27 protein-coding genes and 3 pseudogenes are annotated in these 41,988 nt (G+C 46.8%); 12 read left to right on the top strand and 18 right to left on the bottom strand.

Features of this window, described 5'->3' with window-relative positions; genetic code table 11:
- The first annotated feature begins 836 nt into the window (after positions 1–836).
- The 3 genes from tnpA (AC5JMP_RS14805) to AC5JMP_RS14815 all read left to right on the top strand — a co-directional run bounded on the left by tnpA (AC5JMP_RS14805) (position 837) and on the right by AC5JMP_RS14815 (position 5,043).
- Positions 837–1,274 carry an IS200/IS605 family transposase gene (gene tnpA / locus AC5JMP_RS14805; RefSeq protein ID WP_495852257.1) on the top strand — a complete coding sequence of 146 codons (438 nt, stop codon included), beginning with the start codon at positions 837–839 and terminating at the stop codon, positions 1,272–1,274.
- A 239-nt stretch (positions 1,275–1,513) separates the two neighbouring features.
- Positions 1,514–4,207, top strand: coding sequence for an MGH1-like glycoside hydrolase domain-containing protein (locus AC5JMP_RS14810; protein WP_495852258.1), 2,694 nt, complete (start codon positions 1,514–1,516; stop codon positions 4,205–4,207).
- Between the two features lie 68 nt (positions 4,208–4,275).
- On the top strand, positions 4,276–5,043 hold the full coding sequence (locus AC5JMP_RS14815; RefSeq protein WP_495852259.1) for an SDR family NAD(P)-dependent oxidoreductase: 768 nt from the start codon (positions 4,276–4,278) through the stop codon (positions 5,041–5,043).
- 11 nt (positions 5,044–5,054) lie between these two features.
- On the opposite strand, the gene AC5JMP_RS14820 is transcribed toward AC5JMP_RS14815, so the two are convergent.
- The gene (locus tag AC5JMP_RS14820; RefSeq protein ID WP_495852280.1) at positions 5,055–5,285 is read right to left on the bottom strand and encodes a pyridoxamine 5'-phosphate oxidase family protein; all 231 of its coding nucleotides are present in this window, start codon (positions 5,283–5,285) and stop codon (positions 5,055–5,057) included.
- A gap of 341 nt (positions 5,286–5,626) precedes the next feature.
- Positions 5,627–6,970 carry a glutathione-disulfide reductase gene (gene gorA / locus AC5JMP_RS14825; RefSeq protein ID WP_495852260.1) on the bottom strand — a complete coding sequence of 448 codons (1,344 nt, stop codon included), beginning with the start codon at positions 6,968–6,970 and terminating at the stop codon, positions 5,627–5,629.
- Between the two features lie 731 nt (positions 6,971–7,701).
- Between gorA and AC5JMP_RS14830 the strand changes: the two genes are divergently transcribed.
- Positions 7,702–8,172, top strand: a complete 471-nt coding sequence (locus AC5JMP_RS14830; protein WP_495852261.1) for a rhodanese-like domain-containing protein — start codon at positions 7,702–7,704, stop codon at positions 8,170–8,172.
- A gap of 63 nt (positions 8,173–8,235) precedes the next feature.
- Entirely contained in the window at positions 8,236–8,967 is a 732-nt protein-coding gene (locus tag AC5JMP_RS14835; RefSeq protein WP_495852262.1) for a TIGR04283 family arsenosugar biosynthesis glycosyltransferase, read from the top strand.
- On the opposite strand, the gene AC5JMP_RS14840 is transcribed toward AC5JMP_RS14835, so the two are convergent.
- Both AC5JMP_RS14840 and AC5JMP_RS14845 read right to left on the bottom strand, forming a co-directional pair.
- The gene (locus tag AC5JMP_RS14840; RefSeq protein ID WP_495852263.1) at positions 8,949–9,650 is read right to left on the bottom strand and encodes a DUF547 domain-containing protein; all 702 of its coding nucleotides are present in this window, start codon (positions 9,648–9,650) and stop codon (positions 8,949–8,951) included. The genes AC5JMP_RS14835 and AC5JMP_RS14840 overlap by 19 nt on opposite strands.
- Before the next feature lie 528 nt (positions 9,651–10,178).
- Positions 10,179–10,517: pseudogene (locus AC5JMP_RS14845) on the bottom strand (transposase); the annotation flags it as partial.
- A 602-nt stretch (positions 10,518–11,119) separates the two neighbouring features.
- Here AC5JMP_RS14845 and AC5JMP_RS14850 point away from each other — a divergent pair.
- Together AC5JMP_RS14850 and AC5JMP_RS14855 are read left to right on the top strand one after the other, a co-directional pair.
- Complete coding sequence (locus AC5JMP_RS14850; RefSeq protein WP_495852264.1) at positions 11,120–14,350, top strand: putative Ig domain-containing protein; 3,231 nt, start codon at positions 11,120–11,122, stop codon at positions 14,348–14,350.
- A gap of 442 nt (positions 14,351–14,792) precedes the next feature.
- A complete protein-coding gene (locus AC5JMP_RS14855; RefSeq protein ID WP_495852265.1) occupies positions 14,793–25,382 on the top strand; it encodes a DUF4347 domain-containing protein in 10,590 nt (3,529 codons plus the stop codon).
- Positions 25,383–25,769: 387 nt separating this feature from the next.
- Here the strand turns inward: AC5JMP_RS14855 and AC5JMP_RS14860 are convergent, their stop codons facing one another.
- Positions 25,770–26,339, bottom strand: coding sequence for a transposase (locus AC5JMP_RS14860; RefSeq protein WP_495852281.1), 570 nt, complete (start codon positions 26,337–26,339; stop codon positions 25,770–25,772).
- Complete coding sequence (locus AC5JMP_RS14865; RefSeq protein WP_495852266.1) at positions 26,339–26,647, bottom strand: transposase; 309 nt, start codon at positions 26,645–26,647, stop codon at positions 26,339–26,341. The genes AC5JMP_RS14860 and AC5JMP_RS14865 overlap by 1 nt, the downstream gene beginning before the upstream one ends.
- Before the next feature lie 115 nt (positions 26,648–26,762).
- Between AC5JMP_RS14865 and AC5JMP_RS14870 the strand changes: the two are divergent.
- A pseudogene (locus AC5JMP_RS14870) lies at positions 26,763–26,864 on the top strand (IS5-like element ISMra2 family transposase); the annotation flags it as partial.
- 15 nt (positions 26,865–26,879) lie between these two features.
- Here AC5JMP_RS14870 and AC5JMP_RS14875 read toward each other — a convergent pair.
- From AC5JMP_RS14875 to AC5JMP_RS14910, 8 genes are all read right to left on the bottom strand, one after another.
- On the bottom strand, positions 26,880–27,251 hold the full coding sequence (locus AC5JMP_RS14875; protein ID WP_495852267.1) for a hypothetical protein: 372 nt from the start codon (positions 27,249–27,251) through the stop codon (positions 26,880–26,882).
- Positions 27,252–27,278: 27 nt separating this feature from the next.
- A complete protein-coding gene (locus AC5JMP_RS14880) occupies positions 27,279–29,009 on the bottom strand; it encodes a vWA domain-containing protein (protein WP_495852268.1) in 1,731 nt (576 codons plus the stop codon).
- A 6-nt stretch (positions 29,010–29,015) separates the two neighbouring features.
- Positions 29,016–29,678: a hypothetical protein gene (locus AC5JMP_RS14885; RefSeq protein ID WP_495852269.1), complete on the bottom strand. Its 663-nt coding sequence runs from the start codon at positions 29,676–29,678 to the stop codon at positions 29,016–29,018.
- A 2-nt stretch (positions 29,679–29,680) separates the two neighbouring features.
- Complete coding sequence (locus tag AC5JMP_RS14890) at positions 29,681–30,310, bottom strand: hypothetical protein (RefSeq protein WP_495852270.1); 630 nt, start codon at positions 30,308–30,310, stop codon at positions 29,681–29,683.
- A gap of 246 nt (positions 30,311–30,556) precedes the next feature.
- Positions 30,557–33,250 (bottom strand): ABC transporter substrate-binding protein, encoded by a 2,694-nt coding sequence (locus tag AC5JMP_RS14895; RefSeq protein ID WP_495852271.1) that lies wholly within the window; start codon positions 33,248–33,250, stop codon positions 30,557–30,559.
- A gap of 89 nt (positions 33,251–33,339) precedes the next feature.
- Entirely contained in the window at positions 33,340–34,434 is a 1,095-nt protein-coding gene (locus AC5JMP_RS14900; RefSeq protein WP_495852272.1) for a DUF1822 family protein, read from the bottom strand.
- A gap of 76 nt (positions 34,435–34,510) precedes the next feature.
- On the bottom strand, positions 34,511–35,251 hold the full coding sequence (locus AC5JMP_RS14905; protein WP_495852273.1) for a hypothetical protein: 741 nt from the start codon (positions 35,249–35,251) through the stop codon (positions 34,511–34,513).
- Positions 35,252–35,382: 131 nt separating this feature from the next.
- Entirely contained in the window at positions 35,383–35,646 is a 264-nt protein-coding gene (locus tag AC5JMP_RS14910) for a hypothetical protein (RefSeq protein ID WP_495852282.1), read from the bottom strand.
- Positions 35,647–35,696: 50 nt separating this feature from the next.
- Between AC5JMP_RS14910 and AC5JMP_RS14915 the strand changes: the two genes are divergently transcribed.
- Positions 35,697–36,644, top strand: a complete 948-nt coding sequence (locus AC5JMP_RS14915) for a S1/P1 nuclease (RefSeq protein WP_495852274.1) — start codon at positions 35,697–35,699, stop codon at positions 36,642–36,644.
- 89 nt (positions 36,645–36,733) lie between these two features.
- On the opposite strand, the gene AC5JMP_RS14920 is transcribed toward AC5JMP_RS14915, so the two are convergent.
- From AC5JMP_RS14920 to AC5JMP_RS14935, 4 genes are all read right to left on the bottom strand, one after another.
- Positions 36,734–37,306: a DUF981 family protein gene (locus AC5JMP_RS14920; RefSeq protein WP_495852275.1), complete on the bottom strand. Its 573-nt coding sequence runs from the start codon at positions 37,304–37,306 to the stop codon at positions 36,734–36,736.
- 183 nt (positions 37,307–37,489) lie between these two features.
- Complete coding sequence (locus AC5JMP_RS14925) at positions 37,490–38,221, bottom strand: hypothetical protein (protein ID WP_495852276.1); 732 nt, start codon at positions 38,219–38,221, stop codon at positions 37,490–37,492.
- A 6-nt stretch (positions 38,222–38,227) separates the two neighbouring features.
- Positions 38,228–38,752, bottom strand: coding sequence for a hypothetical protein (locus AC5JMP_RS14930; RefSeq protein WP_495852277.1), 525 nt, complete (start codon positions 38,750–38,752; stop codon positions 38,228–38,230).
- Positions 38,749–39,561 carry a DUF4058 family protein gene (locus AC5JMP_RS14935; RefSeq protein ID WP_495852278.1) on the bottom strand — a complete coding sequence of 271 codons (813 nt, stop codon included), beginning with the start codon at positions 39,559–39,561 and terminating at the stop codon, positions 38,749–38,751. The genes AC5JMP_RS14930 and AC5JMP_RS14935 overlap by 4 nt, the downstream gene beginning before the upstream one ends.
- A 152-nt stretch (positions 39,562–39,713) precedes the next feature.
- Between AC5JMP_RS14935 and AC5JMP_RS14940 the strand changes: the two genes are divergently transcribed.
- From AC5JMP_RS14940 to AC5JMP_RS14950, 3 genes and pseudogenes are all read left to right on the top strand, one after another.
- A complete protein-coding gene (locus tag AC5JMP_RS14940) occupies positions 39,714–40,805 on the top strand; it encodes a tyrosine-type recombinase/integrase (RefSeq protein ID WP_495852279.1) in 1,092 nt (363 codons plus the stop codon).
- A 256-nt stretch (positions 40,806–41,061) separates the two neighbouring features.
- Positions 41,062–41,292 (top strand): annotated as a pseudogene (tnpA, locus tag AC5JMP_RS14945) (IS200/IS605 family transposase); the annotation flags it as partial.
- A gap of 89 nt (positions 41,293–41,381) precedes the next feature.
- Complete coding sequence (locus AC5JMP_RS14950) at positions 41,382–41,807, top strand: Uma2 family endonuclease (RefSeq protein WP_495852283.1); 426 nt, start codon at positions 41,382–41,384, stop codon at positions 41,805–41,807.
- Positions 41,808–41,988: the final 181 nt, after the last annotated feature.

Consider the following 41,988-nt stretch of genomic DNA (forward strand, 5'->3'; position numbering starts at 1 on the left):
GAGCTGTTTACCGATGAGTTCTTTCACGTTCTGCAACTTTTGTCCTGTACTTAGATCTGAGCGATAATCTCAGATACTGTTGCGACCGAGTGAATGTCGGACTACCTGCGAACGCTGTTCTATGTAAAATCGTTAAGTCTGAAGTTCAGAAGGAGATCAGAAACTATAGGCAGAATGGTAAAGCCATGCCTCGTCTAGCTTTCAACCACTTCTCTCAGGCAGGCAGACCAAATTGCTGAGGCTAACAGCAGCCTCTCACCTTTTACAAGATCGTTCATTCGTATAGATCAACACATAATGAAGTATTAGCCTATAAACGCGGCACAGTCTCGCCGCAAAAGGATTATGTTCAATCAACCTGTAGACAGCGCGCGTGAATTGTTATCAAGGTACAGCTCGGATGAACGAGTGTTTAAAGGTGCTTCCCTCAATGGAGTCAATTTACAGGGAGCTTGTTTGAAGGAAGTTACCCCAGGCTCAGGACATTGGACTGGCTGTGCTGGTTGACTCTGGTAGAAATAGATAGTATTGCAGCCTGAGCGAATTCAGCAAATTTAAAGACGAGCAGTCCCAACTCGATACGCCTGCGGTCAGCCCTGTTTAGGGTAATGGCAGGCGTATTTTGATGAGAGGTATTGAGAAAAAGTGCAAGCGGTTGATGCGCAATCTTAGGGTAAACGCACACGTTTCTTCATAATTCAGTCGGGTAACCCCCCAGATCTGCTGGGAGACTCCCAAAGTTTGATGGTTGCGGGAGTCGCAGTTTGACAGAGATCGGAAGGTAGGAAAGAGTCTCTTTAACATCAACTAAGGAAGGGTTGGTGCAAAGAAGACTCATGAAAGACACAGGCAGTTTAAGTCATACGAAGTGGGAGTGCAAATACCATGTGGTATTCATCCCCAAGTATCGGCGCAAAGCGATGTACAAAGAGCTACGGCAGTATTTGAGGGATGTATTCCATGAACTGGCGCGGCAGAAGGAGTGCCGGATCGAAGAAGGGAATTTGTGCCCAGATCATGTGCATATGCTGATCTTGATTCCACCGAAGTACTCGGTCTCTCAAGTGGTGGGATTCCTCAAGGGCAAGAGTGCCATTGCGATTGCGCGTAACTATGGAGGGAAGCGGAAGAACTTTGTGGGGCAACATTTCTGGGCGCGGGGGTATTACGTATCAACCGTGGGACGGGAAGAAGCAATCGTGCGGCAATACATCCAACGACAAGAAGCGGAAGATCAACGCATTGAGCAGATGCGACTCAGCGATGAGTGGTAGGTTCAAGCCGCTTTGAGCGGCTCCATCTTCAAGCCTCCGGCTTTGCCAAAGGTTGGTGACTTGCTTCTACAAATCCGGTGAATCTGCGCGGCGGGGACGATAGTGCAACTTTGCTGAGCATTCTGTAACAGACTGAAAATCGTGAATTGAAATTATCTTATACATACAGAATATGTGCAGGCAGCGAGTAATACTTTATCCTAAATGCATTCGTTGATTCGCAAAACTTGAAAGATGACATGACAGACAACAATCTCAGTGATGAGTCTCAACGTTTAGCAGAAGACGCACGACGGGAGCAAGACTGGAAGCGCTGGGGAACCTATCTTTCTGAGCGGCAATGGGGCACAGTACGCGAAGACTACTCAGTTGAGGGGTTAAGTTGGGACTCCTTTCCCCATGATCAGGCTCGCAGTCGTGCCTATCGCTGGGGTGAAGATGGTCTGTTGGGATTGTGTGATCGCAAAGGACGGCTTTGCTTTGCAATTGCACTGTGGAATGAACGCGACCCGATTTTGAAAGAGCGGATGTTTGGCTTGAGTAACACTGAAGGCAATCACGGTGAAGACGTAAAAGAGTGTTATTTTTACCTTGATGCGACTCCGACTCATTCTTACTGCAAAGCGCTGTACAAATATCCGCAAGCTGAGTTTCCGTACGTGCAGCTAGTCGAAGAAAACCAGCGCCGCAGCCCGCAAGAGCGCGAGTATGAGCTGTTAGACACGGGCATTTTTGATGAGAATCATTATTTTGATGTATTCGTCGAGTACGCCAAAGCTGGTCCTAATGATATTTTGATCCGGGTGACGATCGCCAATCGCGGTGCCCAAGCTGCTCCACTTCACATCTTGCCAACTCTATGGTTTAAGAACACTTGGTCTTGGGGGCGTACAGGCGAAGGGTATGAGCCAAAGCCAAGGATTGAGCGCAATGACGCAGGGCTAATCGCAGAGCATTCAACTCTAGGGCAATTTCATCTGGTCACTGAACCGCTACCCGGAGATACTTCGGTAAAGCTATTGTTTACCGACAACGAGACTAACACGGAGAAATTATACAATACGCCAAATGCTAGCCCTTATGTCAAGGATGCCTTTCACTGCTATCTGGTGCAAGGACAAACAGCGGCGGTAAATCCAGAAGCGATCGGTACCAAAGCCGCCGTACACTATCCCCTACAGATTGCCGCAGGAGCTACAGTCACGCTAAAATTGCGGCTCTTTGCTCAAGATAATGCTCCAAAAGCCGCGTTTGGTGAGGGATTCGATCGACTGTTTGAACAGCGGCTTCAGGAAGCGGATGCCTTTTACGCCGCTCTTCCTGAAAGCCTGAAGTTTGAGGAACGCCAGGTTGTGCGTCAAGCCTGTGCCGGATTGTTGTGGTCAAAGCAGTTTTACCACTACAGCGTGGCGGATTGGCTAGCAGGCGATCCAACTTATCCTGTTGAGCCTGCTCGACCGGGACTTAATCACAATTGGGCGCAGCATTTGTACAATCGCGATGTTATTTCCATGCCCGATAAGTGGGAGTATCCTTGGTACGCGACCTGGGATCTCGCCTTCCACATGATTCCCCTGTCCAAGATCGACCCAGATTTTGCCAAGCAGCAGCTCATTTTGTTGCTGCGCGAGTGGTACATGCATCCGAATGGGGCACTGCCTGCCTATGAGTTTGGCTTTTCTGATAGCAATCCTCCGGTACATGCGTGGGCATGTTGGCGAGTTTACAAGCTTACGGCTCCCAAAGGTCAGCGCGATCGCCTGTTTCTAGCCCGTGTCTTTCAAAAATTGCTGATTAACTTTACCTGGTGGGTAAATCGTCAAGATGCTGCAGGCAAGAACATTTTTGCAGGAGGCTTTCTAGGCATGGATAACATTGGTGTATTCGATCGCTCTCATCCCTTGCCTGTGGATGGACAGTTGGAGCAAGCCGATGCGACCGGATGGATGGCATTTTATTGCAGCACAATGCTGGCAATGGCAATGGAGTTAGCTTCAGAAGATGCAGCCTATGAAGACCTTGCCTCGAAATTCTTTGAACACTTTATGTCCATCTCTAGCGCTATCAATACCTTTGACGGCACAGGATTGTGGGATGAACAGGATGGCTTTTACTACGATCAGTTGCGCCAAAATCAAGCTGCTGATGGAGAGAAAGCAGTACCGCTGCGGGTGCGATCGCTGGTGGGATTGCTACCGCTGCTCACCGTTGAGGTTCTAGATCAATCTGCCATGGATGCGTTGCCAGATTTTTCTAAACGAATGCACTGGTTATTAGAAAATCGTCCAGAGTTGGCGCAGCAAATTTCTTGCTTACGCGAAGACCCTCAGCATGAGCGTCGCTTACTCTCGATTCCCACTCACGATCGCCTGCTGCAAGTGTTACGTTACCTGCTCGATGAAAATGAATTTCTGTCGCCCTACGGAATTCGATCACTCTCTAAAATTCATAGAGACAATCCCTATTCATTCTGGGTGGATGAACAAGAATATCGCGTTGAGTATACACCCGGTGAATCGACCAACGACACGTTTGGCGGCAATTCTAACTGGCGTGGTCCTATCTGGTTTCCGCTCAACTATCTGATTATTGAAGCGCTTGAACGCTACTACCATTTCTATGGTGATTCTTTGCAAGTAGAATGCCCGACTGGATCAGGACGGCAAATGAACTTGCAGCAAGTGGCACAGGAGATTAGCACTCGATTAGGGCGACTCTTTATGCCGGATGATAGGAGGCGATGTCCTTGGCAGGGTGAGGAGAGACGCTACAGTGATGATCCCAACTGGCAAAATTTAATACTGTTCAACGAATACTTTGATGCAGATACAGGACGGGGGTTAGGAGCCAGTCACCAAACTGGATGGACTGCTTTGGTTGGTCGTCTTGCCTTGGGCAACCGTATTGGAATTACAGCATCAGGAAGTCACTAATCAAGGCAGCATTGCATCACTCATCTAAGCTGTTCAGATTACAACTTATTACCTTACAGGAGAATGCTATGAAGCTTGAAGGAAAAATCGCTTTAGTGACTGGCAGTAGTCAGGGTATTGGACAAGCGATCGCCATTCGCCTTGCTGAGGAGGGAGCCAATATTGTTATCGATTATCGATCTCACCCTGAAGGCGCAGAAGAGACTAAAGCAGGGGTTGAAGCCACTGGACGCAGAGGGTATGTGATTCAAGCAGATTTAGGAGCAGTCGAGGATGTCCGTAGAATGGTTGCTGAGGGTATCCAGCAGTTTGGGAAGCTCGATATTTTAGTCAATAATGCCGGATTGGAAAAGCAGGGTGACTTCTGGGATGTGACAGAGGAAGACTATGATAATGTCATGAATGTAAATCTGAAGGGCGTGTTTTTTGCAACTCAAGCGATCGTGCAACACTTGCGAGAGACAGGGCGATCAGGCAAAATCATCAACATTAGCTCTGTTCACGAAGAGCTTTCTTTTCCTCACTTTACAACTTATTGTGCTAGTAAAGGCGGAGTTAAGATGATGATGCGAAACTTAGCTGTAGAACTAGGATCATTGGGCATCACAATTAATAATGTGGCACCGGGAGCAATTGAAACTCCCATTAATCAGGAGCTTTTGAATAACCCTGATCAACTCAACACAGTTATTAAAAACATTCCACTAGGGCGCTTAGGACAACCCAAAGATGTTGCCTCCCTGGTCGCATTTTTGGCATCTGCGGATGCAGATTACATCACGGGGTCAACGTTCTTCGTCGATGGTGGCTTGCTATGGAATTATCAAGAACAGTAAGACATCGTTTTCTATTTCAAGTTGAGCTTTTCATTTTCACCACTATCCGCTGATTTGTCACTGGTGGCAGCTTTGATGAACTCGAGCGTTTTTGCAACCCAACCTGCCGTACCTGACATCGAGACATAGCGCTGTTTGTCGGGTGCAGAAAAGCTGACATTGATCTGTTCAACGCGATCGACTTCTGTCACTTTGGCAGTATCAGCATAGGTAAAAAACCAGAGATCGCCATGGGGTTCAATTTCGCCATTGACTGATTAGGACGGCTATGCAAACTGCCATCTTCGGCGATCGTTGTCAGCATACAAAAGTCAATCTCTCACTAGGTCCCGCAGTCTTGTAACTTTTTCATCATGGGTAGCTGTCGTCATTGTTCGTATCTTTCCTTATACTTATAAGTCAAATATTGTTAAGTCAAATATTGTCTAAGTCGAAGAATGCCCTTATTAGGGCAAGCGATTGATTCTCAAACCGTACTCTTTCATGAGAGAGAGATCTTCAACGTCAGTTGAGATGCAGAATTAAAGTACCACTAACATAGACCACTCTACGGTTCAAAGTATATTTCTAACGTTGTCGTCATTTACAGCATTATAAATTTCTCTGCAGATGTCGGATGCAGAGGCATTGTTGCATCAAAATCTGCCTTTGTCAGCCCTGCGGTAACTGCAATCGCCACAATTTGCATAATTTCTGCCGCATATTCTCCAACCATATGCGCCCCCAGTACGCGATCGCTCTTTTTATCAACGACCAGTTTCATGCTAGCTGTGTCATCCCTGTCAGTCAGGCTATGGAATAACGGTTTGAATGTAGTACAGTAAGCGATAACATTATCCACTCCAAACTGCTGTTGAGCTTCGGATTCCGTTAGCCCGACAAAAGCGGCTTGAGGGTTACTAAAGACCGATGAGGGGATGTTATTGTAGTTAACTCGACAGTGCCGCTTACCAAATACCGTATCGGCAAATGCCCTTCCTTCGGCGATCGCCACGGGGGTTAATTGGACGCGATTTGTGCAATCGCCTACCGCATAGATATGGGATTGGTTAGTTTGACTAAATTCATTGACTGCGATCGCCTGTCGATCAATTTCAACCTTTGCATTCTCTAATCGTAGCTCAGCAACATTAGGAGTTCGCCCTGTTGCAAACAGAACTGCATTAACGATTTTATGCGATGAATTAGAGAGTGTTAGCTGTAATCCCTCAGGCATCTTCTCAATGCTTGTTACTTCAGTATTCGTCAAGCAATGAACGCCATGCTGAATCATACCGTTCTGCACCTCAGTACGAATCATTTCATCAAACTTCTTCAGAATCATATCCTCTCGGATGATTTGAGTCACCTGAGTTCCTAAACCCTGCATAATACCCGCAAACTCAACGCCGATGTAGCCACCCCCTACGATCGCCAAATGGTTAGGTTGCTCTGGTAAATGAAACATTTGGTCTGAAACTAGGGCATGCTCAATCCCCAGAATATCGGGTTTGATGGCTTTTCCACCTACCGCAATTAGAATTTTATCGGCTGTAATTTTCTGCCCCCTGACCTCCAGCATGTGGCTATCCACAAACGTTGCTTTGGCTCGAAATAAGCTGACTCCCGCTGTCTTCAAAGAATCGGCATGGAGCTTGTCCAATCGCTGCACTTCATGGTTGACTGCCGCTATCATTTTCTGCCAGTCAAACTGAGAGTCCGACTTGCTCCAACCATATCCCACAGCATCTTCAAAGAGCTGAGAGAAGCCTGATGCATAAACCATCAGCTTTTTAGGAATGCAACCACGGGCACTACAAGTACCTCCTAACGAGGCTGGTTCTGCGATCGCCACTTGTACTCCGTAGTCTGCTGCTCGCCTAGCGGCAGCTAGTCCTCCAGAGCCTCCACCCACAATAAACAAATCATAATGAGACAGTGATGTCATACTTTTGAAAGTTCCTTTCTAGCTTCTTGAGCCAAAGATACTGCTGAATCTCTTCGGGAAAAGGCATAAGCGATGGGGTTAGACCTTATAAGCATTGGGAACAGTGCCTTGTTGCCAAGTCTCTCCAACCATTTGAGCAGTAGCCGTTCAAGACTGAATTGTTTGCAGACTTTTGATCAATTTTTCATGAGAGGACGAATGGCTACAGGCAGCTAATCCCAATAGCAAACCCAGGAGCAGAATCTTTTTCATGAACGCTAACTGTCTCCCAATAGCACTTGGTTAGCTTTATTCTGCGCCCTAAGGACGGTATGGCAGACTACCATTAGAGGGATTTCTCTGTCTAGGCTATACTGCTATGTGTTAACCAGGCATTGCTGAAGACAACCTACGCGAGATCGGATTCCTTAGCTTTCGTTGAGGCGGATTTTTGAGTAGATAGCCAGACTGTCATCGTACTCGCCGCAGCCGCAGCAACGATCGCAATTGCAATCGCCGTTCCACTCTGGGCACTTGTTGACAGTAGAAGATCGATTCCCAACATGCCAGTTGAGCAACCCCAGATAATTGCAGTTGCAAGGACACAACCGCGTTTAGGGCTGCTTGATGCGTCGTGAACGGAAGATGACATAGTGTTTATGGCATTGCTGGATATGAAGTATGATTTGTGCTTTTATTAGATGTGAGGGAGACGCTCACACTCTCTGCAAATTCTAAGCTTTGACATCAGAATGACACGGATTGGACGATCGCTGATCTTTAATTCACTCAAAGGATACATCCGCCTCAAATTTCCGTTCGTCCAACGAATGACGACTGTAGAATTTGCCCAGAGATTAGGAGACTCTAAAGAATTCCATCCACTTATTTTGGACACAAGAAGTGAAGAGGAGTATACAGTCAGCCATCTTGCAGCCGCGAGACAATTTGATGTTGGTTCTGATTTTACCGCAGCACCGACGCTTAAAGAAGTCTCGAAGGACAAGCCGATCGTCGTCTATTGCTCAGTGGGCTATCGGAGTGCAAAAGTTGCTCAACAGCTTGATCAAGCTGGCTTTAGTCAGGTTTTTAACCTCGAAGGAGGATTGTTCCAATGGTCAAATGAGCGGAGACCGCTCTTTCATAACGGGCAGCCCACTCAGCTTGTTCATCCTTACAATGTAGTGTGGGGAACGCTTTTAGAAAAGCACGATCGCCTTTAGGCATAGCATTTAATCAAGGACGATCGCGCCATTTCTCCCCTCTCTTCATCCTAGGAAAGCAAAATGCCTCACGTTTCAATCATCATTCCCACGTTGAATGAAGCAAGCAGTCTCGGTCGAACATTGCGGCAACTCACAGCACTCGATCCGCTGCCCGCAGAAGTCCTAGTGGTGGATGGAGGCAGCCGGGATGAAACGGTTGCGATCGCGGAATCTTCAGCGGTGCAAGTATTGAATAGCGATCGCCCTGGACGCTCAGTTCAAATGAATCACGGAGCGAAGTCAGCGAAGGGCGATATTCTCTGTTTTCTCCATGCTGATACCTGGGTACCGAATGATCTAATCGCCGTGATTGAGCAAACCTTAGCCGACCCAACTATTGCTTGTGGCGGCTTCATTTCTCTAATGGCAGGAGTAAAAACAACACGCTGGTGGATCTCATTGCACAATTACTTAAAAACCTACTATGCACCGTTGCTGTTCAGACCCCATTTATTCTTCCGAGGCTTACGCCTCTTGTTTGGCGATCAGGTAATGTTCTGTCGTCGGGTTGACTTTTGGGATTGCGGTGGATTCAACGAGTCGCTGCCAATTATGGAGGATGGAGATTTGTGCCTACGTTTGATGCAAAAAGGGCAAATTCGTCAGGTTAATCGCATTGTGCAAAGTTCCGATCGCCGGGTTGCCCAGTGGGGAGCCTGGAAAGCAACGGCTATTTACCTATGTATTGGCTGCTTGTGGGGAGTTGGGGTTTCTGCCGATCGCTTGAAGCAATTCTACGATGACGTCCGCTGATTCAGGTTCCAGTCATAGTCAAGGTAGGCGATCGGGGTTGAGGCAGTCAAAGGGATGTCTTTGCGATAGGGGCAAATATATTCAGGAATCGAGCCTGCCCCTTGCAGAAAGTCCTGCCGATACCATTTGAAAATCTTGCTGCAATAGAGCGTCCCCGTTTTGGTATCGTAACGAACTTTGTTAGGATTGTTGACAAAGCGATAGATATCCTCTTCTAGTTGCTGTTCTACTCGCTCCGGTGTATAAGCCTGATTGCGCAGCAGCGGACAGCCAATGGAAGCACAGACAATCGCAAAATGAATGCGGGGTTCCTGCAAACGCTCTCGCAGCAGCTCGTTCTCAATTTGAGCCAAACTGTAGGTTTGCTTGGAGAAGCGGTGGACTCGGCGCTGGAAAAACCAGAGAAAAGCGATCCAGTTGGGAATTCCCAGAACGACAGGTCGAATTGAGGCGATCGGGTAATGTTCCAGAATCATGGAAATCGTGAACGCATTGTAGAGGTTGATCCAGAGTGCAAGCTGCTGATCCCGCGTCAGATTTAGGTCTAGGTTTAACGGCTCCAATCTCGTCAACCAATTCCCCAACGTCCGAGGTTGCTGACTTTTCCAGGTGCGGTAATCTACTCGTCCCTGTTGATCTACATACTGGTGCAGCAAGCTATCCCACACAACAAAATCAATCATCGCCATCCCAGAAACTGTTCAGTGAGCTTCAGTTAAACTCAGCAGAGTAGAGGACTGACCCACTGAGCCTAACTCAATTCTAGGCTAGGTCGATTGTCTGTGCTTTAACAGTTTTTGCGCCAGAAGCTTGACAAGGATCTTAGGAGATTTCTAGCAAAGAATTTACCCAAGCTTCTAACCTATTCTTGGTTCTCCTAAAAACTAAGGAACAAGCGTTTGGCAAGTCCTCATTCTACTGACGAGTTACTCACCCCGCAGCTTTCAAGCAGAGATGATGTTGAAGTATTGTGGGGAGTGTTGTGACTCACCCCGATTTACGCCAGACCCTACAACAAAATCAGGGTTGCAGCCATTTATTCTACTTTCTCCCACGTTTTGCAGGTGTTTGCTCTTACTCCTAACTGCTGCAAAACTTTTGAACCAACCTCTGCGCCAGAAAAAGAAAACCATACCAACTGCCACGATCGCCATCACTCCTAGCGTGGTAACGTATCCCCAATACCAATTCAACTCAGGCATATTAAGAGCCTATCCGAAAACCTGAATCGCTCTTATTGCAATGCATGCACAAGCTAGATGGATCATCCCAAGATAGTTTTCTTTATATTTCTCCCAACGAACTAACAATCGTCGAAATCGATTCATCCATGAGTGTGTCCGTTCTACAACCCATCGTCTTGCCCTGTAATTGGGAATGTCATGAATGATCTGTTTGTGCTCATCACGGAAGGGAATATGTCCGACATATCCCCATGCCTTTACAAGCTCTCGCACCTCATCATAGTCATATCCTTTATATAAACAAAGGTTGCGAACTTCCGTGTCTGAGGGAATCATTCGTTGAGCTTCTAAGGTCGGTTTAGTCAACTTGTGAATGAGCAAAAGATTTGGCACAATTTGCGAATGAGTGGCGCAGTTTTGCAAAGCCAGAATACACAAGTGCTTCAAGATTTTAGCCCACTTCTAGCCACTACCGCTTAGACACAGCTCATCCCAAGCTGTTAGAAGTTGGAACGTTTACTTAGAGCCGCGTTAACCGATTGCGCCATCAATTTACGAATTGCGCCACATTTTTTGCTCATTCACAATTTAGCTTGAGAACCTGATCCCGTTACAAGAAACGATTGCCATGGTTTGCTTCATTGATTATTGCCTCCTCTTCCCTTGTGCCTTCAGAAGACAGATAGGTCACAATATAAATCTTTTGATAAGAAAATATAAATCTGCTGAGTAGTCGTTATCTTGTTGCTGGAATAGGGCAATCTGTTATCAAGCTCATTTGCTTAAGATTTACTGTAAAGAGTTCTAAGCCTTCAGCTTCTCAAGCTTAGTTCCTTCAGATAACTTCTAGCCATATTTCAAGGCGAGGACACATTGTCTTGCTCTTGAGAATATTTCAATTAGGTGGGTAACGACGATCGTTACTCTGTTTTGTTTTTACCCTAGCCATATTTTCTCACGTCAGCAGCATGAATCCCACTTATCTTCCCCAACCCAATGCCAATAATCCTTTCAATACTCAAAATGGTGTTGGACAAAATAGCACTCCTAGCTTTGCTGACATAGATAATGACGGTGACTTAGATGCCTTAGTTGGAGAAGTCAACGGCACATTAGTTCACTACCGCAACATTGGTAGCGTTACAGATCCACAATTTGTCCGGCAAACAGGAACAAATAATCCTCTCAACGGAGTAGATGTAGGCGACAATAGCAATCCTACCTTTGCTGATCTAGATGGCGATGGCGACCAAGATCTCATTGTGGGAGAAGTAACGGGTAAGCTCCTGTACTACCGCAATAATGGAGTCAGCGCCAACCCGCAGTTCACGCCCCAAGTAGGCGCTAGCAGTCCTTTCAATGGGGCGACATTAGAGGCGGCAACCGCACCTAGTTTTGCTGACATTGATGGGGATGGCGATCGAGATGCCATTATTGGTACATCTGACGGTAAGCTTCACTACTTCAAAAATACTGGAACCGCCTCTAATCCAATCTTTGCTGAACAGATGGGCAGCAATAATCCCTTTAATACCATAGATGTGGGAGAGTATAGTAGCCCAACGCTTGCAGATGTTGATGTTGATGGCGCTCAGGATCTACTAATTGGAGCCTACGACGGCACGCTATACTACTTTAGAAATACAGGAACTGCCTCTGTCCCCGTTTTCACCGAGCAAACAGACGGTAACCATCCTCTAGATTACGTTAAGCTGCTTGACTCTAGCCGTCCCAGTTTTGCTGATTTAGATGGAGATGGTGATCCAGATTTGGCAGTCGGAGACTATAACGGCAATCTGTTTTACTACCAATCTAATAGTGCTCCTGTCTTAGCCAATACCGATGTGCGGTTTAACTCGGTTAACGAGGATGCTCAAGCTCCTATGGGTGCCGTAGGTACTCTCGTCTCCCAGATAGTTGACTTGATTGGCAGTACCGGACAGAACAACGTTACGGATACTGACTCCAAGTCAGTAACGGGTATTGCTATTACCGGAATTAACGCCACATACGGTCTCTGGTTTTACAGTACCACTGGCACCACTTGGCTTGCCTTAGAAAATGTCTCTGATACCAGCGCCCTGCTGCTGAATATCAATGCTCGACTCTACTTTCAGCCGACGACTGTCCACTTCAATGGGATGATCACCAACAGCATCACGTTTCGTGCTTGGGATCAAACCAGCGGCAATAACGGTATTAAGGCAGACACTAGCGTCAACGGGGGTAGTACGGCATTTAGCATAGCTACCGATACAGCGGCGATCGCCGTTATTCCCGTTAACGATGCCCCAGTAGTTACACCAATCAGTAAGATGGGGACTGAAGATACAGTTGCCACCTTTGCAGCAGCAGACTTTATTGCCCAGTTTACTGATGTTGATGCCGACAGCCAACTGAATCAGGCAGGTGATGTGGGCGGACGCAGCCTCAAGGAAATTCAAGTTACAACATTGCCCAGCAACGGCAAGCTGCAACTTGATAGCGTAAATGTAGTGATCGATCAAAAGATTGCTGCTCTTGAACTGGACAAGCTTAGTTTTAAGCCTGATCAGAACTTCCATGGGATAGTTAGCTTTAACTGGAATGGCTCAGATGGTGTTACTTATGCTGTCACAGGGACAACTACAACGCTGGCGATCGCCGCAGTCAATGATGCACCTGTGATTTCGGGCGTCCCTATGCTCACGGTAGATGAAGATGCGCTCTATAGCTTTATACCTATCGCATCAGATATAGATACTCCTGTAGATGGGGATATTCTCACTTTCTCTATCGCTAATAAACCGAGCTGGGCAATGTTCAACACCTCTACAGGTGAACTCAGCGGTACGCCTAAAAATGAGCATTTTGGAACTAATAGTAACATCATAATCAGTGTCAGTGATGGCAAAGAAGATGTCAGCTTGGCCACCTTCAATCTAACGGTCAATAACACCAATGATGCACCGATGCTGGTTACGGCAAATCCAGATCAGATTGCAACTGCGGGCAAGCCATTCAGCTTAATGCTCAGTTTCACAACGTTCAAAGAGGTTGATGCGGATGACAGCATTACCTTGGTAGCAACCCGTGCTGACGGTAGCGCCCTCCCCAATTGGCTCACGTTTGATGCAACCAAAGGTGCTTTCAGCGGTACCCCTAAACCTGCTGATTCTGGAGTTGTCAGAGTTAAAGTGACGGCTAGCGATCGCCTCAACACATCTGCTAGTGATGAAATTGCGATCATCGTTAACAACGTTCCCACAGTTGCCAATCCGATTGCTGATCAAAAGCTAATTGCGGGAGTTCCTTTCCGGTTAGCCTTGGGAACAGCCACGTTTAATGATATCGATGCAGGCGATGCGCTAACACTGAAAGCGACGCTGGCAGATGGTCGCTCGCTACCTGAATGGCTCAAATTCAATTCCATACAAAACATCTTTAGCGGTACATCCCTGCCCCAAGATGCCGGATTGCTGAATCTGCAGGTGACTGCTACCGATCGCAATGGTGCCAGTATCACTGATGAATTGGGTCTTACCATCATTCACGAAGAAGCTGCCGTTCCTATATCTCTAATCAGTTTCAAAGGCGGTAAGCCAGGAATTCGCACTAATGGCACTCGCAAAAACGATCGCTTCAAGGGCACAAAATTCAACGATGTTTATGACGGGATGGGCGGCAACGATCGCATGAACGGTGGCAACGGTAACGATCGTATAGACGGCAACAACGGTAAGGACAATCTGAGCGGCGGCGACGGTAATGACCGACTGCAAGGTGGAGCAAATGACGATCGTGTTAGCGGTGACAAAGGTAATGATGCGATCGACGGCGATAGTGGCAACGATATTCTAGTCGGCAGCCAAGGCGACGATGTCCTTACGGGCGGCACGGGCAGCGATACGCTGACGGGGGGGATTGGCAGAGACACGTTTGTATTTACAGATTTGCTGCAAGAAGGCGATCTCATCACTGATTTTAACCCCCTAGAGGACTTAATTGACCTGCGCCTGATCTTCACTAAGTCTGGATTTGCAGGTGAAACACCCTTCGCTCGCTATAGCCAAACCATCAATATAGAGCAAATTGGGGCAGATACGCAGATACAGATAGATGCAGATGGCACAGGCACAGGCATGGCGTTCTTCACCCTCGCTACATTAACGAATGTGTCTACTAGCAGTCTCACTCCTCAACATTTTGTGATTGCTTAAAGTTCTTGCCATGCCCTAATGTATATACTCGCCCTCGGTCTCTGTTTTTGACAGATAGATTGACCAGCATTTCTTGTCGTCTGTATTTAGAGTCTCCCTGTTTTCACTGAGTGAATTTGTTGCATTTAACATTCGTGCTCTGTAGAAATAGCACTGGTAAATCTACCGATTTGCTTCTACCATCGCATGCAAAAATCCCTTGAAATGCCTAGTACAACGAAGGTAAAGGCATCTATATTAACGTTAACCCCTAGTTCATTAATGCTTTTAGCTTTAGGGTAAGTTAAGTACAAATTTTACACTCGAACGCTCCTGCTAAGACTCTTCTAAAGAATAAATATTCCTACTCATTTTTCCTGTCTACTAGATGATGTTTCATGCTGTTATCTGTTTAAAAAGCCTACTCTGAAGGCTTTTTAAACAATAGTTATAGAACATTGCCATGTATTCAATCAGGGTAGTTGTCATTGATTCAATCCTGCAATCTGGAGCTTATCTCATGTATCCTGCTACCGCGCCTAACGTCACTATCTTGGAACAGCCCATTGCCAGTAGCAGTCCTCTGATGAGCAGTTTCTTTCAAAACGGCTCACCTCGATCCACTCAAACCTTAGTAGCGATCGACTCTGGTGTAGATTTTCCCAAAACCCTCGCCGCAGGAGTTGCTGAAGGAGCAACTACCCTGATCCTCGATGCCAAGCGCGATGGCATTGCCCAAATTACCGCAGCCCTAAAGCAGTATCCAGAAATTACGAGCCTGCATCTTTTTACTCACGGCACTCCTGGCTGCCTTCATTTAGGTAATGCCCAACTGAGTTTGGATACCCTCGATCGCTACGCCTGGGATTTGCAAACTTGGTTCTCTCCTTCACTCAATACTCTACATGCTATACCTCAACTCCTGCTATACGCCTGTAATGTTGCAGCCGGAAACATAGGTATCGAATTTATTGCTAAACTCCATCACCTTACTGGAGCCAATATTGCGGCTTCCACAACCACTGTTGGTAACGGTAACTGGCAGCTAGACGTAACAACAGGTAATATCAAACCATTTCCTGTCTTTACTCAAGCCCTGATCAGTAGCTATCGTGGCACTCTGGCAGAAGAATGGATCGAAGATACAAGTGCACAATATTTTAACGATGTAATCCAGAATAATCCCAGCAATTTGCAAGGGAATCGTCAAATCACTTTTGCCGATATTGACAGAGATGGCGATTTGGATCTGGTGACGGGAATTGGGAACAAGGTCTATTTCTTTAAGCGTAACGGAGTCAATGGCAATTTCAGCGGTAGCGGCACTCAAATCAATACGAATGGCTGGGAAAAAAACGGTTTAAATGCTGACTTTGCCGATTTAGATAAAGATGGCGACCTGGATATGGTGGTCGGTTCAGATGACGATCGCCTAGAACAACTGGAAGGTAATAACGGCAATGATTTCCGATGGGAAGACTTGCTAGAAGATGACGATGAGCATGTTTATGACGAGGATGATGGTCACCCTCCTGCAACCTACGTTACCATCGGCGATGTCGGCAATGGTCATGATAATATAATCATCGGTAGAACCTACGGTAAAGTTGATTTTGTTAGAATTAATCGAGTCGTTGATGGAGAACCTGAGTATGATTTAGACTACGACGATGATAACGGTCAGGAAGCATTGAATGCTGACAACGGACAGGTCAGTAGTAATGGAGGAGCAGCCATCCCGACTATCGGTGACGTTGATGGGGATGGAGACCAGGATCTTTTGGTTGGCAGCAGCACAGGCGGTGCGCTGAAATACTATAAGTACGACAGTGGGGGATACAAAGATCAGACTGGCGTAAATAATCCCTTTAGCGCTTGGAAAGGCGCAGCAGCGATCGTAAACCTCGATGGGATTGGCAAAAAAGAAGTGGTGGTTGCCTTTGGAGGAACGCTCAAAGTTCTCAGAAGCAACGCTCAACCGACAATTGGAACCCAGGCGATCACATTAGACGCGATCGATGAAGACTCTGTTGCACCCGCTGGAGCCGTCGGAATGCGAGTTTCCGCCCTGGTCAGCCGCAGTCAGGGCACTGATGCAGACGGTCAAACTTTGGGCATTGCCGTCATTACAGCCGACCTTAGCGAAGGCACTTGGTACTACAGCACCGACGATGGGGCAAACTGGCAAGCGCTGCCTGCCATTTCTGACACCAACGCCCTGCTACTGGGTGCAAATGGTCGGCTCTATTTTATGCCTCAACTCAATGAGAATAGCGATAACACCGACTATGAAAAGGCAAGCGATGGTAAACCTTTTTTCGCCTTCAAAGTTTGGGATCAAACAAAAGGAGCGGTAGGCAGCCAGTTTAACCCCATTGGCAATGCATTCAGCAATAATACTGCTGAAGCTCAACTGATTCAGGTAAATGCTGTGGCGGATGCTCCGACTATTAGTAACATTGATAGATCTGCCGCTGAAGGAGATCTAGCCATTTACTTTGCGAAAGCAGATTTTGAGAGCCGCTTTCAGGGTGAAGATGGTAAATCGCTGAAGAAAATCAAAGTCATTGATTTGCCGAGTGACGGTACGCTCAAACTATCAGGAGCGAACGTTACTCCAGGACAAGAGATTGACCTCAACGAGCTAGACAATCTCAGCTTTGAATTTGACGAAAACTTTAATGGGAATGTCGGCTTCACATGGAAAGCAACGGATGGTCAGACTTATTCTGCCAATGAAGCTAGTGCCAACGTCAATATTGCCTGGGAAAACGATCTCCCCACCATCAGCGACATCAATCGCTCTGCCAATGAAGATAACGCGATCGATTTTAGCCTCAGTGATTTTATCGGCAGTTTCAGCGATCCGATCGATGCTGATCCTACCCTCAATAAAGCTCCCGATCTGCGCGGCAACAGCCTCCAGGAAATTCAGATCAGCTCTCTGCCTGATCCGATTAGTGGCGCCTTATTCCTGAGTGGTAACGCAGTTGCTATCAATCAGAAGATCGCTGCAGGAGCTCTGAATGGTCTCAAATTTATTCCCAATGCCAACTTCAATGGCAACATCAGCTTTGGCTGGAAAGGCTCTGACGGTGAAGCTTATGCCAACAATGGAGCCAGTATCAACCTGACGCTCTTTTCCGTCAATGATGCACCTGTCGTTAGCCCGATCGCCACAGGAGGTAATGAAGATACGACCATTGAGTTCTTTGACTCAGATTTCATCAGCAAGTTCTTTGATATTGATCGCGATGTAAATTTGAACAAAGGCTCTTTGATGCCTAGTTCCCTCAACAAAATTCGGATTATCTCACTGCCTAGCAACGGAACCCTGATGCTCGACAACAGCGTCGTCAGCAGCAATCAGGAGATTGGCGTGGGTGAGCTAAACAAGCTCAAATTTGTTCCAAATGCTAACTTTAATGGATACGTTAGCTTTAGCTGGAACGCCTCAGACGGGAGCCTTTATGCCGTTGCTAACAGCACTAGCAATATTACGATCGATCCAATTAACGATATTCCCACAGTTGCAGATTTCAATCGCACCTTGGATGAGGACAATACGGTTGTGTTTGCGGCTAGCGAGTTCATTAATCGCTTTAGCGATATTGACACTGATCTATCCTTGAACCAACATGTCACCAAGAGTCCTCGCGTCCTCAGCAAAATTCAGATCACCGATCTGCCATTGACCGGAACGCTGACGCTGAATGGTGCCGCAGTCGAGACAAATCAAGAAATTGCAACTGCTGATTTGAACAATCTCCGATACGTGCCGCCTAAAGACTTTAATGGCAGCATCAACTTCAAGTGGAACGGTCATGATGGCAGCGTTTATGCGTTGGTGGGAGCCACGACAACAATTAACTTAAATCCGATCAACGATCGCCCCAGTGATGTCGTTCCTAGCAATACCAGCGTCCTGGAAAACGTAGATGTGAATACTTTGGTGGCGACTTTAGCAACTCGTGACGTAGATGCAGGGGATACCTTTAACTATGGTTTAGTATCTGGGGATGGCGATCGCGATAACGCCGCTTTTCGGATTGCAGGTAATAAACTGTTTGTTATGGAGTCTCCTGATCGGGAAGCCAAGCCCGCCTACCGAGTTCGCGTTCGCACTACGGATCAAGATGGACTGCATATCGATCGCGCCTTCGTGATTGCTGTTCTCAACGTAGACGAAGATCCTACTAACCTGAAGCTTAGTAGAGCTGATTTGGATGAGAATATTCCTGCGGATACAGTCGTAGGTCGTTTCAGTACTGAAGATCCAGAAGGGAAAGGTACATTTGTTTACACCCTAGAGCAAGGGATAGGTGATAACGATAATCGCGACTTTACCATTATCGGCAATCAGCTCCGCGTCAATGAAGCTCCCGATTTTGAGAAAAAATCTAGTTACAAAATTCGAGTTCGCACTGCGGATGCTACCGGACTCTCGATCGAGCGGCAGTTTGAAATTACCGCTAACGATATTTATGAATCACCAACAGATATCCACCTTAGTAACGACACTATCCGTGAAAACATTGATGCTAACGCACTAATAGGCATTCTCAGCGCTATCGATTCTGACCGAGGCAATGATTATAGTTACACCCTTGTCTCTGGGGATGGAGATAGCGACAATGAGTTATTTAAAATTCAGGATAACGAGCTGGTTCTGAAGCAATCGCCTAACTTTGAAGCCAAATCTCGCCATACCATCCGGGTACGAACCACTGATGACACGGGATTATCCTTTACTAAAACACTGAACGTCAAAGTTCAGAATGTTAATGAGGCTCCCACCAACATCCGCTTCAGCGAAGATAGCGTTCGTGAAAACACAGAGGTGGGAGCGATTGCAGCCCTACTTACCGCCGTTGACCCTGATGAGAACGACTCCTTCACCTATCGCTTAGCAGCTGGGGATGGAGATAACGACAATGGTTCCTTCGGCATCCGGGGCAATCAGCTCATTTTGCGCGAATCCCCCGATTTTGAGAAGAAATCTAACTACAAAGTGCAGGTTCGCACCACTGATGCTAGCGGGTTAACTTATATGCGTGCTGTCACGCTTGCTATTAAGGACATCAATGAAGCGCCCACTAGCCTCCTGCTCAGCAACGACCAGATTGATGAAAACGTGGATGAGCGAACAGTTATTGGCGAACTGAGTAGCAAAGATCAAGATAAGGGCGATCGCTTTACCTATACGCTAGTCAATGGAGCAGGCAGCGAAGATAACAATGCTTTTGTAATCCGAGATAGTCAGCTCTTAATCAATGACTCTCCAAACTTTGAGGAAAAATCTCGCTACAGCATCCGCCTCCGCACCACAGATGATGGAGGGCTGTCTGACGACAAGTTCTTGACAATCTCAATTCGAGATTTGAATGAGAAACCTAGAGTTGGAGAGGCGATCGAAGACCTGACCACTCCAATTAATGAAGCCTTCCGCTTCCAAGTTTCTAAGAAAGCTTTCAAAGATGGGGATGGCGATCGCCTTACCCTAAAAGCCACTCTGGCAAATGGCGACCCTCTGCCGGACTGGCTCAAATTCGATCCTAAAACGAAATTTTTTATTGGCAAGCCTGACCTGAATGATATTGACGATCTCAATATCAAAGTTACTGCTAGTGACAGTGAAGGAAAATCTGCCAGCCAAACTTTTAAGTTGAGCGTTAAAGAAGCTTATGACGCTCAGGAAGCAAAAAAGGGTTTATCAGAAGGCTTAGATCGGATACAGACTGTCGTAGATAGCCAGATGGCGAAGGTTGATGTTCCCATCCTCGGCAAACTTGACAAAGTCACCCCAACTTTCATCCAAGACCTCAAAAAAGGTCTGGAAGGTGGCATTGGCAATGAGAAAGGCTTCAGCCTGAAGGAATTTGAGAAGATCATTCAGAAAAGCCTGAAGCCCTACTTTGATAGGGTAGATGTCAAGATTGACACCAGCCAATCCTCAAAAGGTGAAGTCGAATTGCAAATCAGCGTCGGCAATAGATATAACATTGGCTCTATTCCCCTTGATATTGACCTGGGGCTTCCAGGCTTGCTGTCGCTGCAATCTCAAGGTACCGTAGACGGCGCTTTTGAGTACGGACTCTCCCTAGGCATAGGCTTTAGCAAAGATCTTGGGTTCTTCATTGACACTGGAGTCACTGAACTCACGGCTGGACTGGGCTTTGGCTTAAGCAATGATTTCAAGGCTACTGCTAACTTGGGCTTTTTGCAACTTGATGTACAGGACAATAAGCCCAAGAACAAGAAAGGTGGCAAAGAGGGCGGCACTTATGTAGGAGGTGAATTCAAGCTTGGTTTGAATGACCTGGATCAGCCTAGTGCAAAAGATGATGGCGATCGCCTCACTCTCAAAGAATTGAAAATGAAGAGCCGCGATGACAAGCTGCTGTATGCAGACTTCGATATCAATCCCGTCATCGACCTCAAAGCCAAAACTACCATTTTGGGCAGTGACGTGATTCCCTCGCTCAACTTTGACTTCAAGGTGGATTGGAAAGCATTCCACTACAGTTATGGCAAGCCAGAGCCGAAGCAAACTCAACCTATGAAGAGTGCTGAGCCAGAGAAGCCCTTAAGTGGCAAAAATCCAGGCAATGCTCAGGAAAAACCCTCAGGCAATGCTCAGGAAAAACCCTCAAGCGGCAAAAACCCAGGCAACGCTCAGGAGAAACTCTCCAACGATAAAGATCTAGGCAATGCTCAGGAAAAACCCTCAGGCAATGCTCAGGAAAAACCCTCAAGCGGCAAAAACCCAGGCAACGCTCAGGAGAAACCCTCCAACGATAAAAATCTAGGGAATGCCCAGGAAAAACCCTCAAGTGGCAAAAATCCAGGGAATGCCCAGGAAAAACCCTCAAGTGGCAAAAATCCAGGGAATGCTCAGGAAAAACCCTCTAACGACAAAGATCCAGGGAACGCTCAGGAAAAACCCTCAAGTGGCAAAAACCCAGGCAACGCCCAGGAAAAACCCTCTAACGACAAAGATCCAGGGAACGCTCAGGAAAAACTCTCCAACGACAAAAATCCGGACATCAAAAAACCCGGCTCTGTTCAGCCACATCCAACGAAGCAAGAAACTGTTACGGAAATTGTTCTAGAGTCTAAGACAATCACAGTTGAGCTCAAGACGGATGTGCTAATCGATCGCTTCATCCGCTTGGGTAACTTGCCCTGGTGGATCAAGAATGAAGTCCGTAGAAATTCCTCACAAAACGCGTTCCCCATTCAAGATCCTAAAACTAGACTGACCACGAAACTTACGGTGGACAGGAAGTTTTTGGGACCAAATCTCAATTCTGATTTGATGTTGAACGGTGGATACAAAGACTTTAACCAGAAAACTCACTTTGATTACCTGAAGCGATTTGAGGGTGAATCTGCCCAGTTCCTCAAGGAGCATCGGGACTGGCAAGCCGCCTTGACCAATGGAATAAAAGGCGATGCAAATGCTTACAAAGCAACAGTTCTGAAACAAGTTCAGAATCTAATCAACAAAAATGCACTGCCGTTTGGAGGCAAGGATCTTGAAGAGCTGAAGAATGCTGAGTTCTCAAAGGACTTCGATAGCTTCAAAAACAAAAATTCTCTCAATCTTGAAATTGCTAGGATTGATCTGAAGACAGTGACGGTGAAAGTCACGGGCAAAATTGAGGTTACAAAAACGATCGTTAAGCAGAAAGACTCTGTTCCTTCCGACAAGAAAAAAACGCCGGATACAACAGACACCCAGGGTGGCCAGTCGCAAGAAGATTCGCAAGAGGGTCAAAAACCGGATACCAAGAAGTCTGACACCAAGAAGCCAAACTCAACGAAGCAAGAAAAGTCCCAAGAAGATTCGCAGGGTGACTTACAAGAAGGTCAAAAATCGGATACTAAGAAGCCCGACACCAAGAAGCCAAACTCAACGAAGCAAGAAAAGTCCCAAGAAGATTCGCAGGGAGATTCACAAGAAGGTCAAAAATCGGATACTAAGAAGCCAAACTCAACGAAGCAAGAAAAATCCCAAGAAGATGCACAGGAAGATTCGCAAGAAGGTCAAAAATCGGATACCAAGAAGTCTGACACCAAGAAGCCAAACTCAACGAAGCAAGAAAAGTCCCAAGAAGATTCGCAGGGAGATTCACAAGAGGGCCAAAGACCGGACACCAAGAAGCCTGATTCTAAAAAGCCTATTACTTCCGACAAGAATAAAACGTCTGATACAACAGATGCTCAAGGTGGTCAGTCGCAAGACAAGCCTAATAAGACCTCCGACTCCGACAAAAAGCTGCCTACAGCCACCAAAGATAAAGCAAAAACAGACACGCTTGGTGCTGACAAATCTAGCAATGCCCAAGATAACAAGAAAACTGATTTGGCTTCCGGAAAATCGGACGGCAAGACAGGCGGCGAAGCTGTGGCGAAGAAAAACAAGGTAGAGAAATCTACAATCCAGTTCAACAACATGCAGATTGATCTGGGCACATTCATTAGCGATTTTGCTAAGCCTATCTTGACAAAAATTGATGAGATTATTAAGCCATTCTCGCCAATTATTAAGTTCCTCAATCAGGACACTAAACTGATCTCTGAGCTAGGGCTGGGCAGCTTTTTTGACCAAAATCGTGATAACAAAGTCACCATTATTGAAATTGGTTCTACCTTAGCTCGGAAGAAAGTAGATACCCGCTTCTTGGTTGCGCTGGAGTTAATTGAAGAAGTCACTGATCTAATCGGCACCCTCAGTAAGCAGGATGGCAATATCAAGATCGATTTGGGTTCCCATAAAATTGAGTTTGGTCAGGACAAACAGGGGATAGTCAAGACAGGCAACAAAACTGCGACTCTAGCAAAAACTGATGTGAGTAAGCAACTGGCTCAATCTAAGGTCAGTTCTCAGGCTAAAAATTTCTTAACCAAGCTGAATAATATTGAAGGACTCCAATTTCCGATCTTAACTGATCCGGCGGCGGCGATCGGTCTATTGCTGGGTCAACCTAGTGTCGATTTGTTCAAGTACGACATGCCCGACCTCGATTTTGGCTTCAATGTCCACAAGGAATTTTCTATTTGGGGACCTATTGGCGGACTTTTAAAAGGAGAGTTTAAAGCCAAAACGAACCTCTCCTTCGGCTTTGATACCTTCGGTCTTGACCAATGGAAACAAAGCAGCTATGCCTTAAACAAGTCCTACGAGATCTTCGATGGCTTCTATGTCGATGATTTACCCGGCAATGAGTTACAGGTGAATGCCTCCATTGAGGCTGGAGCAGGGTTGAACCTTCTCGCAGTTGGCGGCTATGTCAAAGGGGGTATTGAGGGCAAAGTAGGATTAGATCTAGTGGATATTGGTGAAGCAAAAGGAGAGAGCGATCAGAAACTCCACGCTATTAGTGAAATTCTCCCTCGCATCCTCAAGCCCCAAGATCTATTCAACCTTAACGGTGAAGTCAACGCTTTCTTGGGAGCTGAAGTCACATCATTTGGAGACACCGTTTGGGAGAGAAGGTTTGCCACTTTCCAACTTGCTAGCTTCAGCGTCGGTGGAGACAATGGCGGTAAGACTTCTAATAAGTACATTGCCGGAGCCACCATTTACCTAGATGCTAACTTCAACGGACTACAGGATGCGAACGAACCTTTCACCATCAGCAATGCAGATGCTACCTATAATCTGCAAATCCCGATGGAACAGTTCGATACCAACAGGAATGGGGCGATCGACCCCAGCGAAGGCAGACTCGTATCTCTGGGCGGTACGGATACGTTTACCTATCTTGCTGTAGAGACATTGCTAGCGGCTCCCGCAGGCTACAGCATGATTACGCCTGTTACGACGCTAGTGAGTGCACTGGTGCAGCGTGGACTTGACCTCACCCAAGCGCAGACCGTAGTGAAAGCTACGCTAGGTCTGCCGCCCGAGATTGATTTAGCTAGCTTTGATCCGATTGCCGCCATCCAATCAGGAGACAGTAACGGGGTCAAACTGATGACAGCGCATGTCCAGATAGAAAACTTGATCGGCATGACCACCCAATTCATACGAGGAGTCTCTAAGTTATCTGTTGTTCAGATTAGCGAGTCAGTTGTCAATGCTTTGCTCACGACTGGCAACCTATCCCCAGGCTCCATTAACTTGAGTGATACCGCTCAAATTCAACGTCTGATTGAAACAGTCGTAAGCCAACTGCAAACCACTGAACCTTCACAAAACTGGCAACAATTGCTAACCCTTTCAGCCAGCGCCGCCCAAGTCATCGCAGAAGGTAGCCAGCGGGTAGCAACAGTAATGACGAGTCAATCGCTGGATAGCGTCCTAGAGCAAGTTAGCAAAGTGCAGTATGTGCTGCTGAAAGAAACGGCTCAAGATCTGAAGGCAGCCGCCGCGGGAACGAAGCCGATCGCTGAGGTTATTGCTGAGAACACGGGCAGTGGCTTTGATGCCGGACTGACAAACCTAGAGGCTCCTTCACCTTACGGCAAAGTTGTCGGAACAGAAGGTAGAGACGTGCTGCGTGGAATGCAAGGCAAAGTCAATGTCATGGTTGGATACGGCGGCGACGACAGGCTGTTTGGCGAAACAGGTGATGACCTGATGTCGGGTGATGAGGGCAACGATATCCTGAACGGAGGTGCAGGTGCTGATATGCTGCGGGGCGGTGCAGGGCGCGATCGCTTGATGGGCAATGATGGCAATGACATCTTAGTCGGCGATAGTGGCAACGATATCTTGATTGGCGGTAAGGGAGCAGACCAATTTAGGCTGGAAGTTCCTGCTTCCGGTGCAGATCAGATCATGGACTTCTCAGTCCGTCAGGATGTATTAGAAGTTCTGGTGTCTGGTTCTGTCAATGGTCTAAAGGTGGGCGCGAGCCTGACCCAGCGTCAGTTCCGCTTGGGGGCAAAGGCAATGGATAAGAGCGATCGCTTTATCTATAACCAATCTACTGGAGCATTGTTCTATGATGCAGATGGTATAGGTAAGGAGTCCAAGCAGTTCAAGCTAGCTGAACTCTCGAAAGGTTTAGCGGTAACACATCAAAATATCGTGATCGCGTAGAGGGGATCGGGTTAAACTCGGAGCGTAGGTAACTGCTCCCTGAGGGCAGGACTTGGGGTTGTGTCGCCAACATATGAAATCGATCGCACTTGAAAACGTTGGAGCAAATCGTTAAACCATCTCACCGATCGCTAAGATATGCCCCCTTTAACGGCAGCAGGGCTGATCTATTGGTCAAAGAAAATAGATACTGAAGATGTCTTCTAGATTGGATTTTAGCTCTATGGCTGTTTCAGGGAGGTATTTGGAGATAAGGACTTGAAACGCTTGCTAGTCAAGCATTTCAAGTCCGGAGGTCAAAAGACGCTGAAATGCTGCTGGCTCATACCTTTCAGCTTTTCCCCATAGCTTATCTCCCCGAAACAGCTATAGAACCCATTTGAGATCTTAGGAAGGGGCTGCCAGCCGCTTCAGCATTAGCCTGATAAAGCAAAGATTGATTTTGGTCGTGGCATGAAATAGCGTGCGCTCAAAGTTCTTCACTAGACTTTTACAACGCTCCATCCAAGCATTGGATCGTTCATAGGGCTTCGCCCCGCCAAGGGCGTACACCCAGCGAGCAATAGCCGGGACAAATCCAGATTTTCCTTGCTTTGCTTTTTCCTGTTTCGAGGGTTTCGTGGAAAGCTCAAACCTGATTTTTGTCATGATCTGGGGATAAACCTGCTCTAACGCCTTGATCAAAGTGTCAATGTGATACCCGTGATCTAGCAGGATGGTGATCTTGGGAATATTGACGGGTTTCGATTTGAAATAATCAATGTTGAGTGTCAGCATTTCAATTAATCCTGCATCATCGGAAACATTAGCTTTTGTGCAGTGAGTAAAGAAGGGAAACCCAAGTGTATCGACGGCTAGGTGCCTTTTAATTCCATTGGTCGCTTTGTAAAAACAGAATCCCTTTGAATCTACACTCGCATTGCATGTGTTCTTCACAGCTTGGGAATCAATGAGGATTAACCTCGTCCACTTGGGCTTTTTTTGACCTGTTCCCGTACTTGTCTGTGTAAAACATTCATCAATTCCTCAAATACTCCTGCGGCTCGCCACTGCTTGTAGTGCCAATAAACTGTGGAGTAGGGAGGCAAGTCTTTGGGCAGGTCTTGCCAATTACACCCATTTTTGAGTTGATAGAGGATGCCATCAATGATCTCCCGCTGAGTCCAATTGGAGGGTCGTGTTCGTTTCTTCTGCGGTAATATCTGAGGCAACAGGGGTTCAAGAATTTCCCATTCTGCATCAGTAAGACTGCTGGAATATGCCATAGCAACTAGATTTGAGGGTTGTAGATGCCTTATTTCTCCATTATAAAAGATCTCAAATGGGTTCTATAGAGCCTGCAATATTTATCGGACGAATGTGGACATCAAACGAACCATCAATCGCCTAAAGCAGTTTCGACGCATTGCCACCCGTTATGAGAAACGGACAGAGCATTATCTCGCCACGCTCATCCTTGCTGCAATTCTCCTTTGGCTCTAGGTTTTAAAACACGCCCTAGGAATGGCAACCCAAAAGCTGCGTTTTAGAGTATGTTTTTTGCAGTTCGGCTTGGCGATATAGATCCGAATAACCATAGGTTGATAGAGCCTGTATGGCTTCAGGTAGGGGAGGTGAAGCAAAGACTTCTTGCCCTAGATTACTAAACAAGATGACCGATCGCAACTGCAACTGGCGGCGTTGATGTTGGTGGTACAGATCAGTGTAGGTCTGCGAAACCTGTTGCCATTGGTTGGAAGGACAATAGCTGCGATCGATCAGCACGGTAAGAGTCGGAATAGCAAAGAGCCAGCTAATCAACAATCCGGTAATCAAAAACATCAGCCAACTAAGCCCTAGGGTTTTGAAAAGAGGTGTATTGAGGTTCATCGTTGGGATGGGTCTAACGAGATTAGATTAGAGGCTGGTCTGGAATAGGTCTTTTAGCAGAACTTGAACTTTTTCAGGAGTACCTTCGTACACGTTACTTTCCCGAATTGTGGCGATTGCCTCTAATTCTTGTTGATTGACTTCACCATAAGCGATCGGATAGACTCTAACTCCGCTATATTTAATGACATCTTTAATTTCTGCAAAACTCAGTCCATCGGTTTGTTCTCCATCCGTTAGCAGCAGTAGATAAAATTGTCCCTCTGGGTCAGTTTTTTGTTTTGACATCAGGTCTGCTAACCCGACGGCAAGTCCGTCATAGAGAGCCGTTGCGCCATCCGGCTGAAGCTGATCGATGGCAGCAAATAGCCGCTTTTGTTCCAGCTCATTAAAGGGAGCCAGGGGGATGCGCCGAGTGGGGCGATCGCTAAATGTCAGCAATCCAACCTGATTGCCTGGATTAATTTGTTGACTGGCAAATCGGAGCGCTTTCTGCACAGCTTTCAGGCGATTGTTTCGCTCCATTGAACCGCTAGTGTCTACAACGAGTTCCATATACACGGTATGCCTGCCGTCCTTACGCTGTTTCCAAAATGACTGAGCTGCCTTCAAAACTTCACCTGATGGCAAAGGAGGAAAGCGATTTTGCTTTAGATAGTCTGTTTGTTCAAATCCCCGTTGTTCTGCCAACTGCTGCATAGGAACAGAAGTGGCAAAGGCAGCAAACTTCTGTAGCGCTTCCCGTTCAGATGTAGTGTTCCACTCAAATCCCACAAGCGGTGACGTTTCAGGGATACCAAAAGGAACGTAAGCCAACTGTTCAAATCCCGGCTGTTGCTTCAGGGTGACATAGCTTTGGTAGTTCATGACGATCGCCGGAAACTGCTGCGGATTGCGAATCCAAATCTGTTTTAGATCTAGATAGGTCGGTGTGGTTAAGGAAATTTGCTGTTGGAAAGCGCTGAAGGCTGAATTCGTTTGAGGCAGTTCCAGTTCTGCGATCGTCAGCGGCTTGCCATCTTGGGCATGTCCTGCCGAACGCCAAAGCAGCGTGTATAGAAGGTTCAGCGCTGATGAAGCAATGTAGGGATTGGCGTAACCAATTTTGATCTTGCCAGCCAAGATATGATCCAGGAGGCGATCGAACGTTACTGCTCCGTTTTCTGCCAGTTCTTGATAGACTTGCGGCTGGATGGCAAAAATAGCTTGGTTTGGCACCAGCGCTGGGGTAATAGTCTGCATCGGCAACCCTTCAGCTTTGAGCAGCTCTAACCACAAGGCATTTGCGGGGGTATAACCCGCAGGTTTTCCTTTTTTGGCAGCCAGAATTTGTGCCCCTAATCCAGAAGGAATATTGCGAATCCCGACTTGAACAACTTCCCCGGAACTGAGTGTTTGCCGCTGCTGATTAAACTGCTCAACTACATCAATCAGCCATCGCTCATCCTGGCGTTCGCCATTGGCTTTTTCAGCCGAGCTATAGATTTCAATATAGCTAGTATTTGCGTCACGGCTAGGTTTCGCACCGTAGAGCGGATAGGTGCTGGGATCGGGTTCAGAATCAGTCAGAGCAGGAATGACAGCATTATAAGATTCTGTGTCAGAGACAAGCTGTGAACTGACCTGGATTTTAGGCAAAAGCTGTTCGCGGAGATAGCGATCGGCACTTGCAAATGAGTTGACTGGCGCGGTACAAGCCCACAACAAGCTGAGGCATAGTCCGATCGCTAGCCCAATATTAAAGCGCAGATTTTTCATTGTAGTTTAGTCTCCCAAGATTCCTTTTTCGTTCTCTGTAACCAGAATTTGCAATCGTGTTGAGATTCCAGAAGGCGTGATGCAACGTTGCTTCAAGCTTACTAGCGCTAACTGATCGCGCAACTCCTGAAGTTGATCATGAGTTTGCTGAAGCCGATCGAGACTGCTTTGTAGCTGAATTTGCGATAGCTTCTGATAATGCGGCGTTTGCACTTGCTGCGTCACCTGAAGAGCCTGCACGAGCTGATCGACTAGATCAAGAACGGTATGCAAAGTTTCGAGTAGATCTGGAATAAATGTAGGTTCCTGCTGGGCAATTTGTGCTGCCGTCCGCTGAATGGCTTGAGCTTGAGCTTGAACCGATCGCCATAGCGATTGACAAGCCTCTGGAACTCGATCATTCAGGATAGTAATGTGATTTAAAAAAATCTCTGGTTGCAGCAAGTTTGCAGAGGATACTGTAGGATGCGCTCTTTGTGTTCGGAGCTGAATATGCCAGGACGCGATCGTCAGTACCCCAATCAATGCACCACTACTCAAAACGATCCAACGTATTCCCAGCCATAAAACAAAGCTGATGTAGCCAACCCATACCCCCACCCATAACCCCTGAGTTTGAGTGAATCGAAACGAGTTTTGCCACTGAGTCATGATTAATGTATAAGTCATGATCAATATATCCTTTCCGATTTTTTTAGAGCGCTATTAAAGCTTTGGAATAAACTTAATAAACCAGCGAAGACTGGGACAAAAATAGCAAACATGAAAGGAAGCAGAAAAAGGAAAATAACCAGGGATTTCCACAGGTGGTATCGTAACGGAATCGTCATGTGTGTTTCAGGGTTTTCAATAAATGAATTGAGCCGCTGTAATGCTTTAATCTCTGGATCGCTCTGATTAGAGTATTTTTTGATCAAGCGATCGCTCCCTAGAGACTGCAAGCTAACCTCATAGGTAGTCGTATTACCGGACTCTGAAGAAGAAGTATAGGAATCAACTTTTATGCCTTGAACATTTTTGATTTGCTGTTCCGATTCTCGAAGCAAAGCACGATATTTTATAGTGCAATCCACACGGATAGAATCTGTATTACGGCAAGTTACTGCGATCGATTCGCCAATCCAAAGTACAGAATAAAAATTCCATAAAAGAGAGCTGACACAGGCTAAAATGATAAAGACTCCATGCAGATGCCCCAATACATAAAGAACTCCTGAAACGCCATAAGCTATTAGTTTGAATACCGTCCGCAATGTTTTTTGAATTCGAGATTTTAGCGATAGTTTTAATGAGTTTTTCATGCTAAATCTCTCTAAGGATCGCGGATTTAATGATGTGGAATTCTGCGTAGGATGCGTTAGGCACTAGCCATAATGCATCCTACAAAATTCGATGTTGTTGAATTCTCATTCCTAAGCTAGCAGTGCTTAATCTTTAACTCTAGGAGTTGATACTCACCTAATCAGATGTCTTAAAGGACTATCGGTAGCCAGAATCAATATCGTCAAAATATTTACATAACTTTACGAAGTATGCTCTGGTGCCGTTCAATCACCCTTTGGGCAAAGAACATCTTTTGCCAGATCAAACCTCAATTGATTGTTGACCGTGACGATCGCCCGCGTGGTGATTTCTCTGCGATCGCCTCTGGCATCAAAACTAATCGATAAACCTTTAATAATTGCGCTAGAAGCTGTGGCATTATCTCTAATGCCTGTCTCAGAAAGTTTTTGCTTTACGTCTTGGCGAGTAATCGATGATTTTGAGAGGCGAATTGCCTGCACTACCGTCTGAACTGCTTCATAGGCTAGAGCCGTACGACGATTTAAATCGCCTCCCCAATACTCATTAATTTGTTTGGCAAAAGCGTCTGCACCACACTGCTTAGGATGCCAATCAACCGCAATAAACAAACGATCTACTGTCGCCTCTCCAGCCTGTTCTAAAACATCCTGAAGGTAAAGCGTATTAGCTCCTAAAATGGGTTTTTCTCGGTTGTTTAACTTGACGATAGCGATCGCCTTTTGAAAAGCTGTATTGTCACCCGTTCCGCCGTCTGGCAATACCACCAGAGCATCCGCTTCTTGTGCCTCTAGCGGCAGTTGACGGGGATCAAAGTTGGGATCGGAAAGGTCAAACGTAGCAACAATATGTCCCTCAAAAGCGTTGAGGACTTGAACAAACTGATCGAACAAATCCTGACTGAACAGCTCCTTAGGATTGTAAAAAACAGCGACCTTGGGATGCGGTTTATTCAGATCGTTGACTAAATACTGTACTAGGCTGCTGGCTTCTACTCGTGAGGTTGAAACGGTGCGGAAGAATATGCGATTCGGATCGCCACCACAAGTTGGATTGGACTGGAGATTGACGGCGGTACTGGTTGGCGTGATTACCACCAGTCGATTTGGAGAATACACTCTCAGTGCATTGCAGGTGTTAGGAGAAGTGTAATGCCCTACTACCGCCAGGATTCTAGAATCAGCAGAGAGGATTTTTGCAACTTGTTCGGCTTGCTCAGGCTTGTTGTTGTCATTGGCAATGATTACCTGTAGGTTAATTCCCTGCTGAATCGCCATATCTTGCGCTTGAGCCACTCCAAAAACAATGCCCATGCCTGCATCAAGATTCAACGGTGCCGCAACGGCGATCGTGTAAATGGGCAAGGCGGGATTTTGAGTATGCTGGGCATTCACGAACGCATTGTTCCGATAAATCAAGGTTTCAGGATCTTGCAGAGCGCCTAAAGCAGCTTTGCTAATCCCTGAATTTGAGCTATTTTTACTTTGTTTGGCTTGACTTCGCAGATCATCAAAAATTGTGACTGCCTCGCCATATTTAGCTTGTGAGAATGCTGCAATGCCTTGCTGTTTTAGCGAACCATAAGGCTGACTCAGCTTGACTTTGCTGTCAGCAACAGACTGATGACCATCCGTGACAAATTGTTGGGCTAAGTTTGGATTATCGCAAAGGGAAGGCATGAACTGACAGCGGTTGACTGCAATCGCCGCTATAGCGATCGTCCCTGCCAAGGCAACAGAACCCATGATCAGGGAAGCAGATACAGGGGATAAGCGAGAGCGCAGGCGGATCAGAAGGGAGGATTGCTGCCAAACCAACTGCGGCTGATTGGGATTTTGACAGATGGTGGGTAGCCATGAGGCTCCAGGAAACCTATTTTGAAAAGCTTCCAGGCGATCGCGTGCCTCACGAACCGCCAGACAGAGCGGTTTGCCCTGAGAGAATTCATTCAAAAAGTAAAGCAAGAATTGACAGGCAATCTGATCAGGCACAGGTTGCCGCATCACAATCATGAAAGGTACATGCAGCTCTGCCAAAAAATCGGCGATTCCTAACCCATCACAGGAGTTAAAAATCGCCAGCTTGAGACCTTTTGCGACTGCTTTGGTTAAACTTTGACGCAAATCATCTAGCCGTAAACTCACATCTTCTCTAATTTGAATTCGCCCGCTGATACCTTCACTAGAGCTATGTCCGGCAAAAAAGAGGATATCCCAAGCCTGATCACGCAGCAAAGGCGATAACTCTTCCAGATTAGGCTCTACGCACTTAGTAATTTGCGCACCTCGCTGCTGGAGTATTTGCAGGGCTGCCTCATCTTTCTCAAGCTGCAAGCCTCCTTGAGAACTGCCAAAAATAGCCAGCACTCGGACAGGTAACGTCAGAGTATTTGCCTGGTGGTGAAATCGAGTCAACAGAGCAAATTCAACGTGACGGCTACTTAACAAATCCCATAAATGCCAGGGCAGCCTACGCAGCACCTCATCTTGAGATTTATCTCCCGTATCGCAACTTACAATGATGGGAACAGCTTGATCGGTTTTGAATTTGATGTTTGCCTGGATGCGATCGCGCAGACTTCTGAATGCCTGCTCCTGAAACCATCTTCTGCAATAGTCCTCTAGTCTTTCAGTTTTTTGTCTCCAGTCTTCTAAATCGGCAACATTCGTCTTCTGTGCCGGAACCGCCTGAAGTTTACGGCTGATTTCTTCTTGAAGTTTACGGCTATTCTCGACCGATCGACTCTGCCATTCCCGATAGAGCCTTGGCATATCAGCCGCCGCCGGGAGATGAGACAAATCATGATGCTCCTGAATCAACTGACCCTCTTCCAAAATCTGAAGCGTCACCGAAAAACCATCGGCAAAGCAACCGACACCCATCCGCAGGACAACGGCAATGCTTTGAGGATGACGGTGGTCAGGAGAGGGCTGAACCATAAATGGCGGTAGGACTAACAGGTTAAGACTTACTCACTAGATAAGCATGATTAACGAGATCTGTACAACAAGTAAATAGGTGCAATAGATTAAATGATAAAGGACTCCGTAAAGGATGCTTCATGGAGCGTCAGACGCACGTTAAAGCGATCGCCCACATCTCCCGTAAATTTGAATTGAATATAGTCATCTTGCCGTCTGGATTCCACCTGAAATAGCTCTTGGCTTCCTGTTTCATCTAGCACCTCCAGTTTTAAACCGGGTGGAAGGTGAAATTCTTGCTCAAACGGGTAAAGCCTTAGCAGGATCAAGCGGCTGCTCTCTACTTTGGGTAAAACGCCAACCATCAGCGCAACCGTGCGTCCTTCAAAATAAACCCCCAAATCTTTAGCACTAATCACGGGACAATCGGGATGTCGAGAATCCAGTTGCCACAGCAACTCAGCAGCTTGCCACCGAATTTCATCCTCTTGTGTGGTTTGAATCAGTTGTGCCAAGGCTATTTCTGGCTCTGCTGAGAGTATCGGCGTTAAATTAAAATTGGCTTGTTTTAGATAAAGCTGCTCCACACGCTGTTTAATCTCATCCTGTCGATTCCTCAAAGAGCTGGCAAGAATGGATTTTTTTTGAGAACTGAGTAAATTGTCGCGAGGCTCCCAGCCCTGATCAAATCTCTGATTTAGCCATTCCCCTAAGTTGACTGGCATTGGCAGACGATCGATCAGAGCCTCCAAGGGCTGAAGGTCACTCATAGAAAAATGGGTAGAGGCTGACGCAAAGAATCCTAGAACTTGCCCCTCCCGATATGTGTCATCAAGCTGCACGACAACGTAGCCGATACGTTCCTGTTCAGTGTCTTCAGGAATTAAATAGATGGTGTCTCCTGGACGGATTGCCCGACATTCTAGCCGCCCTTCCAGCTGTGGAACGTACAAATCGGCAGCATCCTCTAACAAACAGTTGAGTAAATTCCAGCTATCGCTCATTTCTAAGTTTGACGAAATTCCCAGCCAATGTAAGCAGCGACGAGTTACTAAGACTGCGATCGCATTGCGATAAGCTTGTTCTGCCCTGGCTTGAGTGGGCTGTTGTTTGGCAAATATCTGTGCCCGACTTCGGTCAGTAGCCGTGATAGGGATAGCGATCGCCATCAGTTCCTTGAGAATATCTTTGTTGTCAGTCATGATTTAGATCAAGTGAAAATATCTACGTTTGAAAATTTCGTCGAATGCGACTCAGTGGAAAGTTACTCAGTGAATGCTACTCAGCCCATAGCTTTCGGAAACGCGGGAAACAGCGGATTCGACAAAATTTTTTCAAGGATGAAGGATCAACATCGTAAGTTTGAGCGATCGCCTCCCAAGAAAACTCGCCTAATTCATGGAGCTTTTGCAAGATTTGAGTGAGCAAGTCTTGACCGTTGACATGAGGTGCATTTCGCATTCGACAACTGTGGAGAACGTCATCATTTTGAACTAACTCTAGCCAGATGTGGATCGTTTCCTGCCAACGGTCAGCGTCTGGTGCAGGAACAATTTCTAACGGATCAATCACCTCGCCACTTTCAGTTACAAAAGGATGTTCTCGACGCTGCTGCGCTTGAGTCATTTCTCGTTGAACATCAATAATTCGCCACTTCAAATGATGATTAAACCAGGAAACAAAACTTGCCCGCTCAGGATCGTAACTCTCCAGATTGTTGCTAAACCATTCCCATGTTCGCGTGAGCGCTTCTTCATAGTATTCTGGCAATACACTGCTAGATCCGCCTCGCCAAATTTGATTAGAAGATTGCAGAATTCTAACGATTAACAGTCGTGCTTTTTTTGCCCAAGCTGAATTCTGGGTCTGGTACGTCTGCTCAAATAGCCATCGACGCACAAAACCATGATTTATTATTTCTTGGAGTTTTTCCCGTTGCTGCAATAATAATTGCTGTCTGATTGGATGCCTTAAAGCATCCTCAAGTTGGGCTATCAGTTCAGTGCTAAACTCATCCATTGTCTAATCCAGGGTAGTTGAATTTAGATTTGAACACTGAAGCAGGATTTAATTTCTCTTGACTTGGTTAATAGGCTATCGGAGCCAGAGGAGGAGAATAACCTAATTATTTATAAAACTTTACAAGATACTCAATCTTTCTCAAGAAACACTTTCAGATTTAACCTGGCAGGAGTAAACTCCCTACGGCGGGATGAGCAGAAACAGCCAATAGTCCTGACGGAATATGCGACGTAGTGCCTCCACATCAGACATGTTCGCCACTGCGAATGAGCGCCACGTTGCTTTAAGCGGTCGGCTTTCGAGGGAGTATGACTAACGACGGTAACAGGCTCGTCTCGATCGAGTAGTGCTTGCAAAAGTGCTGAGCCGACGTTACCGGTACCGCCCAGGATATGTACATGTAAAACACTTCAATGCTTTTTAGCAGTTTCACCACAAGCCAATGCTGAAGCGATCGACTCTTAAATTCACTGCCCTCCTAGCCGCGCCCTTGCTCGTTCTGCTTTGCCCATTGTCAGCCTACGCTTGGAACAAGTCAGGACACATGGTTTCAGGTGCAATTGCTTACAGCGAGCTTCAACAGCTTGACCCCCAAGCGCTTAAGCAAGTTGTAGCAATTCTGAAGCAGCATCCCGAATTTGAAACCCGCTGGCGATCGCAGCTCAATCAAGTCACTATTCCAGCCCGCCAGCAAGACCTCTACCTGCTGATGCTGGCAGCACGTTGGTCAGATGATATCCGCCAGAATCCTGCCTTTGATCATCCCACTTGGCACTACATCAATTTCCCCTATAAACCTGCGAACCAGCCTGATGTTGTACAAACCCCATCACCGGCATCAGAGAATATTTTAACGGCGCTTGAGCAAAATCTGACGATACTTCGCAGCACTGTGCCCGATAGCGAAAAAGCGATCGCTCTTTGCTGGGTGTTTCATCTAGTGGGCGACCTGCATCAACCTCTGCATGTGGTTAGCCTGTTCTCAACACAGTATCCAGAGGGAGATCGTGGGGGCACCCGGTTTTACATCCGTCCAGCCTTTCAGTCGAGAACCATCAGTCTTCACGAATTCTGGGACGATTTGATTCTCAGCTCCGTTCGCTTTCAAACCGTGCGAAATCGAGCAACACGACTCCGGCTCAATCCAGGCCACCAGCGAAGCGAACTGAGTGAACTCTTAGACCCCAACATCCAAAATTGGGCAGAGCAGGAAAGCTATACTCTTGCAGTCCAGCAGGTCTATCGCAATGGAACACTCGCAGGGAGCAGCGATCGCAATCATGGCGAAGTTTTGCCTGACGATTATGCAACAGAGGTTCAACCGATTGCAGAGCGACAAATTGTATTAGCAGGCGATCGACTCGCTGACCTGCTTAGTGAATTATTCTGATCAGGATCAGGTCTTCTCATGGCTCTTTCATCCCGAAGAGAAATTCTGTTTGATGATGAACATCAGAACAACAATTGACGAGTCATAACTTAGCGCATCGGGATTGGCACCCACTTTTGAAAAGTCTCTAGATGCCCCCAATAAGCCAGATACCCGGTCAGCGCCCAGATGAGAGCCGCTGATACCAGGACTGCTACTCCGAGTAGCCGCCAAGTTCGGTTGGTTTTTAGATAGAGAGTGGGGGCAGCAAAGATACCGCCTAGCCCCGTGAGAATAAAGCCAACGCCTGAGAGCAACGGTTGCTTGGTCAAGCCGAGGTTGATAACGCGTAATCCAATCACAACCGCAGCGATGCCAGCGAAAAAAGCATAAATTGCCACGGTCAGCAGATCCCAACCCTGCGATAAAGCAATAGCTGTTGTGATGAATATTATTCCAAATAAGACTGTGGTTTCACCAAAAGCAATGTTGAAGCTCCCCCCGATCGGCCAAGTCCAAATCATATGCAGCCCCGTTACTAAGGCGATGCCACCAGTCATGCCGAAGCCAGGAATCCACCGTTCTTGATCAGGACTATCCAGTCCCTGATAGACGTAATAAGCCAATAGAAACAGTCCAGCTACCATATTGATCAGCATCAGTGTAATGTAATCAATAAACATGATTGACCCCTTGATGTTACTTTGAAATGTTAGCAGAACCGACAAAGATCGAATGCTCTGTCCTACTGTTAAAGGAATGGAATTGACTGCCTGACCTATCCTAGTAGAGGAGGAAAAGGCTACTGCTGGCAAGACACAATTTTGTTGTTGATAGCCTTCAGCAATTTGGCTATGGATTTCACATCACCTGATGGAATTATCTTTAGCAGCAATGGGGGTAGGCAACTGCTGTACAAAAATACTTTGCATATCATAGAACTCTCCTCTCTGTTCAAGGACATAATTGCCTAACAGCAGCCCCAGCCATATGGCCACGACCGGTAGGTTCAAAGTCTGCTGAAGTTGACTCAGGCAAACCATTGAACTGGTATGCGTTGAGAAAAACTGGTTGATTGCCTCTGACCAAGCTCTTATATCCTCGCCATGCGCCACCGAGATTGCTGTGTTAAATGCCTCCATCTCAGTCATACCTGAATGCTGGCTCATCTGTTGGTCTAAAGCTTGCAGCAAAGCCTCTTGATCCAGCCTGCCCACGATCGTTCCTTCAGCCGATTGTTTTGTCGGCGATCGCCGCTCAGTCGGGTAATGCGTTGGGTCAGGAGGCTCAAACAAATCTGATATCTCAAGATGCAGCGACTGCACAAAGAGATCAACACATTGCTCTAGTGCAACGACAGGCTCTTGAGGATCGTGGCGCCGCTGCCAGTCTGTCATCCACTTCTCTGCACGAACAGCATACACTTCTGTGAGCTGAGTCATGGCTGTGCTGGCAATTTCAAGCTGTTGCGCGATCGGCTGTCCTTGGATTACTTGCTCTAGTGCATCGCAGAGCAATCGCACCTCTAAGGTTTCTGGAAACTGCCGTGCTGTTTCCAGAGAGTGCCACAAGTCAATTTCTAGCTGCTCAATTTCCACAACGATCTAAGAATCTGGATGCAAGGGACAAGGGCGAATCGGACAATTCAAAGGGTGTAATTCCGCAGCGGATCGAAACCGTTCAACCTTAAGACTTGAAAATGAGGAAAACTCACCCAGTATCCGAACTAAAAGCGTTTTGACCTGTGACTCAGCTAATCCTAGACAATGCACAGGCTCTATCTTGGCCACGCGATCGTTTCCCATCCAAAGTTCTGCTCCTAGGGCATGAAGCGGAGACTCTTTTGTTTCTCGATACCAATGAACGACTGCTGCGGGCACTGCGGGGACTGGAATCGCTAAGGTCGCTACAGGCGATCGACCGGTTGGGGTGGGTTGTGCCTCGTCAATATGGCGACGCTGTTTACGTAATTGATTGCGTACGCCGCGATGCCGATAGTAGGATCGACGGTTATGACAAACTTGATGATTCCAGCAGCCATCTCCTGTTTTGCCATGTCGCTGTTGTGCTTCTTGAGAGCTAAGCTTTGAACAGAGCCGACATTTCTCCTGATCAGGACGTGCCATCATACACCTCGAATTGAGGCTAGTAAATCATCAACCCATTTTTGGTTTGCTTCTGATAGTTTTGGCGGGGGAACAGGCTGATGATAATCTATGCGAAAATCGTAGCTGCCGCGATCGTAGACTCCCTGTACGATCGCTTGTAAATCCACAATGGGTTCTTTATCCTCTAATTTGAGGGGCAGGGGAAAACTGGGAATGACTTCTGGCAAATTGAAGCCATACAGGTCTGCTTTAGGACGCTGATCGCTGCGACTGACCACGATTCGGTAATCTGTGGTTTGCCCCTGTCCCGTCATGGGCATGGGTGCATTGCCACGGAGTAAATCAATTTCGATCAAGTGAGAGAGGCTTCCTAAAACCCGCCCTCGCTTACGTTCATAGGCGGTTCTACCCTGCCCTCTTCGCTTGTTCATGGGGGAGAGGACTTCAATGACAGTAATAACGGCTTCACTTCCCACTTCTCGAACTGCGAGATACCGTTCCTTTAGGACTACGGGCATAGGCAAGGTAATTGACTGGGGCTGATTTTGAGTCAGAACCGTTCTAGTTTCTAATGAAGGACTATCTCCAGGTTGCTCAGAGGTATTGGCTGCCAGAACAGCTGCATCTGGAATGCCAATGAGGAGTTCATCCTCTTCATTCTCGCTTCCCTCCTGGTCTCTGTAGGTGCGTGTTTCCACTTCAACGTAATAGTTGGGACGTAGATCGGGCGCGAGATCATCCGCGATCGCCACCATTAGTCGGGTGTGAAACGATGACCAAAAGGCTGGCTGTTCCAGGTAGGGATTCATGCCAGGGAAGGGCGATGGCATCCGTGAAACTCCCGCAGTGCAAGGATTTTCATTCAGTATACTCTAACCCTGCTGAATCTAGTCGTAGTTTAGTCGTATATAAGATATTGTATAAATATTTTACTTGAATTAAGCTAAAATTACGAAGCTATCCCAGTTTTGTATGAATCCTCATGCTTTCTAACTCAGATGGTCTACCAATCATTCGCTTGATTTCTTCCCAAGCTTCGGTTCCAGCTCGATCGTCTCAACCCAGTGATCTCCGTTGGCTGCGGGTAGAGGAGTATTTTCAGGCGCGATCGCTGGCGGACAATACGCAAAAAGCCTACAGGCGTGAGTTGAAGCGGTTTTTAGTGTGGACCGATCGGGCTTGGGCAGATCTCACTCCTCGACAGATTGCCCAGTTCAAAGCCCATTTACAGGGGCAAAAATTATCCAAAAACTCCATCAACAGAGCTTTGACTGCTCTGATGAGTTTCTTTGATTGGTTTCGAACGGCTTACCCAGAGCAAATTGCTCATGACCCAACCGCAGCAGTCGAGATGGAGCGGGTGCCCTTGCCCCTAGCTAGAGACTTATCAGACATTGAAATCGCAGCATTGTATCTGGCATTGGAGGAACGGGGGGAGACGGAGATGCGCGATCGATCGCTGTTAGCTGTGCTCAGTCATGGTCTGCGGGCAGAAGAGGTCGTCAATTTGAATCTGGAAGACTATGATGGGGTGCGGTTGACGATTCGGCAAGCCAAGGATGACAGTACAGGCACGGTGCCGCTCGATCGCCAAGCACGAGAGCAGTTGAATCTCTATCTCGTCGATCGTCGTGTCAAAGCGGGAGACTTACCGCCAGATAGTCCACTATTTTTGTCCTGTGGACGAAATAGAGGGGGTCAGCGGTTGGGCTACCAAGGGCTGTATTATGCAGTTAAATCTTTGGGCAAGATTGCCGCAGCGCAGGCTCAATCTGCTTTAGAGCGGCAGCAGAGAATTGGGCCGGGAGCAATAGAAACTGCTTCCCAGGACAGATGGGGACAGTTCAGTGAGTCAGAACTTAAACAAATCCTGACTTTGGTCAATGTTCATCCTCACCAATTACGTCACACTTTTGCCACAGGCCTGCTTCTACGAGGCGTTGAAAGTCTTCATGCCCGCACCTTAACTCGCCATAAATCAGAAGCAAGTTTCAAACGATATGCCAAGCGATCGCTCAGCGCAGCGGCTGAACGGGCTTTCTATCAGTCCATTGGGGAAGAGGCACCAGAATAAGCGGATAATATTGCCCATTTATTGAGGATATGGATTGTAGCGGTAATACTGGCATTTATCGCTCAATCTCTAAGTTTGATCGCTCTCATCCTCACTTCGTCAACAGCTGGGCATTAACCTTGAGTAGCAGGAGGTAGGGAGTAAGGGATTGAGAGCGATCGCCCCTTGTTCTTATCCCACTCCCACCGCAGTGAGAGCAAACCGTTGAGCTATTGGAGCATTCGAGATGTGATGGAGCAATCAAAAATGCCAATGGCATATGTGCATTGAGATTCCTCCAAAGTATGCGGTGGCATCAGTTGTGGGTTTCCTCAAGGGCAAGAGTGCGATTGCCATTGCGCGACAATTTAGTGGCAAGCAGCGCAATTTCAACGGTGAGAACTTTTGGGCGAGAGGCTATGCCGTTTCGACGGTTGGGTTTGAGCTAGAAGCGGTGCGTCGCTATATTCGAGAGCAGGAGATTGCCGATAAAGGAGGGCAGTTCTAGCCGATAGCAAGATATCCTCAGCGAGGACACCCGCCTTTGAGGCGGTCACACTCATCAAGCCACCAGCTTCGCTGGAGGTATCTGACTTAATCAAAGTTTTACTAGATTCCCAAGCTCTTGACTATGACTCGTTTACACCCATTACGATGACTCTACCTGAGTCCAGCGGCATTGAACCCGATTACTGCTTTTACATTCAAAACCTAAGCCGAGTACGCGGGAAAAAGCGGATTGATTGGCAGATTGATCCACCGCCCGATTTGGTATTGGGAATTGATGTGACCAGCTACAGCAATATTGATGATTACCTACCCTATCAAGTGCCAGAAGTTTGGATGTTTAAGAACGATGAGCTGAGCATCCACCAACTTAACGTCTATGGCTACAACATCTCCCCGACGAGTCAATATTTTCCATCTCTTGAAATCCATCTCATTCTTGGACAATATCGACGAATCGCCTACGAACAAAGCAGCAGTCAGGCTATTCGACAGTTAAGGCAGCAATTTTCCTGACAAAGCCGCTATCCTTCTTGCTTCCCAAGAAATCTTTGCCAAATTGCCAACATATGATTTCTTCTCCCTTCTTACTTCTGCCTTCTTTGCCCTATGCTAGCTCTTGCCGCAGCTAGAATGTTTTTCATTTATAGCGCTACGAGAACGAGTTAGGACATTATTGTAGAGGTAGAGAAGCGTT

This window comes from Drouetiella sp., from assembly GCF_059504425.1.

Coding starts and splice junctions, on each gene's coding strand:
- AC5JMP_RS14875 (WP_495852267.1), bottom strand. CDS start 27,251: ATGAACCTCAATACACCTCTTTTCAAAACCCTAGGGCTTAGTTGGCTG.
- AC5JMP_RS14835 (WP_495852262.1), top strand. CDS start 8,236: ATGCCTCACGTTTCAATCATCATTCCCACGTTGAATGAAGCAAGCAGT.
- AC5JMP_RS14815 (WP_495852259.1), top strand. CDS start 4,276: ATGAAGCTTGAAGGAAAAATCGCTTTAGTGACTGGCAGTAGTCAGGGT.
- AC5JMP_RS14895 (WP_495852271.1), bottom strand. CDS start 33,250: ATGGTTCAGCCCTCTCCTGACCACCGTCATCCTCAAAGCATTGCCGTT.
- AC5JMP_RS14890 (WP_495852270.1), bottom strand. CDS start 30,310: ATGAAAAACTCATTAAAACTATCGCTAAAATCTCGAATTCAAAAAACA.
- AC5JMP_RS14900 (WP_495852272.1), bottom strand. CDS start 34,434: ATGACTGACAACAAAGATATTCTCAAGGAACTGATGGCGATCGCTATC.
- AC5JMP_RS14830 (WP_495852261.1), top strand. CDS start 7,702: ATGACACGGATTGGACGATCGCTGATCTTTAATTCACTCAAAGGATAC.
- AC5JMP_RS14840 (WP_495852263.1), bottom strand. CDS start 9,650: ATGATTGATTTTGTTGTGTGGGATAGCTTGCTGCACCAGTATGTAGAT.
- gorA (WP_495852260.1), bottom strand. CDS start 6,970: ATGACATCACTGTCTCATTATGATTTGTTTATTGTGGGTGGAGGCTCT.
- AC5JMP_RS14885 (WP_495852269.1), bottom strand. CDS start 29,678: ATGACTTATACATTAATCATGACTCAGTGGCAAAACTCGTTTCGATTC.
- AC5JMP_RS14920 (WP_495852275.1), bottom strand. CDS start 37,306: ATGTTTATTGATTACATTACACTGATGCTGATCAATATGGTAGCTGGA.
- tnpA (WP_495852257.1), top strand. CDS start 837: ATGAAAGACACAGGCAGTTTAAGTCATACGAAGTGGGAGTGCAAATAC.
- AC5JMP_RS14865 (WP_495852266.1), bottom strand. CDS start 26,647: ATGGCATATTCCAGCAGTCTTACTGATGCAGAATGGGAAATTCTTGAA.
- AC5JMP_RS14930 (WP_495852277.1), bottom strand. CDS start 38,752: ATGATGGCACGTCCTGATCAGGAGAAATGTCGGCTCTGTTCAAAGCTT.
- AC5JMP_RS14810 (WP_495852258.1), top strand. CDS start 1,514: ATGACAGACAACAATCTCAGTGATGAGTCTCAACGTTTAGCAGAAGAC.
- AC5JMP_RS14855 (WP_495852265.1), top strand. CDS start 14,793: ATGTATTCAATCAGGGTAGTTGTCATTGATTCAATCCTGCAATCTGGA.
- AC5JMP_RS14905 (WP_495852273.1), bottom strand. CDS start 35,251: ATGGATGAGTTTAGCACTGAACTGATAGCCCAACTTGAGGATGCTTTA.
- AC5JMP_RS14850 (WP_495852264.1), top strand. CDS start 11,120: ATGAATCCCACTTATCTTCCCCAACCCAATGCCAATAATCCTTTCAAT.
- AC5JMP_RS14940 (WP_495852279.1), top strand. CDS start 39,714: ATGCTTTCTAACTCAGATGGTCTACCAATCATTCGCTTGATTTCTTCC.
- AC5JMP_RS14915 (WP_495852274.1), top strand. CDS start 35,697: ATGCTGAAGCGATCGACTCTTAAATTCACTGCCCTCCTAGCCGCGCCC.
- AC5JMP_RS14935 (WP_495852278.1), bottom strand. CDS start 39,561: ATGCCATCGCCCTTCCCTGGCATGAATCCCTACCTGGAACAGCCAGCC.
- AC5JMP_RS14880 (WP_495852268.1), bottom strand. CDS start 29,009: ATGAAAAATCTGCGCTTTAATATTGGGCTAGCGATCGGACTATGCCTC.